Origin of the sequence: Paracoccus panacisoli (assembly GCF_042435015.1) — a bacterium.
GTDB lineage: Bacteria > Pseudomonadota > Alphaproteobacteria > Rhodobacterales > Rhodobacteraceae > Paracoccus > Paracoccus panacisoli.
In genome coordinates, this window is the sequence record NZ_JBHMQU010000027.1 from 29,009 (window position 1) to 84,165 (window position 55,157).

53 protein-coding genes (1 of these 53 cut by a window edge) are annotated in these 55,157 nt (G+C 72.3%); 28 read left to right on the forward strand and 25 right to left on the reverse strand.

Going from position 1 to position 55,157, the window contains the following annotated elements; translation table 11 throughout:
* The first annotated feature begins 376 nt into the window (after positions 1–376).
* From arfB to ACFHYO_RS06870, 3 genes are read left to right on the forward strand one after another with little or no spacing between them, the layout of a single operon-like run.
* Positions 377–805 carry an alternative ribosome rescue aminoacyl-tRNA hydrolase ArfB gene (arfB, locus tag ACFHYO_RS06860; RefSeq protein ID WP_394319299.1) on the forward strand — a complete coding sequence of 143 codons (429 nt, stop codon included), beginning with the start codon at positions 377–379 and terminating at the stop codon, positions 803–805.
* The gene (locus ACFHYO_RS06865; protein ID WP_231555442.1) at positions 802–1,260 is read left to right on the forward strand and encodes an NUDIX hydrolase; all 459 of its coding nucleotides are present in this window, start codon (positions 802–804) and stop codon (positions 1,258–1,260) included. The genes arfB and ACFHYO_RS06865 overlap by 4 nt, the downstream gene beginning before the upstream one ends.
* Before the next feature lie 21 nt (positions 1,261–1,281).
* The gene (locus tag ACFHYO_RS06870; RefSeq protein ID WP_394319301.1) at positions 1,282–2,688 is read left to right on the forward strand and encodes an inorganic phosphate transporter; all 1,407 of its coding nucleotides are present in this window, start codon (positions 1,282–1,284) and stop codon (positions 2,686–2,688) included.
* A 6-nt stretch (positions 2,689–2,694) separates the two neighbouring features.
* Here the strand turns inward: ACFHYO_RS06870 and ACFHYO_RS06875 are convergent, their stop codons facing one another.
* Both ACFHYO_RS06875 and ACFHYO_RS06880 read right to left on the reverse strand, forming a co-directional pair.
* On the reverse strand, positions 2,695–3,912 hold the full coding sequence (locus ACFHYO_RS06875; RefSeq protein WP_394319303.1) for an NAD(P)/FAD-dependent oxidoreductase: 1,218 nt from the start codon (positions 3,910–3,912) through the stop codon (positions 2,695–2,697).
* A gap of 75 nt (positions 3,913–3,987) precedes the next feature.
* Positions 3,988–4,233: a hypothetical protein gene (locus tag ACFHYO_RS06880; protein WP_394319305.1), complete on the reverse strand. Its 246-nt coding sequence runs from the start codon at positions 4,231–4,233 to the stop codon at positions 3,988–3,990.
* Here ACFHYO_RS06880 and ACFHYO_RS06885 point away from each other — a divergent pair.
* The 7 genes from ACFHYO_RS06885 to ACFHYO_RS06915 all read left to right on the forward strand — a co-directional run bounded on the left by ACFHYO_RS06885 (position 4,205) and on the right by ACFHYO_RS06915 (position 8,371).
* On the forward strand, positions 4,205–4,924 hold the full coding sequence (locus ACFHYO_RS06885) for a hypothetical protein (protein ID WP_394319307.1): 720 nt from the start codon (positions 4,205–4,207) through the stop codon (positions 4,922–4,924). The genes ACFHYO_RS06880 and ACFHYO_RS06885 overlap by 29 nt on opposite strands.
* An 86-nt stretch (positions 4,925–5,010) precedes the next feature.
* The gene (gene hslV, locus ACFHYO_RS06890; RefSeq protein WP_036702597.1) at positions 5,011–5,568 is read left to right on the forward strand and encodes an ATP-dependent protease subunit HslV; all 558 of its coding nucleotides are present in this window, start codon (positions 5,011–5,013) and stop codon (positions 5,566–5,568) included.
* Between the two features lie 51 nt (positions 5,569–5,619).
* Positions 5,620–6,072 carry a free L-methionine (R)-S-oxide reductase MsrC gene (gene msrC / locus ACFHYO_RS06895; RefSeq protein ID WP_036702596.1) on the forward strand — a complete coding sequence of 151 codons (453 nt, stop codon included), beginning with the start codon at positions 5,620–5,622 and terminating at the stop codon, positions 6,070–6,072.
* On the forward strand, positions 6,053–6,478 hold the full coding sequence (locus ACFHYO_RS06900; protein ID WP_052175105.1) for a GFA family protein: 426 nt from the start codon (positions 6,053–6,055) through the stop codon (positions 6,476–6,478). The genes msrC and ACFHYO_RS06900 overlap by 20 nt, the downstream gene beginning before the upstream one ends.
* Positions 6,475–7,098: a LysE family translocator gene (locus ACFHYO_RS06905; protein ID WP_036711523.1), complete on the forward strand. Its 624-nt coding sequence runs from the start codon at positions 6,475–6,477 to the stop codon at positions 7,096–7,098. The genes ACFHYO_RS06900 and ACFHYO_RS06905 overlap by 4 nt, the downstream gene beginning before the upstream one ends.
* Positions 7,095–7,739, forward strand: a complete 645-nt coding sequence (locus ACFHYO_RS06910) for an RluA family pseudouridine synthase (RefSeq protein ID WP_036711524.1) — start codon at positions 7,095–7,097, stop codon at positions 7,737–7,739. The genes ACFHYO_RS06905 and ACFHYO_RS06910 overlap by 4 nt, the downstream gene beginning before the upstream one ends.
* Before the next feature lie 68 nt (positions 7,740–7,807).
* The gene (locus ACFHYO_RS06915; RefSeq protein ID WP_036711527.1) at positions 7,808–8,371 is read left to right on the forward strand and encodes a lipocalin family protein; all 564 of its coding nucleotides are present in this window, start codon (positions 7,808–7,810) and stop codon (positions 8,369–8,371) included.
* Here the strand turns inward: ACFHYO_RS06915 and ACFHYO_RS06920 are convergent.
* The 3 genes from ACFHYO_RS06920 to hslU form a co-directional block, all read right to left on the reverse strand.
* Complete coding sequence (locus ACFHYO_RS06920) at positions 8,333–9,532, reverse strand: PDDEXK family nuclease (RefSeq protein WP_394319310.1); 1,200 nt, start codon at positions 9,530–9,532, stop codon at positions 8,333–8,335. The two genes, ACFHYO_RS06915 and ACFHYO_RS06920, sit on opposite strands and share 39 nt — an antisense overlap.
* Before the next feature lie 51 nt (positions 9,533–9,583).
* Positions 9,584–9,781, reverse strand: a complete 198-nt coding sequence (locus ACFHYO_RS06925) for a PLD nuclease N-terminal domain-containing protein (protein ID WP_036711530.1) — start codon at positions 9,779–9,781, stop codon at positions 9,584–9,586.
* Between the two features lie 78 nt (positions 9,782–9,859).
* Positions 9,860–11,158 (reverse strand): ATP-dependent protease ATPase subunit HslU, encoded by a 1,299-nt coding sequence (gene hslU, locus ACFHYO_RS06930; protein ID WP_394319312.1) that lies wholly within the window; start codon positions 11,156–11,158, stop codon positions 9,860–9,862.
* 151 nt (positions 11,159–11,309) lie between these two features.
* On the opposite strand from hslU, the gene purH reads away from it, so the two are divergent.
* The 5 genes from purH (at position 11,310) to ACFHYO_RS06955 (ending at position 17,266) form a co-directional block, all read left to right on the forward strand.
* Positions 11,310–12,896 (forward strand): bifunctional phosphoribosylaminoimidazolecarboxamide formyltransferase/IMP cyclohydrolase, encoded by a 1,587-nt coding sequence (gene purH, locus ACFHYO_RS06935; protein ID WP_394319314.1) that lies wholly within the window; start codon positions 11,310–11,312, stop codon positions 12,894–12,896.
* 143 nt (positions 12,897–13,039) lie between these two features.
* Positions 13,040–13,558 (forward strand): signal peptidase II, encoded by a 519-nt coding sequence (lspA, locus tag ACFHYO_RS06940; protein ID WP_394319440.1) that lies wholly within the window; start codon positions 13,040–13,042, stop codon positions 13,556–13,558.
* A 124-nt stretch (positions 13,559–13,682) separates the two neighbouring features.
* The gene (locus ACFHYO_RS06945) at positions 13,683–14,183 is read left to right on the forward strand and encodes a DUF3035 domain-containing protein (protein ID WP_036712932.1); all 501 of its coding nucleotides are present in this window, start codon (positions 13,683–13,685) and stop codon (positions 14,181–14,183) included.
* 141 nt (positions 14,184–14,324) lie between these two features.
* Positions 14,325–15,968 (forward strand): insulinase family protein, encoded by a 1,644-nt coding sequence (locus ACFHYO_RS06950; RefSeq protein ID WP_394319316.1) that lies wholly within the window; start codon positions 14,325–14,327, stop codon positions 15,966–15,968.
* The gene (locus ACFHYO_RS06955; protein WP_394319318.1) at positions 15,965–17,266 is read left to right on the forward strand and encodes a M16 family metallopeptidase; all 1,302 of its coding nucleotides are present in this window, start codon (positions 15,965–15,967) and stop codon (positions 17,264–17,266) included. The genes ACFHYO_RS06950 and ACFHYO_RS06955 overlap by 4 nt, the downstream gene beginning before the upstream one ends.
* 70 nt (positions 17,267–17,336) lie before the next feature.
* On the opposite strand, the gene ACFHYO_RS06960 is transcribed toward ACFHYO_RS06955, so the two are convergent.
* Positions 17,337–17,513: a hypothetical protein gene (locus ACFHYO_RS06960; protein WP_394319319.1), complete on the reverse strand. Its 177-nt coding sequence runs from the start codon at positions 17,511–17,513 to the stop codon at positions 17,337–17,339.
* 136 nt (positions 17,514–17,649) lie between these two features.
* On the opposite strand from ACFHYO_RS06960, the gene mutL reads away from it, so the two are divergent.
* A complete protein-coding gene (gene mutL, locus ACFHYO_RS06965; protein WP_394319321.1) occupies positions 17,650–19,470 on the forward strand; it encodes a DNA mismatch repair endonuclease MutL in 1,821 nt (606 codons plus the stop codon).
* 144 nt (positions 19,471–19,614) lie between these two features.
* Positions 19,615–19,962, forward strand: a complete 348-nt coding sequence (locus ACFHYO_RS06970; RefSeq protein WP_036703151.1) for a DUF3775 domain-containing protein — start codon at positions 19,615–19,617, stop codon at positions 19,960–19,962.
* Between the two features lie 96 nt (positions 19,963–20,058).
* On the opposite strand, the gene ACFHYO_RS06975 is transcribed toward ACFHYO_RS06970, so the two are convergent.
* The 5 genes from ACFHYO_RS06975 to ACFHYO_RS06995 all read right to left on the reverse strand — a co-directional run bounded on the left by ACFHYO_RS06975 (position 20,059) and on the right by ACFHYO_RS06995 (position 25,885).
* Positions 20,059–21,246: a PQQ-dependent sugar dehydrogenase gene (locus ACFHYO_RS06975; RefSeq protein WP_394319323.1), complete on the reverse strand. Its 1,188-nt coding sequence runs from the start codon at positions 21,244–21,246 to the stop codon at positions 20,059–20,061.
* Positions 21,247–21,322: 76 nt separating this feature from the next.
* Positions 21,323–22,465, reverse strand: coding sequence for a saccharopine dehydrogenase C-terminal domain-containing protein (locus ACFHYO_RS06980; RefSeq protein ID WP_394319325.1), 1,143 nt, complete (start codon positions 22,463–22,465; stop codon positions 21,323–21,325).
* The gene (locus tag ACFHYO_RS06985) at positions 22,462–23,523 is read right to left on the reverse strand and encodes a saccharopine dehydrogenase (RefSeq protein WP_394319327.1); all 1,062 of its coding nucleotides are present in this window, start codon (positions 23,521–23,523) and stop codon (positions 22,462–22,464) included. Before ACFHYO_RS06985 ends, ACFHYO_RS06980 begins: the two co-directional genes overlap by 4 nt.
* Positions 23,524–23,594: 71 nt before the next feature.
* Complete coding sequence (locus ACFHYO_RS06990; RefSeq protein WP_394319329.1) at positions 23,595–24,464, reverse strand: C40 family peptidase; 870 nt, start codon at positions 24,462–24,464, stop codon at positions 23,595–23,597.
* A complete protein-coding gene (locus tag ACFHYO_RS06995; RefSeq protein WP_394319331.1) occupies positions 24,464–25,885 on the reverse strand; it encodes a leucyl aminopeptidase family protein in 1,422 nt (473 codons plus the stop codon). Before ACFHYO_RS06995 ends, ACFHYO_RS06990 begins: the two co-directional genes overlap by 1 nt.
* A 129-nt stretch (positions 25,886–26,014) precedes the next feature.
* On the opposite strand from ACFHYO_RS06995, the gene ACFHYO_RS07000 reads away from it, so the two are divergent.
* The 3 genes from ACFHYO_RS07000 to ACFHYO_RS07010 all read left to right on the forward strand — a co-directional run bounded on the left by ACFHYO_RS07000 (position 26,015) and on the right by ACFHYO_RS07010 (position 30,146).
* Entirely contained in the window at positions 26,015–27,037 is a 1,023-nt protein-coding gene (locus tag ACFHYO_RS07000) for an aspartate-semialdehyde dehydrogenase (protein ID WP_036703142.1), read from the forward strand.
* Between the two features lie 149 nt (positions 27,038–27,186).
* On the forward strand, positions 27,187–28,935 hold the full coding sequence (locus ACFHYO_RS07005) for a DUF4139 domain-containing protein (RefSeq protein ID WP_394319333.1): 1,749 nt from the start codon (positions 27,187–27,189) through the stop codon (positions 28,933–28,935).
* 251 nt (positions 28,936–29,186) lie between these two features.
* Entirely contained in the window at positions 29,187–30,146 is a 960-nt protein-coding gene (locus tag ACFHYO_RS07010; protein ID WP_052176593.1) for a calcium-binding protein, read from the forward strand.
* Between the two features lie 54 nt (positions 30,147–30,200).
* Here ACFHYO_RS07010 and ACFHYO_RS07015 read toward each other — a convergent pair whose 3' ends face one another.
* The 3 genes from ACFHYO_RS07015 to ACFHYO_RS07025 form a co-directional block, all read right to left on the reverse strand.
* Entirely contained in the window at positions 30,201–33,341 is a 3,141-nt protein-coding gene (locus ACFHYO_RS07015; RefSeq protein ID WP_394319335.1) for a multidrug efflux RND transporter permease subunit, read from the reverse strand.
* Positions 33,341–34,879: an efflux RND transporter periplasmic adaptor subunit gene (locus ACFHYO_RS07020; protein ID WP_394319336.1), complete on the reverse strand. Its 1,539-nt coding sequence runs from the start codon at positions 34,877–34,879 to the stop codon at positions 33,341–33,343. The genes ACFHYO_RS07015 and ACFHYO_RS07020 overlap by 1 nt, the downstream gene beginning before the upstream one ends.
* Before the next feature lie 117 nt (positions 34,880–34,996).
* Positions 34,997–35,926 carry an ROK family protein gene (locus tag ACFHYO_RS07025; RefSeq protein WP_394319338.1) on the reverse strand — a complete coding sequence of 310 codons (930 nt, stop codon included), beginning with the start codon at positions 35,924–35,926 and terminating at the stop codon, positions 34,997–34,999.
* A gap of 103 nt (positions 35,927–36,029) precedes the next feature.
* On the opposite strand from ACFHYO_RS07025, the gene ACFHYO_RS07030 reads away from it, so the two are divergent.
* Positions 36,030–36,770: a copper homeostasis protein CutC gene (locus ACFHYO_RS07030; RefSeq protein ID WP_394319340.1), complete on the forward strand. Its 741-nt coding sequence runs from the start codon at positions 36,030–36,032 to the stop codon at positions 36,768–36,770.
* An 84-nt stretch (positions 36,771–36,854) separates the two neighbouring features.
* Here the strand turns inward: ACFHYO_RS07030 and pnp are convergent, their stop codons facing one another.
* The 6 genes from pnp to ACFHYO_RS07060 all read right to left on the reverse strand — a co-directional run bounded on the left by pnp (position 36,855) and on the right by ACFHYO_RS07060 (position 43,647).
* Positions 36,855–39,002 (reverse strand): polyribonucleotide nucleotidyltransferase, encoded by a 2,148-nt coding sequence (gene pnp, locus ACFHYO_RS07035; RefSeq protein WP_036705200.1) that lies wholly within the window; start codon positions 39,000–39,002, stop codon positions 36,855–36,857.
* Between the two features lie 383 nt (positions 39,003–39,385).
* A complete protein-coding gene (locus ACFHYO_RS07040) occupies positions 39,386–40,513 on the reverse strand; it encodes an alpha-D-ribose 1-methylphosphonate 5-triphosphate diphosphatase (RefSeq protein ID WP_394319342.1) in 1,128 nt (375 codons plus the stop codon).
* Between the two features lie 231 nt (positions 40,514–40,744).
* Positions 40,745–41,014 (reverse strand): 30S ribosomal protein S15, encoded by a 270-nt coding sequence (gene rpsO, locus ACFHYO_RS07045; protein WP_036705206.1) that lies wholly within the window; start codon positions 41,012–41,014, stop codon positions 40,745–40,747.
* Positions 41,015–41,238: 224 nt separating this feature from the next.
* Positions 41,239–42,192, reverse strand: coding sequence for a calcium-binding protein (locus tag ACFHYO_RS07050; protein WP_394319344.1), 954 nt, complete (start codon positions 42,190–42,192; stop codon positions 41,239–41,241).
* 126 nt (positions 42,193–42,318) lie between these two features.
* The gene (locus tag ACFHYO_RS07055) at positions 42,319–42,900 is read right to left on the reverse strand and encodes a Smr/MutS family protein (protein ID WP_394319346.1); all 582 of its coding nucleotides are present in this window, start codon (positions 42,898–42,900) and stop codon (positions 42,319–42,321) included.
* 93 nt (positions 42,901–42,993) lie between these two features.
* On the reverse strand, positions 42,994–43,647 hold the full coding sequence (locus ACFHYO_RS07060; protein WP_168782841.1) for a Tim44/TimA family putative adaptor protein: 654 nt from the start codon (positions 43,645–43,647) through the stop codon (positions 42,994–42,996).
* Between the two features lie 118 nt (positions 43,648–43,765).
* Between ACFHYO_RS07060 and ACFHYO_RS07065 the strand changes: the two genes are divergently transcribed.
* The 3 genes from ACFHYO_RS07065 to ACFHYO_RS07075 all read left to right on the forward strand — a co-directional run bounded on the left by ACFHYO_RS07065 (position 43,766) and on the right by ACFHYO_RS07075 (position 45,754).
* Complete coding sequence (locus tag ACFHYO_RS07065) at positions 43,766–44,314, forward strand: FxsA family protein (RefSeq protein ID WP_394319348.1); 549 nt, start codon at positions 43,766–43,768, stop codon at positions 44,312–44,314.
* A 118-nt stretch (positions 44,315–44,432) separates the two neighbouring features.
* Entirely contained in the window at positions 44,433–44,966 is a 534-nt protein-coding gene (gene secB, locus ACFHYO_RS07070) for a protein-export chaperone SecB (protein ID WP_036702211.1), read from the forward strand.
* A 206-nt stretch (positions 44,967–45,172) separates the two neighbouring features.
* Positions 45,173–45,754 carry an HD domain-containing protein gene (locus ACFHYO_RS07075; RefSeq protein WP_036732322.1) on the forward strand — a complete coding sequence of 194 codons (582 nt, stop codon included), beginning with the start codon at positions 45,173–45,175 and terminating at the stop codon, positions 45,752–45,754.
* 28 nt (positions 45,755–45,782) lie between these two features.
* Here ACFHYO_RS07075 and ACFHYO_RS07080 read toward each other — a convergent pair whose 3' ends face one another.
* The 3 genes from ACFHYO_RS07080 to ACFHYO_RS07090 form a co-directional block, all read right to left on the reverse strand.
* Positions 45,783–46,130: an H-NS histone family protein gene (locus tag ACFHYO_RS07080; RefSeq protein ID WP_036732320.1), complete on the reverse strand. Its 348-nt coding sequence runs from the start codon at positions 46,128–46,130 to the stop codon at positions 45,783–45,785.
* Between the two features lie 73 nt (positions 46,131–46,203).
* Positions 46,204–46,758 carry an ActR/PrrA/RegA family redox response regulator transcription factor gene (locus ACFHYO_RS07085; RefSeq protein WP_036732341.1) on the reverse strand — a complete coding sequence of 185 codons (555 nt, stop codon included), beginning with the start codon at positions 46,756–46,758 and terminating at the stop codon, positions 46,204–46,206.
* A gap of 69 nt (positions 46,759–46,827) precedes the next feature.
* The gene (locus ACFHYO_RS07090) at positions 46,828–47,457 is read right to left on the reverse strand and encodes an SCO family protein (protein WP_036708985.1); all 630 of its coding nucleotides are present in this window, start codon (positions 47,455–47,457) and stop codon (positions 46,828–46,830) included.
* Positions 47,458–47,603: 146 nt separating this feature from the next.
* On the opposite strand from ACFHYO_RS07090, the gene ACFHYO_RS07095 reads away from it, so the two are divergent.
* Together ACFHYO_RS07095 and ACFHYO_RS07100 are read left to right on the forward strand one after the other, a co-directional pair.
* Positions 47,604–48,962: an ActS/PrrB/RegB family redox-sensitive histidine kinase gene (locus ACFHYO_RS07095; protein WP_394319351.1), complete on the forward strand. Its 1,359-nt coding sequence runs from the start codon at positions 47,604–47,606 to the stop codon at positions 48,960–48,962.
* Positions 48,963–49,034: 72 nt separating this feature from the next.
* Complete coding sequence (locus tag ACFHYO_RS07100; RefSeq protein WP_394319353.1) at positions 49,035–50,807, forward strand: PAS-domain containing protein; 1,773 nt, start codon at positions 49,035–49,037, stop codon at positions 50,805–50,807.
* Positions 50,808–51,202: 395 nt separating this feature from the next.
* On the opposite strand, the gene ACFHYO_RS07105 is transcribed toward ACFHYO_RS07100, so the two are convergent.
* Both ACFHYO_RS07105 and ACFHYO_RS07110 read right to left on the reverse strand, forming a co-directional pair.
* On the reverse strand, positions 51,203–51,856 hold the full coding sequence (locus tag ACFHYO_RS07105) for a YggS family pyridoxal phosphate-dependent enzyme (RefSeq protein ID WP_394319355.1): 654 nt from the start codon (positions 51,854–51,856) through the stop codon (positions 51,203–51,205).
* Between the two features lie 194 nt (positions 51,857–52,050).
* The gene (locus ACFHYO_RS07110; protein WP_394319357.1) at positions 52,051–53,136 is read right to left on the reverse strand and encodes a porin; all 1,086 of its coding nucleotides are present in this window, start codon (positions 53,134–53,136) and stop codon (positions 52,051–52,053) included.
* Positions 53,137–53,507: 371 nt separating this feature from the next.
* On the opposite strand from ACFHYO_RS07110, the gene ACFHYO_RS07115 reads away from it, so the two are divergent.
* Both ACFHYO_RS07115 and leuS read left to right on the forward strand, forming a co-directional pair.
* Entirely contained in the window at positions 53,508–54,011 is a 504-nt protein-coding gene (locus ACFHYO_RS07115) for a DUF3576 domain-containing protein (RefSeq protein WP_036702198.1), read from the forward strand.
* A gap of 117 nt (positions 54,012–54,128) precedes the next feature.
* Positions 54,129–55,157: the 5' end (the start) of a leucine--tRNA ligase gene (leuS, locus tag ACFHYO_RS07120; RefSeq protein WP_394319359.1), read on the forward strand. It continues 1,515 nt past the right edge of the window; the window shows 1,029 of its 2,544 coding nt (coding positions 1–1,029); the start codon lies at positions 54,129–54,131; its stop codon lies off the right edge, out of view.

The following is a 55,157-nucleotide window of genomic DNA, read 5'->3' on the forward strand; positions in this document are numbered from 1 at the left end:
AGGCGATGGCGGTGCTGGCCCGCGCGGTCAAGGCCGGGCGGCCGGAGCATGGGCCCGAGTTGCCCGAGGGCGAGGATTGAGAGGGGGGTGGGACTGGCTGCCTCCCGACGAAAGGCGCGGGGCCACGGCGCCCGCGGGGTGGCTTCTACGGGCCCGGAGCAGATGACAGAGCACCGGGCACGGCACAACCGCGCTGCGGAGCGCGTCCCCCAAGGCCGCGGAGCCACGCCCCCCGGCCTGCCCGGTGCCTACCCGTTGGGCAGATCGCAGCGCGCTCTCGCTGGCCAGCCCCGGCGCCGCCCGCGGGCCTCTAAAATTGCGTGAGATGGGGCACTCCGCCCTTTCATCTGCCCCGCGTCGCCCGCATCTTTGCGCCATGTTGCGGATCACCGACACCCTCACCCTCGCCGACTGGGAGCTGTCGGAGCAGTTCACCCGCGCGCAAGGGCCGGGCGGGCAGAACGTCAACAAGGTCTCGACCGCCGTCGAGCTGCGGTTCGAGGCGGCACGCTCGCCCCACCTCACCCCCGCGGTCAAGGCCCGGCTCAGGCGGCTCGCCGGGCGGCGCTGGACGGCGGACGGGGCGGTGGTGATCCAGGTCCAGGACACCCGCAGCCAGGCCCGCAACCGCGAGATCGCGCGCGCGCGGCTGGCCGCGCTCATCGCCCAGGCGCTGGTCGCGCCGCGGCCGCGGATCGCCACGCGCCCGACGCTGGGCAGCGAGCGGCGGCGGCTCGCCGCCAAGACCCGGCGCGGCGCGGTCAAGGCGCTGCGCGGCGCCGTCGGACCGGGGGACGAGACGTGAGCGCCCTGCGCCGCCGGCTCGGCCGGCTGTTCGGCGCGCGGCATCCGCGGATGCAGGTCGCGGCGCTCTGCCTCGATCCCGCGACGGGGCGGGTGCTGATGATCACCAGCCGCGGGACCGGGCGCTGGATCATCCCCAAGGGCTGGCCGATGTCCGGCCGCTCGATGGCCGAGGCCGCCCTGCAGGAGGCGTGGGAGGAGGCGGGCGTCCGCCCCCAGCCAGACGCCCCGATGCTCGAACTCGGGCGCTATCACTATGACAAGATGCAGGATTCGGGCTTCGGCATCCCGGTCGAGGTGCGGGTGTTCCTGATCCGCGTGGCCGCCCTCGCCGACAGCTTCCCCGAGGCGGGCGGGCGCGAGCGGCGCTGGGTGGCCCCCGCCGAGGCCGCGACGATGGTGGCCGAGCCCGAGCTTGCCGCCTTGCTGCGCGGCTTGGCCGCCCGCGCGGCCTGAGCCCGGATCGCGCCCCCGATCATGGAGCTGCGGTTTCTCGACAAGGACCTCGACCGGATCGCCAACGCCGAAAGCGCCGGGTTCTACTCGGGCCGGCCGGTGCGGCAGCTCGGCGTGGCGCTGGTCTTTGCAGCGCTGGCGACGATCGCGGGCGCCACGCTGACCGGCGCGGGCGGGTCGGCGATGCTGGCCGCCGGGGTGATGGTGGGGGCGTTCCTCGCGCTGTCGATCGGGGCCAATGACACGGCGAACGCGATGGGGCCTGCGGTCGGCGCGGGGGCGATCTCGATGCGCGCCGGGCTGGCGCTCGTCGCCGTGGCCGAGATCGCCGGCGCGCTGACCGCCGGCGCGCGGGTCAGCGCCACGCTGACCTCGGACATCCTGCCGGCGGCGGGGGCGGGCGGGGCGGACGCGGCGGCAGTGATGCTGGCCGCGATGATCGCCGCCGCCATCTGGATCACGCTGGCCACCTGGGCCGGGGCGCCGGTCTCGACCACCCACGCGGTGGTGGGCGGTATCGCCGGGGCGGGGGCGGCGCAATTCGGGCTCGACGCGCCGCACTGGGGCGGCATCGCGCGGATCGCGGCGGGCTGGCTCGTCTCGCCGGTGATCGCCGGGGCGATCGGGGCGGCGCTGCTGGCGCTGCTGCGCGCCCGCATCCACCGCGCGCCGGACCGGATCTCGGCCGGGGTGCGCTGGCTGCCGGTGCTGGTCGGCGCGGTGGCCGCGGTGCTCGGCGGCTATGCGCTGACGCTGGGGCCGGTGCGATGGTGGGCGGCGCTGCCGCTGTCATCGCTGGCGGCGGTCGCGGGCTGGTGGCTCGCCCGGCGGCGGCTCAGGGCCGAGCGGCTGGCCGGCCGCCGCCCGCGCGAGGTGACCGAGCGGCTGTTCGGCCCGCCGCTGATCGCCGCCGCGGTGCTGATCGCCTTTGCCCACGGCGCCAACGACGTGGGGAACGTGGTCGGGCCGCTGTCCGTCATCGCCCGGCAGGGCGACGGCGGGGCAGAGGTGACGCCGACGTGGCTCGCCATGGGCGGGCTGGGCTTCGGCCTCGGCGCGATGCTCTTCGGGCGGCGGCTGGTGGCGATGGTCGGCAGCCGGATCACCCGGCTGAACCCGGCCCGCGCGCTCTGCGTCGCGCTCGCCACCGCGCTGGTGCTGCTGGGGGCGACGTGGCTGGGGTTGCCGGTGTCCTCGACGCACGTGGCGCTCGGCGGGGTGTTCGGGGTCGGTTTCTACCGCGAGTGGGACGAGCGCCGCATGGCCGCCGCCGCCGCGCCCGCCGCCCGGGCCCCGCTGCCGCCCGAGGAGGCGCACCGCCGCCGACTCGTCCGCCGCTCGGCGGTGCTGCGGACGCTCGCCGCCTGGGCGGTCACGGTGCCCAGCACGGCGCTGCTGGGCGCGGGCCTCGCCTGGGCCATCGCCTAGCGGTGGTCAGCCGGCCGCCGCCAGCACCGCGCGCAGGTCCCAATCGGCCGCGGCCAGCGTCTCGCGCAGGAGCGGCGGGCCCGCCAGCAGCTTGCGCGCCGCCATGTGGCGGCCGGCCTGGTTCACCGTCTCGACCGCGATCAGCCGGCCGGCGCGGAACACCAGCACCGTGTCCACCGCGCCCTCGGCATCGTGCAGCGCGTGGGTGTCGTCCCAGCCCTCGGAGAGCCCGGCGATCTGCAGCTTCAGCGGCCCCTGGTCCGACCAGAACCACGGCAGCGCGGCATAGGGCGGCTGGTCCTGCCCGGCGATGCTGCGGGCGACGTGGCGGGCGTGGTCGGCCGCCGCCTGCACCGACTCGAGCCGCGTGGCGCGGCCCTCAAGCGGGAAGCTGGCGCAGTCCCCAATTGCGAAGATGCGCGGATCGGCGGTCCGCAGATGCCCGTCCACGACGATGCCGTTGGCGACCGCGAGCCCCGCCTCGGCGGCGAGTTCCACGTTCGGCCGGACCCCGGTGGCGAGCAGCACCAGGTCGGCCGGCAGCGTGGTGCCGTCGGTCAGCACAACGCCCTCGGCCACATCCGTCCCGGCCACGCCCGCGCCGAGCGTCGAGAGCCGCACGTCCACCCCCGCGCCGCGGTGAAAGTCGAGGAACCGCGCCGAGGTCGGCGGGGTCACGGCGCGGGCCATGAGCCGGTCGGCGGCCTCGAGCACCGTGACCGCGACGCCGGCCGCAGCGGCGACGGCCGCGAACTCGAGCCCGATGAACCCGCCCCCGATCACCACCGCGCGCCGCGCCCGCCCCATCGCGTCGCGCAGCCGCGCGGCGTCGGCGAGCCCCCGCAGCCCATGCACCCCGGGCAGGTCGAGCCCCGGCAGCGGCGGCACCGCGTTGCGGGCGCCGGTGGCGAGGATCAGGCGGTCGAAGCCGACCCGCGCCCCGCCCGCCAGCACGACCTCGCCCGCCGCGCGGTCGATGGCGGCGACGATGGTGGCGGGGCGATAGTCGATCCCGGACTGGGCAAAGAAGCTTTCGGGCTTGAGGGCGAGGCGGCTCGCGTCGCCGTCCTTCATGTAGGCCTTGCTGAGCGGCGGGCGCTGGTAGGGCAGGCCCGGCTCGTCGCCGATGAGCGTGACCGGCCCGGTGAACCCCTCGGCCCTGAGCGAGGCCGCCGCCTGCAGCCCGCCCTGACCGGCCCCGACGATGACCACCCGTTCCGCCATGCCCCGGCCCTTTCTGCTGCGCGCTGCCGCGCCAGACCCTGCCGCGCAGGGCGGGGCGGCGCAAGGGCAGCGCCGTCAGAGCGGCCAGCCGCCCGCCCGCATCGCCGCCCGCATCCGATCGCCCGCGTCGGGGGCCTGGGCGTCGATGCTGTGGCGCTTGAGGAACCACCAGAGATAGGGGGCGAAATCCGGCGCCGCGCCCGCGGCTGCGGCCAGCGCCGCCTCGGCCCCGAGTTCGGCCACGTTCAGCCCGACGTGGTGGAAGTCGATCTGGGCAAAGAGCACCGCGGGCTTGCCAAGGATCAGCCCGTCGAACGCCACGGCGCTGTTCCTGGGTCGCCACGAACCGGCACGCGCGCAGCAGCGCCGGCGTGTCGCCGCCGATCGTCAGCCGGGGGTAGCGCGCCGCCAGCGCCGCCAGCGCGGCGTGGTCCTCGGCATCGTAGCGTTCGCGGGGGTGCAGCGTGGCGGTGACGGGCTCGCCCGTGGCGCAGACCGCGGCGAGCATCTCGACCGGGCTCATCGACTGGAACGAGCGGTGCCGGCGCAGATGGCCCTGCAGCGGCACAAGGATCGGCCCGTCCCGGGTCGGCGGCGGACCGGGCAGCACCCGCGCCCGCAGCCGGCGCACGAAGGCCGCGGCGACCTCACCATCCACCTCGGCCGGATCGAAGGTGGCGCGGGCGACGGCAAAGCGCCAGCGCTCGGCCACCGGCTCGATCCGCCAGAACGGGTAGTGATAGGCCCGCCGCAGGGTCAGGGTGCGCGGATGCAGCGGACGTTTCATGTGAAGCAACGCAAAGTCTCCCGCGGGCGGCGGCACCTGCTGGGCGGCCGGCCCCGCCCGCTCGAACGCCACCCGCCAGCCGCGCGACTCGACCGCCGCCTGCAGCACCGCCATCGCCGGGAACGTCCCGGCCCGGGCGGTGCGCAGCATCGAGCCGTGCAGATAGACGCGCAGGGTGGGCATGGATCGGCCGTCACGAGGGGTGGCTGGGCGCCGCCACCCTAGGCCCCACCGCGCCACTGCGGAAGCGCGCGTTGCGCCGGCGCGCCCGCGCCCCTATCTGACCCCGCAGAACGAACGGAGGCGCAGGCATGAGCGACGACAGGTTTCCCGGCTGGCACGGCACGACGATCCTCGCGGTCCGCCGGGCCGGGCAGGTGGTGGTCGCCGGCGACGGGCAGGTCAGCGTCGGGCAGACGGTGATGAAGGGCACGGCGCGCAAGGTCCGCCGCCTCTCGCCGGGCGGGCGCGACGTGGTGGTGGGCTTCGCCGGTTCGACCGCCGACGCCTTCACCCTGCTCGAGCGGCTGGAAAAGAAGCTCGAGGCCGCGCCGGGCCAGTTGCAGCGCGCCTGCGTCGAGCTCGCCAAGGACTGGCGCACCGACAAATACCTGCGCAACCTCGAGGCGATGCTGATCGTCACCGACGGCGCCCAGCTTTACGTCGTGACCGGCGCGGGCGACGTGCTGGAACCCGAGCATGACGTGGCCGCCATCGGCTCGGGCGGGAACTTCGCGCTCGCCGCGGCGCGGGGGCTGATGGAGACCGACCTCGACGCCGAGACCATCGCCCGCCGCGCCATGGCGATCGCGGCCGAAATCTGCGTCTATACCAACGGCAACCTGACCGTCGAGACGATCGCTGCCTGAGCCCGCATCCCCCGCTTCCCGGCCGCGCCGGAAGCCGCTAGCCTGAGCGCCATGACCGACTGGACCGACCTGCGCGCCCGCATCCGCGCCCTCACCGAAGGCGAGACCGACGAGGTCGCGCTGATGGCCACCGTCGCGGGCGAGCTGCACCACGCCGACGACCGCTTCGACTGGACCGGCTTCTACCGCGTCACCGCGCCCGGGTTGCTGAAGGTCGGCCCCTACCAGGGCGGGCACGGCTGCCTGACGATCCCGTTCGAGCGCGGCGTCTGCGGCGCCGCCGCCCGGACCGGAGAGACCCAGCTCGTGCCCGACGTCGAGGCCTTCCCCGGCCACATCGCCTGCTCGAGCTCGACCCGGTCCGAGATCGTCGTGCCGGTGTTCGGGCGGGCCGGGCGGCTGATCGGGGTGCTCGACATCGACAGCGACCGCCCCGATGCGTTCACACCCGCCGATCAGGCGGCGCTGGAAGGGATGATGCAGGATGTCTTTGGCACGCTCTGAGGCAAGCTCTGACCCCGACGCCCGGCGCACCGCGCGCTGCCTCTGCGGCGCGATCCGCGTCACCATCCGCGGCCCGCTGCCCGACGTGGCGGCCTGCCACTGCGGCCAGTGCCGGCGCTGGTCGGGCCATGTGTGGGCCGCCGTTCCGGTCCCCGACGACCGGCTGACCATCGAGGGGGCCGAGCACATCCGCTGGTACCGCTCGTCCGACAAGGCCGAGCGTGGGTTCTGCACCACCTGCGGGTCGTCGATGTTCTGGCGCGCCATCGGCCGCGGCGACACCGACGTGGCGCTGGGCTGCCTCGACGCGCCGACCGGGTTGCGGCTCGAACGCCACATCTGGGTCGGCGACAAGGGCGACTATTACGAAATCGGCGACGGCCTGCCCCAGGACCCCCACCAGTGATCTGGGAGACGCTGGGCCACATCCCCACGCCCCAGCTGGCCGCTTTCGTCGCGGGCGGTCTGGTGCTGAACTTCGCCCCCGGGCAGGACGTGTTCTTCGCCACCGCCTGCGGGTTGCAGGGCGGGCCGCGGGCCGGCGCGCTCGCCGGGCTGGGGGTCGGGATGGGGGTCGTCGCCCATGTGCTGATGGCGACGCTGGGCCTCGGGGCGCTGATCGCGGCCCATCCCGGCGCACTGGCGGCGATCAAGTGGATCGGCGCGGGCTATCTGCTGTGGCTGGCCTGGAAAAGCTGGCACGCCGCGCCGCAGGGCGCGGCCCGCGGCGCGGTGCGGCCGTGGAACGTGATCCGGCGCGGGGCGCTCTCGAACCTTCTCAACCCCAAGCCGGTGCTGTTCCTGCTGGCCTTCCTGCCGCAGTTCACCCGCCCCGACTACGGCCCGATCTGGCACCAGCTGCTGGCGCTCGGCCTCATCTTTGCCTTCACCGGCACGCTGGTGACGATGGGCTACGGGCTCGTCGCCGGATGGCTCGGGGCGCGGCTCGGGGCGCATCTGGGGGTGCTGAACCGCATCGCCGCGGTGATGTTCGCCGGCCTCGCCCTGCGGCTGGTCGCACGGTGAGCTTCGTCTATCGCCCGACCGAGGCCCAGCCACGGCTGATCCACGACGACGACCAGATCCTCGTCGTGGACAAGCCCGAGGGGCTGCTGTCGGTCCCCGGCCGGGGCGAGGATCGCGCCGACTGCCTGATCGCCCGCCTGCGCGTGGCCTTTCCCACCGTGCTGCTGGTGCATCGGCTGGACCTCGACACCTCGGGGGTGATGGTCTTCGCCCTCACGCCCCACGCCCAGCGCCACCTGTCGCGCCAGTTCGAGACGCGGGGGGTGCGGAAATCCTACGTCGCCCGCGTCTGGGGCCGGGTCGCGGGGCGCACGGGCACCGTGGACCAGCCGCTGATGGTCGACTGGCCGAACCGCCCGCGGCAGATGATCCACCCCGAGGGCCGCCCGGCGCAGACCGACTGGCGGGTGATCCGCGCGGGCGACGACGAGACGCGGGTGCGCCTGACCCCCCTGACCGGGCGCAGCCACCAGTTGCGGGTGCACATGGCCCATCTCGGCCACCCGATCCTGGGCGACCCACTCTATGCCACCGGCCCTGCGGCCGAGTTTCCCCGCCTGATGCTGCACGCCGAGACGCTGCGCCTGCGCCACCCGGATTCGAACGTCACCATGACCTTCTCGGCCGACGTCCCGTTCTGATCCCCGCTGAGGCGGATGCAGCCAAACCCCCGCCCCGCGCGTTGTACGCCAAATAACGGGAGGTCCCCATGCGCATCCGTACCCTCGCCATCGGCCTTGCCGCCCTCGCCGCGGCCGCTGCCTGTTCGCGCGCGGTGATGACCCGCGTCCCCGCGGGGATTGAGCCGGTGACCGGCTTCGAGGCCCAGCGCTACATGGGCCGCTGGCACGAGATCGCCCGCCTCGACCACCGCTTCGAGCGCGGCATGACCGACGTCACTGCGGACTACACCCTGAACCCCGACGGCTCGGTCCGGGTGCTGAACCGCGGCCGCAAGGACGGCGAATGGCGCTCGATCGAGGGCACCGCCCGCTTCCTCGGCGCCCCCGACGTGGCGAGCCTCGGAGTCACCTTCTTCCCCGGCTTCCCGGGCGGCTACCACGTCTTTGCCCTGGACAGGGATTACCGCTGGGCAATGATCTCGGGCCCGAACCGCGGCTATCTGTGGATCCTCGCCCGCGAGCCGCGGATGGATCAGGCGACCTACGACCGGCTGGTCGGCATGGCGCGGGACAAGGGGTTCGATGTGGACGGGTTGATCCGGGTCAGCCACTCAGGCCTTGAGGTCGGCCAGCACCGGGCGAAGAACTGACACCATCCGGTTTGACGCGGCACACAACCATCCGATCGTGTCGGTGCAACCCAGTGGCTCATCAAGGCTGAAGCATGTCCGGCTCGGATTGAGGATCGCGCCCCACCGCACGGGGAAGGGCGCCATTTCCATCTCGATCTCCGGGGTCATGGCAGCAAGGCGCGCAAAGAGGTCAGCGCCCTCCTGCTCGACCAGCGTCAGACCTGCGCGGCCCTTCCAGCGCGGGTCATTCCAGCGATAGGCCGTGATCCAGCGCGCCGGCTCGGGCAGGGGAATCTTGGCCCAGTTGTTGCCGCCATGGCGGGGTGGCGGCTGATCCGGGTGGTCGAACCGGCACGTGTCGATGAACCGCCGCCAGAACGCCCGGTTTGCGGCGAGGGTGGCCTGTCGCTCGGGCGAGGCGACTGTCGGGGCCGTGTCCGGTGCGGCACCGATCCGCTCCTCGGCACCCTCCTCCTCGATCGTCAGCGCGGCTCCTGTGCCATCGACCAGCACCCGCTGCCGGACGACCTGCGTGCGGAACGGCACGTGCGGGGTCACGACGACATTGCCGTTGCCGTCGGACCAGCGGCGGAACTCGATCAGCGCCAGACGGGCGCCCGAATCGCCAATGTGCTCGGCGATGGCCATCATGTCCTCGCGGATGCCATCACCCGCGATCAGCAGGTGAAAGTCTCCCTGCCGCAGGTTCGCCGACACCGCGTCGGTAAAGGACGCTTCGGACAGGGGCGAACCGCCATGGCGCGCAAGCTCGAACAGCGGGTTCTGATGGGCCGCCAGCGCCGGGTCCAGCCTGGGTTTCAGCCGGGCGGTCAGGTCCGCATAGCTCCACCGCCGCAGCAGCGCCGCGTATTCGAGGATCTGGGCGATGACCTCGCGCCGTGCCTGCGGGTTGCGCCAGAGCTTGCACTCGATCAGCACCGGACGGCCGAACGCGGTCAGACCGAACAGGTCCAGAAAGACGGTCCCGCCGGGCTTGGCGATCGCCAGTTCGCGGACCACCGGGATGAAACGGCCTGTGCCGGGTTCGATCTCGTCCAGCGGGATGAGTTGGGGGTGGCCGTGCAGCAACTCCTGCAGCCAGTGTTCAGAGAGCCCCGACACCAGATCTTCACGCTCAAGCGTGGCAGGGCCGGATGGCGAAATGAGAAGCGCGGTCATGGCGCAGATGTTCCGGGGCGGGGCGCGCCCGTCAACTGACGATCAGCGCGGCTACAACCGCCCCTGATAATTCGCCTTCGGCCCCATGAACCACCAGGCGATCAGCCCGATCACCGGCAGGAAGGCGATCACCAGCGTCCAGATGATCTTCGACGACCGTTCGGCGTTCGAGTTGATCACCGAGGCGATCGCCCAGATGTCGAGCGCGAACAGGATGATCCCGCCGATGCCGCTGAAAATGTTCATCATCCTGCCTCCGCTTCGATCCGCGTATACGCCGCGGGTCCGACCGCACAACGGCCCCCGCGGCGTGCGGTTCCGTCGCCGCTAGAGCACGTAGCGCGACAGGTCCGCCGAGCGGGCGAGGTCGCCGAGCGGCGCCTCGACATAGGCCGCGTCCACCGTCACCCGCTGACCGTCCGCGTCGGGGGCGGCGAAGGACAGCTCTTCGAACACCCGCTCCATCACCGTGTAAAGCCGCCGGGCGCCGATGTTCTCGACGCTGAAGTTGACCTCGGCGGCGATGCGGGCGAGCGCCGCGATCCCGTCGTCGGTAAAGGCGACCTCGACCCCCTCGGTCCCCATCAGCGCGGCATATTGCCGGGTCAGGGCGTTGTCGGTCTCGGTCAGGATGCGGACGAAATCCGCCTCGGTCAGCGCCCGCAGCTCGACCCGGATCGGCAGCCGGCCCTGCAGCTCGGGCAAGAGGTCCGAGGGTTTCGCCACGTGGAACGCGCCCGAGGCGATGAACAGGATGTGGTCGGTGCGGACCGGGCCGTATTTCGTGGACACGGTGGTGCCCTCGATCAGCGGCAGCAGGTCGCGCTGCACCCCCTCGCGGCTGATCTCGCCGCCGCGGGTGTCGGCGCGGGTGGCGACCTTGTCGATCTCGTCGATGAAGACGATCCCCGACTGCTCGACCGCCTCGAGCGCGGCGGTCTTGACCCGCTCGTCGTCGATCAGCTTGTCGGCCTCTTCCGCGATCAGCAGGTCGTAGGACTGCGCGACGGTCACCTTGCGGCGGGTCTTGCGGCCGCCGAACGCCTTCATCAGCGCGCCCAGGTCCATCATCTGGCCCATGCCGGGCTGGCCCGGGATCTCCATCCCCAGCGGGTTCGAGGTGTCGGTCAGCTCAAGCTCGATCACCGTGTCATCCAGCTCGCCCGCCTTGAGCTTGCGGCGGAACATCTCGCGGGTCTGCTCGCGCGCCTGGTCGCCCGCCAGCGCGGCGATGACCCGGTCCTCGGCGCTCGCGCGGGCGCGGGCGGTCACGTCGTCGCGCATCCGCGCCCGTGTCTCGACCATCGCGGCGTCGGCGAGGTCGCGGATGATCTGCTCGACGTCGCGGCCGACATAGCCGACCTCGGTGAACTTGGTCGCCTCGACCTTGACGAAGGGCGCCCCGGCGAGCTTCGCCAGCCGCCGGCTGATCTCGGTCTTGCCGACGCCGGTGGGGCCGATCATCAGGATGTTCTTGGGATGCACCTCGGCCTTGAGCTCGGGGGCAAGCTGCTGACGCCGCCAGCGGTTGCGCATCGCCACGGCGACGGCGCGCTTGGCGTCGGCCTGGCCGATGATGAAGCGGTCCAGTTCCGCCACGATCTGGCGGGGGGTGAGGTCGGTCATGGCATCCTCGTTCTGCTTGCGGGGTGACTTAGGCGGGCGGCCGGGCGGTTTCAAATGTCCGTCCCTCGGCCAGCCCCGCGGAGAGTGCGGCGGCTGGACGGGCGGCGCCGGTCAGGCTAGGTCACGCGCGACGCCATAGCCGGAGCCCGCCATGACCGACCGCACCCCCCTCAAGCGCGCGCTGATCTCGGTCTCGGACAAGACCGGGCTCGAGGATTTCGCCCGGGCGCTGGCCGCCCGCGGGGTCGAACTGCTCTCGACCGGCGGCACGGCGAGCGCGCTGCGCGCCGCGGGGCTGACGGTGCGCGACGTGGCCGAGGTCACGGGCTTCCCCGAGATGATGGACGGCCGCGTCAAGACGCTGCACCCGGCGGTGCACGGCGGGCTGCTGGCCCTGCGCGACAACCCCGAGCACGTCGCTGCAATGGACGCGCACGGGATCGCGCCGATCGACCTACTGGTGGTGAACCTCTACCCGTTCGAGGCGACGGTCGCCCGCGGCGCCGACTATGCCGAGGCGGTCGAGAACATCGACATCGGCGGCCCGGCGATGATCCGCGCCGCGGCCAAGAACCACGGCTTCGTCGCCACCGTGGTGGATGTCCAGGATTACGACGCCGTGCTGGCCGAGCTCGATGCGAACGACGGCGCGACGACCCTCGCCTTCCGCCAGCGCTTGGCGCAGGCGGCCTATGCCCGCACCGCGGCCTATGACGCGGCGGTGTCGGCGTGGATGGCGGGTGCCATCGGTCAGGACGCCCCGCGCCGCCGCGCCTTTGCCGGGACGCTGGCGCAGACGCTGCGCTATGGCGAGAACCCGCACCAGACGGCGGCCTTCTATACCGACGGGACGGGGCGCCCCGGTGTCGCCACCGCCCGCCAGTGGCAGGGCAAGGAGCTGTCCTACAACAACATCAACGACACCGACGCCGCGTTCGAGCTGGTGGCAGAGTTCGACCCGGCCACCCCCGCGGTGGCGATCATCAAGCACGCCAACCCCTGCGGCGTGGCGCTGGGGACGAGCTTCGCCGAGGCTTACGGCCGCGCCTTCGACTGCGACCGCACCTCGGCCTTCGGCGGGATCATCGCGCTGAACGGCACGCTGGACGAGGCGACCGCCCGCGCCATCACCGAGATCTTCACCGAGGTCGTGATCGCCCCCGACGCGACCGAGGCCGCCCGCGCCGTCTTTGCCGCCAAGAAGAACCTGCGCCTGCTGACCACCGGCGGGCTGCCCGATCCCCGCGCGGGCGGCGAGACGGTCCGCCAGGTCGCCGGCGGCTTCCTGATCCAGGGCCGCGACAACGGCCATGTTTCGCGCGAGGCGCTGAAGGTCGTGACCCAGCGCCAGCCCACGGCCGAGGAACTCGACGACCTGATGTTCGCCTGGACGGTGGCCAAGCACGTCAAGTCGAACGCCATCGTCTATGCCAGGGACCGCGCCACCGTGGGCATCGGCGCCGGGCAGATGAGCCGGGTCGACAGCACCCGCATCGGCCGGCGCAAGTCCGAGGACATGGCCGAGGCGCTGGGCCTCGCGCAGCCGCTGACCGAGGGCGCGGCGGTCGCCTCGGACGCGTTCTTCCCCTTCCCGGACGGGATCGAGGCGCTGGCCGCCGCCGGTGCCCGCGCGGTGATCCAGCCCGGCGGGTCGATGCGCGACGCCGAGGTGATCGCGGCCGCCGACCGGCTCGGCCTCGCGATGGTCTTCACCGGGCAGCGGCATTTCCGGCACTGATGAGCGACACGCCCACCCCTCTGGCGGCTGCGGGCGAGCCCGCGAAGAAGCCCGCGCGGCGCCGGTTGCCGGCCGCCGACGGCACCGCGCCGAAGAAGCGCCGGGTGCTCAAGGCCGAACCGCCGCCCCCGCCGCCGCGCAAGCTGTGGTGGGCGCTGGGCGTGACGCTCGGGGTGCTGGCGCTGGACCAGCTCAGCAAGTGGATCGTCGTGCAGGCCCTGAACCTCAAGGAGGTGCAGGCGATCGACGTGATCGACCCGTGGCTGAACCTCAGGATGGCGTGGAACCAGGGGGTGAACTTCGGCCTTTTCGGCACTGACGCCGAGTTCATGCGCTGGGTGCTGATCGGCGTGGCGCTGGCGATCTGCGTCGGCGTCGCGGTGTGGCTGGTGCGGCTGCGGCCCGGCACGCTCGCGCAGGTCGCGGCGGGGCTGCTGGTCGGCGGCGCGCTGGGCAACGTCATCGACCGCGTGGCCTATGGCGCGGTGGCGGATTTCCTGAACATGAGCCTGCCCGGCTGGCGCAACCCCTACAGCTTCAACGTGGCCGACATCGCCATCTTCGCCGGGGCGCTGGGGCTGATCGTCCAGCCGGGTCCGAAACCCGCGCCCCCGCCCGCCCCCGCCCCGCGCCCGCGGCGCCGGCCCGGCAGCGGCGACTGACTGCGGCGGGAGCACCACCCCCTGCCGCCGATTCCTGCTCACGCGCCCTGCGCACCGCCACAAGACCCGTGACGGACCGCGCCGGACGCGCTAGAAGGCCGGAAACGGGACAGGACGTGAGATCATGCGGGCCGCTTTGCTGACCATCTGCGCGCTGGCGCTCGCCGGTTGCTCGAACGAGGGCAAGCTGATGACGCTCGCCAGCGACGACGGCCCCGAAGAATTCGCCATCGTCCCGACCCGCCCGCTCGAACTGCCGCCGGACCTCGCGCAGCTGCCCGCGCCGACGCCGGGCGGCGCGAACATCACCGACCCGCACCCCGAGGCTGACGCCGTCGCCGCCCTCGGCGGCAACCCCGGCCAGCTGGCCGCGCAGGGCGTGGGGGCCGGGGACGGCGCGCTGCTCGCCCATGCCGCGCGGGCCGGGGTGACGCCCGGCATCCGCCAGGTCACCGCCGCCGAGGATGCGCAGTACCGCGCCCGCCACGGCCGCCGCCTGCTCGAGATCGTGGCCCGCACCAACGTCTATTACCGCGCCTACCGGCCGCAGACGCTCGACAGCTGGGCCGAACTCGAGCGCTGGCGCCGCACCGGCGTCCAGACCCCCAGCGCCCCGCCGCGCTGAGCGGGCCGCGGGCGTCCGGGGAGGCACGGGCCGCCGCAACCGGGCGGCCCCTCAAGCGGCAGTGATCGGGCGACGGGTTGTGCGCCTCGCCGGCTGCGGTCATCCTCTGGCCTTCCCGATGATGACCTGAAGGGGTCGCCCATGCGCCGCACGCTCCTCGCCGTCCTGCTCGTCTCTGCCTCGCCCGCGCTGGCCGAGATGCCGCCGGGCGTGAGCCACTTCACCCTGCCCAACGGGATGGAGGCGGTGGTGATCGAGGATCACCGCGCCCCGGTCGTGGTGCAGATGGTCTGGTACCGCATCGGCTCGGCCGACGAGACGCCCGGCAAGTCGGGGATCGCCCATTACCTCGAGCACCTGATGTTCAAGGGCACCGACAAGCTGGCGGCGGGCGAGCTGTCCAAGACCGTGACCGCCAACGGCGGCATGGACAACGCCTTCACCTCGTACGACTTCACCACCTATTTCCAGCGCATCGCCGCCGACCGCCTCGACCTCGTGATGGGGATGGAGGCGGACCGCATGGCCAACCTCAGGATCGGCGAGGACGACTGGCAGGCCGAGCGGCAGGTCGTGCTCGAGGAACGCGCGCAGCGCACCGACAGCGACCCCCGCGCGCTCTTCGCCGAGGAACGCGCGGCCGTGCAGTACTACAATCACCCCTATGGCCGCCCGGTCATCGGCTGGCGGCAGGAGATGGAGGGGCTGACCCGCGACGACGCGCTGGCGTGGTACGGCGCCCATTACGCGCCGAACGCCGCGGTGCTGGTCGTGGCGGGCGACGTGACCGCAGACGAGGTGCGCAGCCTCGCTGAAAAGCATTATGGCCCGATCCCGGCCCGGCCCGGCGCCGAACGCACCGCCCGCCCGCAAGAGCCCGTGCAGCGGGCGTCGCGGGTGATCGAGATGGCCGACCCGCGGGTGCCGCAGCCCACGATCTCGCGCAGCGTGATCGTGCCCGAGCGCAATGCGGGCGACCAGAAGCAGGCGGCGGCGCTGTCGGTGCTGGCCGAACTGCTCGGCGGCTCGCCGCAGACCTCGGTGCTGGGGCGCAAGCTGGTGATGACCGGCAAGGCGCTGTGGGCGGGGGCCAGCTACGACGGGCTGACCGTCGATCCGACGACCTTCGCGGTGACGATGGTCTATCCGCCGCAGGCCGACACCCAGGCCGCCAAGGCAGCGGCCGAGGCGGCGCTGGACGCGGCCCTCGACGAGTTCCTGGCGGAAGGGCCGGACCCGGCGCAGCTCGACCGGGTCAAGACGCAGCTGCGCGCCGCCCGGATCTACGAGCGCGATTCGGCGCACGGCCGCGCCTATGACTACGGGCAGGGGCTGGCGATCGGGCTGACGGTCGAGGACGTGAACGACTGGCCGGACCTGCTGGCCGCGGTCACGGTCGAGGACGTGAAGGCCGCCGCGCGGATCGCGCTGCGCCGCGAGGGCGCGGTGACGGCCCATCTGCTGCCCGCGCGGGCGGGCGAGGGGGCTGCGCCGGGCGCACAGGCTGGGGCGGGGGCGGCTGAGACGCCGGCCGCACCGACCGCCGACACCCCGGCTGGGGCTGCCGTGCCGGACTCTCCCGCGGCTGACGCGCCAGCCACGGACGAGACCACCGCAGCGCCCGCCCCTGACACCGCGGACACCGCACCCGAAACCGCCGCGCCCAGCCCTGCCGACACCCCGCACCCGACCGCGGCCCCCGGCGCCCCGCCACCCCCGCCTGACGGGACCGCCGCCCCTGACGGCGCCGCCGTCGAAACCCCTGCTGCCGAGGTGCAGCAATGATCCGCGCGCTCGTCACCGCCGCCGCCCTCACGCTTCTCGCCGTGCTGCCGGCGCGGGCCATCGACATCCAGCAGGTGACCTCGCCCGGCGGGGTCGGGGCCTGGCTGGTCGAGGATCACTCGATCCCCTTCGTCGCGCTCAACATCGCCTTCCGCGGCGGTGCCTCGGTCGATCCCGAGGGCAAGCGCGGCGCCGTCAACCTGATGACCGGGCTGCTCGAGGAAGGCGCAGCCGACCGCGACGCGACCCAGTGGGCCGAGGCGATGGAGGCGCTCGGCGCCAGCGCAAGCTTCAACGTCGGCGACGACGCGCTGACCGTGAGCCTGCGGGCCCTGACCGAGAACCGGGACGCCGCCGCCGACCTCGTGCGCGACGCGCTGACGGCGCCGCGCTTCGACACCGACGCGGTCGAGCGGGTGCGCGCGCAGGTCCAGTCGATCATCCGCGCCGAGGCGAGCGAGCCGAACGCCATCGCCGCCAAGGCCATGGCCGCCCGCCTCTGGGGCAGCCACCCCTACGGCAGCTCGCTCAACGGCACCGAGGACAGCGTCGCCGCGCTGACCGTGGAGGACCTGCGCGCCGCCAAGGACCGGGTGCTGGCGCGCGACCGCGTCATCGTCTCGGCCGCCGGCGACATCGACGCGGCCGGGCTCGGCGCGCTGGTGGACCGCATCCTCGGCGACCTGCCCGCCACGGCGTCCGTGCCGCTGCCGCCCGCGGCCACGCCGCAGTTCGACGGCCAGACCACGGTCATCGACTGGGACAGCCCGCAGACCGTGGTGGCCTTTGCCCAGCCCGGCCTGCCGATGAGCGACAAGGACTACTTCGCGGCCTTCGTGCTCGACCACATCCTCGGCGGCGGCGGCTTCTCGTCGCGGCTGATGGACGAGATCCGCGAAAAGCGCGGGCTGACCTACGGCGTCGGCACCGGCCTCGCCAACCAGGTGCTCGGCGAAAGCTGGCAGGGCGGCATGGCCACCGCCAACGCCCGGACGGGCGAGGCCGTGGCGCTGGTGCGCGAGGTCTGGGGCAAGATCCGCGAGGGCGTAACCGACCGCGAGGTCGCCGACGCCAAGACCTACCTCACCGGCGAATACCCGCTGCGCTTCGACGGCAACGGCAAGATCGCCGGAATCCTGACCGGGATGCAGCTCATGGGGATGCCGCGCGACTACGTGAACACCCGCAACCCGCAGATCGAGGCGGTCACGGTCGAGGACGTGAACCGCGTGGCGCAACGCCTGCTCGACCCCGCGCGGCTCAGCTTCGTGCTGGTCGGACGGCCCGAAGGGCTCTGACGCGCCGCCGCAACGAAAACGGCCGCCGTCCCCCGGGGGCGGCGGCCGTATCGTTGGCGATGGACGCCGGTCAGCGGACCTGGACGGCCCCGGTGCCACCCAGCGCAGCACCCGCAACGGCGCCGACGGGACCGGCCACGACCGCGCCGGTCGCAGCGCCGGTGGTGGCGCGGGTGCCCGCATCGGGGCCGCAGGCGGCCAGGGCGAGGGTGACGGTGGCCAGTGCGGTGAGGGTCAGGGTTTTCATGACGTTCATCCTTGTTGGGCGCATGAGTGAGGTCTGATGTGACCTAAAGCCGCGCCGCGCGCGCCCGGTTCCCGGACACGTCCTCGGCTCAGGAATCGCTTTCGCGGACGGCGTGATTCTTGCTATATCTGGGGTCATGACGCGCCATGACCCCAACATCCGCCCGGTCATCCGCCAACTGGATGAGGCCGCCGCCAACCGCATCGCGGCCGGCGAGGTGGTCGAGCGTCCCGCCTCGGCGGTCAAGGAGCTGGTCGAGAACGCGCTCGACGCCGGGGCGCGGCGCATCGACGTGACCATCGCCGGCGGCGGCAAGCGCCTGATCCGGGTGGCCGACGACGGCTGCGGCATGACCGCCGCCGACCTGCCGCTGGCGCTGTCGCGGCACGCCACCTCGAAGATCGACGGCTCGGACCTGCTCAACATCCGCAGCTTCGGCTTCCGCGGCGAGGCGCTGCCCAGCCTCGGCGCGGTCGGCCGCCTCACCCTCACCAGCCGCGCCGCGGGGGCTGAGGCCGCCCGCATCGAGGTCGCCGCCGGCCGCATCAGTGAGGTCCGCCCCGCCGCCGGCAACCGCGGCACGGTGGTCGAGCTGCATGACCTCTTCTTCGCGACCCCCGCCCGGCTCAAGTTCATGCGCGGCGACCGGGCCGAGACCCAGGCCATCGCCGAGGTCATCCGCCGACTGGCCATGGCCGAGCCCGGCGTGGGCTTCACCCTCACTGACGCTGACGCCGACCGGGTGCTGTTCCGCGCCGACCCCGAGACGGGCGAGGCGGCGCTGTCCACCCGCATCGGCCGGGTGATGGGGCGCGAGTTCGTCGAGAACGCGGTGACGCTCGACGCCGAGCGCGACGGGCTGCGGCTGACGGGCCTCGCCGCGCTGCCGACCTATTCGCGCGGCGCGGCGGTGGCCCAGCATCTCTACGTCAACGGCCGCCCGGTGCGCGACAAGCTGCTGACCGGGGCGCTGAGGGCAGGATATTTCGACGTGCTCGCCGCGGGCCGCCACCCGGCGGCGGTGCTGTATCTGAGCTGCGACCCCGAGGGGGTGGACGTGAACGTGCACCCGGCCAAGGCCGAGGTGCGCTTCCGCACGCCCGAGGCCGCGCGCGGGCTGGTCGTCTCGGCGCTCAGGCACGCGATGGCGGGGGCGGGGCACCGGGCCGCCTCGACCGGCGGGACCGCAGTGCTCGGCGCCTTCCGCCCCGAGACGCCGCTGCGCCCCGCGGCGCTGGCCGCGGGCTGGGCCGCGCAGGCCCCGCTGGGGGCTGCCCCCGGCCTGTCCGAAGCGGCGCCCGGCTTCGCCCCGGCCGCGGCCCGGATCGAGCCCGACACGACCGAAGCCATACCCGACAGCCCAGGCGAGAACCCGCTCGGCGCGGCCCGGGCACAGCTGCACGAGAACTGGATCATCGCCCAGACCGCGGACGGCATCGTGATCGTGGACCAGCACGCCGCCCACGAGCGGCTCGTCTACGAACGCCTCAAGGCCCAGGCCGAGGCCGCGCAGGCCGCGGGCGCGCCGGTGCCGGGGCAGGCGCTGCTGATCCCGGAGATCGTCGATCTGGGCGACGCGGCCCAACGCGTGCTGGAGGCGGCGGACGCTCTGTCCCGCCTCGGGCTGGTCATCGAACCCTTCGGCCCCGGCTGCGTCGCGGTGCGCGAGGTGCCCGCGGCCCTCGGCCGGATCGACGCCGCAGCGCTGATGCGCGACATCGCCGACGACCTCGCCGACACGGGCGCAAGCGACCGGGTGCAGGCGCGGCTCGACGCGGTGCTCTCGTCGATGGCCTGCCACGGCTCGGTGCGTTCGGGCCGGCGGATGAGCGGGGAGGAGATGAACGCGCTTCTGCGCGAGATGGAGCGGACGCCCCGCTCGGGCCAGTGCAACCACGGCCGCCCGACGTGGGTCGAGCTGAAGCTCACCGACATCGAGCGGCTGTTCGGGCGCTAGCAGGGGCTTCGCCCCTCGCGCCTGCGGCGCTCACCCCAGGATATTTGCACAAGGAAGAACCGCAGCCGCGCGCGGATTGACGGGCGGCGGGGTTCGGGCGACAAGCGGGGTACCCTCCGGGGCCGCAGAGAGGATTGCCGCGCCATGCTTGAGATCAGCGCCGACAAGATCGCCTTCGTCGTCATCCGGGCGCGTGACTACGATCAGGGGCTCGACGGGCGCGGCGGGCGCAACGCCTATGAGCTGCGCGACTTCATTGCCGACCTGAACGACGACGAGCAGGCGGCGCTGACGGCGGTGATGTGGATCGGCCGCGGCACCTTCGACGCCGACGACCTGTCAGAGGCGGTGGCGACGGCCAAGGCCGAAAAGACCACGCCCACCGAGGACTACCTGATGGGCGAGCCTCAGCTGGCCGACCACCTTGAGGCGGGGATGGAGGCGCTCGGCCTCTCGCCCGGCGACGAGGCCGACAACCTGCTTAAGGGCTGACGCGCCCGCCACCCTGCACCCCCTCGGGCTGGACCCAAATATCCTCAGGGGGTGAGGCCGCGGCACGCGGCCGAGGGGGCGCGAGCGCCCCCTGCCTTACTCTTTCGACACCCGGATCACCGCGCCGTTGTCGGCGTCCGTGACCAGCATCAGCGCCCCGTCGGGGGCCACGGCGAGGTCACGGACCCGCCCGATCCCGTTCAGATAGCGCGCCTCGCCCGACACCTTGCCGCCGTCGAGCGTCAGCCGCACGACCCCGCCGCCGGCCTGCAGCGCCCCGATCAGCGCGCTGCCGTTCCAGTCCGGGAACATCGCGCCGTCGTAGAACGCCATCCCCGAGGGGGCGATCACCGGATCCCAGTAATAGACCGGCTGCTCCATCCCCTCCTGCGCGGTCTTGCCTGCGTTGATGTCGGCGCCGCTGTAGGCCACGCCGTAGGTGATGACCGGCCAGCCGTAGTTCTTGCCCGGCTCGACGTGGTTCAGCTCGTCGCCGCCCTTCGGCCCGTGTTCGACGGTCCAGAGCTGGCCCTGCTTGTCGAACGCCGCCGCCTGCACGTTGCGGAAGCCCTTGGCGTGGGTCTCGGGCAGGCCTATCCCGGCCCCCATCGGCGCGCCGGTGAGCGGGTCGATGCGGACGATCTTGCCCAGGTGGTTGTCGTCGGCCTGCGCGCTGTCGCGGATCGGCACGTCCGAGCGCTCGCCCAGCGTCACGATCAGCCCGCCCTGCCCGTCGAGCATCAGGCGGCTGCCGAAGTGCTTGTCGCCGTCATAGACGGGGGTCTGGCGGAACAGCTCCTTGACCTCTTCAAGGCTACGGCCGTCGGCCGAAAGCTTCGCGGTGGCGACGGCAGTCTGGTTGCCGCCCTCGGCCGGCGCGGCATAGCTGATCCACAGCCGCCGGTCGCTGGCGAAATCCGGGCCGACCATCACGTCCAGAAGCCCGCCCTGGCCCTTGGCGTCGATCTCGGGCAGGCCCTCGATCGGTTCGGACAGCGTGCCATCGGCGCCGACCATCCGCAGCCGGCCCGGCCGCTCGGTCACCAGCCACGCCCCGTCGGGCAGAAGCGCCAGCGCCCAGGGGTGCGAGAGCCCGTCCACCACCGTCTCTGTCTTGAGCGCGACCGTGTCGGCGATCACCGGGGCGCGGGTCTGGCCCTCAAAGGCCGGTTGCTGATCCGGCGCATTCGGCGGGGCGGCGTTGAAATCCTGCGCGAGCGCCGCCCCGGCCATCAGGCCGAGCGCGGCGGCGGTCGTGAGGAACGAGGGGGCAAAGCGGGCCATGCAAAATCTCCTGAACAATTCACTCAGGCAACGTCAGCAGGCCGGGTGCGTTCCCCCCTCGGTTCTCACGCGCGGATCACGGTTTTGACAGGTGGTCCACCTTGGCCATGTGGTCGGCGATCTCGCCCACCTCGACCAGCCAGCCGGCGATCGCCTCGGGCGCCGAGGGCGCGGCGTGGACGCCGGGGGCGAAGTCGCCGCGCAGCACCGCCTCGACCGCCAGCGCCACGGGGATCGAGACGAGCTGCGCCATCGCGGTCCCGCGGTCGTTGCCCTGCGCGTCCAGCACCCACTCGCGGTCATAGACCCGCGCCCCGTCGCGCTCGGCCGCCAGCCGGACGAACAGCACCACGCGGTCCGGCTCGCCCTCGGCATAGGCGTGGGCGTCCCAGAACCCCTCGGCCATCTCGCGCAGCCGCACGTCGCCCTCGGGGCCGGTCAGGCCCTCGACCTCGGCGAAGACCTCGGACCACGCCTCGGACCAGCCCTTGAGGCGGATGGTGCCGCGGACGAAATCCTTGAGCGTCCATTCGCGGTCGAACCCGTAGGGGTCGATGAAGGCGGTCGAGTCGCGGTTGGGATAGACCTCGAACCGCTCGGGCACCGGCAGCGGCGCATCATAGGGGTCGATGGCGTGCCAGGGGCGGTCCACCACCCGCTCGGCCCCGTCGCGGATCGACTTCGACGGCGAGCGGAGGGCCCGCAGCACGCCCAGCGGCGACCACGAGAACTTGTAGCGGAACGGGTTGGGATGGCGGGGGATGCCGCCGCAGTAGCTGGTAAAGCTCACCGCGTCGCCCTTCTGCGCGACCTGCCGGTAATCCGCGACCAGCTCATGCGCCATCAGGTGATCGATGCCGGGGTCGAGCCCGACCTCGTTGACCAGCGCCACGCCCGCATCCTCGGCCGCCGCCTCGAGCGCCGCCATCTCGGGCGAGATGTAGGACGAGCTGACGAAATGCGCCCGCTTCTCGACGCAGATCCGGGCCAGCGCCGGGTGCTGGTCGGCCGGCAGCATCGAGACGACCACGTCGCCCGCCGCCAGCGCCTCGGTCAGTGCCTGGGGGTCATAGGCGCGGATGTCCTGCGCCAGATCGCCCACCGCGGCGCGGGCCTTCTCCACCGTGCGGTTCCAGACCACGACCGGCGTCTTGCCCGCGAGCAGGCGGCGCAGGCCGGGGATCGCCGAAAGCCCGGTGCCAACCCAGTGAATCGTCATGCCGAAAGCTCTTTCAGATGGGTGTCATAGATCGCCGCCGCCCGGCCCCAGGGGCCTGCGTCGATGGCGTCGAGCTGGCGCAGCACCGGCAGAAGCTGGGCCGCGTAATCCTGGCTCGATTCGCGCGGCAGCATCGAGGGCAGGTTGTCGATCGCCGTCACGTCGAGCAGCGGCCGCTCTGCCACCCTGAGCGCGGGGGCGGCCCAGTCGGTCGTGCGGTCATAGACCTTGATCGGGGAAAACTCGCTCGTGGGGTCGCAGGCGATGTCGCCGATCACCGTCAGCGCGCGGCCGGGATTCACGGCGCTTTCCGGCACGAACACCGGGCAGCCTGGCTGCGCGAGGATGCAGTTCAGGAACACCTCGTGCAGCAGGATCTCGGGGAAGGGGCCGCCGTGGGCGGTCTCGGCCATGTCCCACTTCGTCACCCGCACGCCCATCTCGGCGCAGAGGTCGGCGGCGCCGGTGCCGACCCGGCCCTTGGCGCCGATGACGATGGCGCGCGGCCGCACCCGGCCGGTGCCGTCCAGCTCGGCCCGCAGGCTCGCGGCGAGCGCCTCCTTGTTGGGGAACGGGTGGACGGGGCCGCAGATGCCGCCATGCGCCTGCGCCGCCCAGCATTTCAGCGCCACCGCCGCCCCCGCGTAGCCCGCCCAGTAGCCGAAGGCCGCGAGCCTGCGCCCGTCGTCGTCGAGCAGATATTCGAGGTCATAGAGCCGCCCGCCGCCCGCGCGGAACCGCTTGAGCAGCTCCTGCCCCGCCGGCTGGCCCTTGAAGGCGTGGCCGAACATGATGTGGCGGTGGGTGAGCGGGGTGCCGTCCTCGGGCAGCTCCTTGAGGCCGAAGACAATGGCGTCGGCGGGTGCCTCGACCCACGATCCCTCGGGGGCGATGGTGGCGCCGGCGCGGCGGTAGTCTTCGACGGGCAGGATGCGGCGGGGGCTGTCCTCGACCGTCACGGCAAAGCCGCGCCGGATCAGGTCGCGCACCCCCTCGGGGGTGATGCCGACGCGGTCCTCGTTGGGGCGGCTTTCGGCCCGGACCCACAGATGTGTCATGCTGAACTCTCCCGATGCTGGCGGGCTGGCGGTTGCCAGTTTGCGGTTGCCAGTTGGCTGTTGGCCGAGGCTTACGGAAAGGCGACGCGCCCGTCCAGCGAGGGGGTGCCCTGCGCGGCCCCGCCCTGCGCACGCGGCGGGGGCCGCCGGGCGCCGAGGAACGGGCCGTCGCCGGCCGCGTCGATGCGGGCGATGGCGGCGGCGATGTCCTCGACGATCACCGCCATGGCCGAGGCGGTGGCATGGACCATCCGTCCCTCGCCCAGCGCCATCGCCACATGGCCCGGCCAGAACAGCAGGTCGCCGCGGCTGATGTCCTCGACCTCGGGGAAGGCCGCGCGCTGCAGGTCGCTGTCGCCCGGACAGGCGATCCCCGCCGCCCACAGCGCCGCCTGCGCCAGCCCCGAGCAGTCGATCCCGCCGCGCGAGTTGCCGCCCCACAGATAGGGGGTGCCGACAAGGCTCAGCGCCACCGCCGCCGGGTCGTCGGCGGGGGTGTCGGTCAGATGCTGGACCGGGACGAACCCGCCGGTGACAAGCTCCGCAAACCCGCCCGCGATCCCCGCCACCGCCAGCCGCGCGCCGAGCGTCAGGCTGGCGCTCTCTCGCTCTTTTATCGTGGCCTTGGGGTAGATGTGGGTGGCGGGCGCGGCGACGCGGTGGGTGATCGCGGGCCGCTCGGCCGTCAGCGCGGCCATGCCGATCCAGCCGCAATAGCCGTCCGCCGCGGCCTGCACGAAGGCGCGGTCGTGGCGGCGCTCGATCACCGTCACGTCAGCGCCGAAGATCAGCTGCCGGTCGCGGCGGCCGTTCGGCTCGCGGTCCAGATCGACCAGCGGCACCGCGACGCGCATCGCCGTGCCCTCGGTCAGCGTGGGCCGCGCGATCCCGGCGCCGGCCAGCGCCACGCGGTCGGTGGCCGGGGTCAGGCGCGGGTCCATCAGTGCGCCCCCGCCGCGCGGCCGGTCAGCGCGGGCAGCGCGTTGAGGATCGCCCGCATCCCCTGACCGACGCCGCCCTTGGGCCGCCCCGGCGCGGCGGCGGGCTGCCAGCCGTAGATGTCGAAATGCACATACGTCCCCGCGCCTTCGGTAAAGCGCCGCAGGAACAGCGCCGCGGTGATCGCCCCCGCGAACCCGCCCGAGGGCGCATTGTCGAGGTCGGCAATGGCAGGCTCGATCATCGCCTCGTAGGGCTCCCAGAAGGGCAGGCGCCAGATCGGATCGGCGTGGTCGCGCCCGGCGGCGTGCAGCGCCTCGGCCGCGGCCTCGTCGTCGCAGAAGAACGGCGGCAGGTCCGGCCCCAGCGCCACCCGCGCCGCCCCTGTCAGCGTCGCCATGGAAATCAGCACCGCCGGCGCCTCTTCGGCCGCCAGCGCCAGCGCGTCGGCGAGGACCAGCCGCCCCTCGGCGTCGGTGTTGTTGACCTCGACCGTCAGCCCCTTGCGGCTGGTCAGCACGTCGCCGGGGCGGAAGCTGTCCGAGCCGACGCTGTTCTCGACCGCCGGGATCAGCACCCGCAGCCCGCCCGCGCGGCCCGTCCGCGCCAGCGTCTCGGCGAGGCCGAGCACGTTCGCCGCCCCGCCCATGTCCTTCTTCATCAGCAGCATCGACGACGACGGCTTGATGTCCAGCCCGCCGGTGTCGAAGCACACCCCCTTGCCGACCAGCGTGACCGCAGGCCCTTCGCCCGGAAAGCGCAGGTCGATCAGCCGAGGCTCCCGCCCCGGCCCGGCGGCGCGGCCCACGGCGTGGATCATCGGATAGCCCTCGGCCAGCGCCGCGCCCGAGATCACCTCGACCGCCGCGCCGTGCCGGTCGGCGAGCGCCCGGGCGGCGGCCTCGAGCTCAGCCGGCCCCATGTCGGCGGCGGGGGTGTTGATGAGGTCGCGGACCAGATACTCGCCCGCCGCCATCGCCAGCACCGCGTCGCGGTCCACCCCCTCGGGGCAGACCAGCCGCGCCTTGGGCGGCTCGGCGGCCTTGTAGCGGGCGAAGCGATACTGCGCGAAGAGCCAGCCGAGCGCCCCGTGGGTCAGGTCGTAGGACTCGGGCGCGCCCGCGATCCGCCATGCCCCGGCGGGCAGCGCCTCGGCGGCGCGGGCCAGTGTGAAGCGCTCGCGCGCCGGGCGGTCGGCGGGCGTCGCCGGCTTGCCGATGCCGAACAGCGCACCCCCCACCCCGTCCGGGCCGGGCAGCAGGCAGAGCTGCCCCGGCCTGGCGGCGAACCCGCTGGCCGCGGCAAAGCCGGTCTCGACCCCCTCGGGCCAGAGCGGGCCATCGTCGCCCTGCGACACCAGCCACAGTGGGCGCGCCGCGGCGTCGGGGGCGGCAAACTCGGGTTCGGGCGAAGCGGTGGTCATCAGGCGTTTCCCTCGGGGTGGGCGCAGACGCGCAGGGGACACGCAGCCCCGTCGCACAGCGCACGACATATTCACTTTCCCCCCGGTTTCCGCTAAGCGCGGCCGGCTGAAAGCGAAAGGATTCCCCAGATGGGTTACAAGGTCGTCGTCGCGGGCGCCACGGGGAACGTGGGCCGCGAAATGCTGAACATCCTGGCCGAGCGCCAGTTTCCCGCCGATGAGGTCGTGGCGCTGGCCTCGCGCCGCAGCCTCGGCACCGAGGTCAGCTATGGCGACAAGACCCTGAAGACCAAGGACATCGAGGGCTTCGACTTCACCGGCTGCGACATCGCGCTGTTCGCCATCGGGTCCGAGCCGACCAAGAAATACGCCCCCATCGCGGCGTCGCAGGGGTGCGTCGTGATCGACAACTCGTCGCTCTACCGCTACGACCCCGACGTGCCGCTGATCGTCCCCGAGGTGAACCCGGACGCGGTCGAGGGCTACGGCAAGAAGAACATCATCGCCAACCCCAACTGCTCGACCGCGCAGATGGTGGTGGCGCTCAAGCCGCTGCACGACCGGGCGCGGATCAAGCGCGTCGTCGTCTCGACCTACCAGTCCGTCTCGGGCGCCGGGAAAGAGGGGATGGACGAGCTGTGGGAACAGACCAAGGCGGTCTACAACCCCACCTCGGACGTGCCGCCGAAGAAGTTCCAGAAGCAGATCGCGTTCAACGTGATCCCGCAGATCGACGTGTTCCTCGAGGGTGGCGACACCAAGGAGGAATGGAAGATGACGGCCGAGACCAAGAAGATCATGGACCCGCGCATCAAGGTCACGGCGACCTGCGTGCGGGTGCCGGTGTTCGTCGGCCACTCGGAAGCGGTCAACGTCGAGTTCGAGGATTTCCTCGACGAGGACGAGGCCCGCGACATCCTGCGCGAGGCGCCCGGCGTCATGGTGATCGACAAGCGTGAGCCGGGTGGTTACGTCACCCCGATCGAATGCGTGGGCGACTATGCCACCTTCGTCAGCCGCATCCGCCAGGACCCGACCGTCGAGAACGGCCTGAACTTGTGGGTGGTCAGCGACAACCTGCGCAAGGGCGCAGCGCTGAACGCGGTGCAGATCGCCGAGCTGCTGGGCAACCGGGTGCTGAAGAAGGGCTGAGGCGGACCAGCCCGCGCCGCCCGCATCGGCGGCCCCCCGCCAGACCCATCGCAGACGTGAGGGCGCCCCGGACGGGCGCCCTCTTGCGTTGTGGCGGGATCGGTCGGACCCTGTGGGCCGACCCGTCCCCGCGCGAGAGGATCGCCCCGATGCCGCTCTCCCCCACCTCACCGGCGCTGCGCCGGATCCTGGCCGCCGCGCTGATCCCGGCCTGCGCCGCCCTGCCGCTCTCGGCCCAGACCGTCGCCCCGGCCCCGACGGCGCTGCCCGCCCCGATCCCCGCCGCGGCCATCCCGCCGGTCCCGGTGGCCCCCACCGCCGAGCCGATCCGCGCCAGCGCCCCGGTGCGCGAGGTCACGCTCTACCCCGACGGCGCCACGGTGACCCGGGCGCTGCACCTCGACGCCGCCCCCGGCGTGCGCGAGCTGATCGTCACCGACCTGCCGCCCGGCATCGACGCCACACTGCGCGTCGCGGCCACCGGCGCCACGGTCGGCTCGGTCGCGCTGCAATCCGACCGCGCCCTGCCCGGCGATCTGGCCGAGACCGACGCCGTCCGCGCCGCCCGCGCCGAGGTGCAGCGGCTCGAGGCCGCGCTGCGCGACCGCGACGCCGCCACTGCCGCGATCCGCGCCCGCGCGCAGGCGGCCGAGGATACCGTCGCCTTCCTCCGCGCGCTGGGCCAGTCCGACAACGCCACCTCGGGCGACGTGAACGCGCTCGCCGACACCGTGGCCGCCCGGCTCGTCGCCGCCCGGCGCGAGATGGTCGCCGCCGAAACCGAGGCCGCCGCCGCCGAAGTCGGCCGCGACGAGGACGTGAAGGCCCTCGACCGCGCCCGCGCCGCGCTCGCGGCGCTCGAGACGCCCGAGACCCCGCCCGCGGCGCTGATCGTCCAGCTCGACCTGCACGGCCCCGCCGACTTGACGATCACCCACCAGACCGGCGCGGCCAGCTGGTCCCCCGTCTATGACCTGCGGCTGGCCCGGACCGGCGGCACGGCGGGGACGATCACGCTCGACCGCGGGCTGATGGTCTCGCAATCGACGGGCGAGGACTGGACGGGGGCGGCGTTGACGCTCTCCACCGCCCGCCCCTCGGGGCAGGTTCAGGCAACCCCGGTCGACCCGTGGTTCCCGCGGGTCGAGGATGGCGCGATCAGCGCCGTCCCGATGCAGGATGCCATGCCGAGCTACGCCCCCGCCGCGCCGATGCCCGAGATGGCGGTGCGCAGCCTCGGCAAGGGCGCCGCGGTCGGCAACGCGGCGCTGGACCGGATCGGCGCGACGGTCGTCTATCGCTACCCCACGCCGGTCACGATCCGCACCGGCGCCGACGCGGTGCGGCTGGGGATGGACGCGCAGGCGATCCCGGTGGAGGTCGCGGCCGAAGCCGTCCCGCTCTACGACGCCAGCGCCTATCTGCGGGCCGAGGGCAAGAACCCGCTGCCCGAGCTGATCCTGCCCGGCGCCGCGACCCTCTATGCCGACGGCGCGCGGGTGGGCGAGACGGCGCTGCCGCTGATCGCCGCGGGCGACGACATCCGGCTGGGCTTCGGCCCCATCGACGGCCTCAGGGTCGAGCGGCGGGTGCCCGAGCAGTCCGAGGGCACCCGCGGCCTGATCCGCAGCGCCAACCTGCGCGAGGAGACCGCAACCCTCAGGATCGAGAACCTGACCGGCGAGGCGTGGCCGCTGCGGGTGGTGGACCGGGTGCCGGTCAGCACCCAGGACGACCTCAGGGTCGAATGGCAGGCGAACCCGGCCCCCGACGAGACCGACCCCGAGGGGCAGCGCGGGGTGCTCGTCTGGCACACCGACGTCGCCCCGCACGCGGTGCGCGAGATCACCCTGACCACGACGATGCGCTGGCCCGAGGGTCAGGTGCTCGTCGAATAGCGCGCCCGATAGCGCCCCTCACCGGGCAGGTTTCCGCCCGCGCCGCCGCGCGCCCGGGCCGGAACCTGCCGATCCGGGCCGCGCCCGTCCCGACACCTGAATGTGAGCGAACGACGCGGCCCCCGCTGCGTTCATCCGCGCAGACCCGGCGATCACGCCCGGCGCGCCGCAAGGTGATGCCGGGTTGATCGCCCCGGCGTCTAGACTGTCCCGCGCCGATCATGGCGCTACCCCTGCGGAGTTCGAGCAGAATGGCTTACAACGGTCTCATCGGAACCGGCACCTCGCGGACCGGATCGATCTCGTACAATGGCGACTACGACACCTTCAACACGACCTTCATCGCCGGGCTGACCTATTCGGTCGCGGCCAAGGGCGCCTCGAGCGGCAGCGGCTCGCTGGTTGACCCGAACATCTCGCTCTACTCGGGCAGCACCCGGCTGATGTACAACGACGACATCAACCCGCCGAACGACTCGACCCCCGGTACCAACCGCGACGGCCAGATCACCTTCAAGATCGCCGCGGGCGGCACTGGCACCTATACGCTGGGCGTGGGCGAGACCGGCAACAACGCGATCGGCAGCTACACCCTGACCGTCTCGGCCGGCTATGCCTCGAACGCGAATGACAGCGTGACCGGGACCTCGGCCAACGACGCCATCCACGGCATGGCGGGCGACGACGTGATCTACGGCTTGGGCGGCAACGACAACCTGATCGGCGGCGCCGGCAACGACACGCTGCTGGGCGGCGATCTAGGCGATGTGCTGCAGGGGCAGGCGGGCGCCGACGCGCTGCGCGGACAGGCCGGCAACGACATCCTGTTCGGCGGGCTGGGGGCGGACAACCTCTACGGCGGGACCGGGGCCGACACCTTCCGGTTCCTGTCGCACGCCGAATCGAACAACACCAACGGCGTGGACGTGATCGCCGGCGCCGATGGCGCCATCGCGTTCGAGGGCGTGGGCGTGACGGGCGGCGACGTGCTCGACCTGCGCGGCATCGACGCGAACCTGACGCTCGCCGGCGACCAGGCCTTCGTGTGGAGCGCGTCGCGCGCCGCCGGGACGATCGCGCTGAGCGAGGTCAACGGCAACACGGTCATCAACGGCCACGTCAACAACGACGGGGTGGCCGACTTCACCCTCGTCATCGCCGACGGCGCGATCACCGCCAACCAGTACAGCGGGGACGAGTTCCTGCTCTGAGCCGCGGGGACACCGAAAGACCAGCGGGGCCGCCTCACCCGGGGCGGCCCCCGTTCATTCCGCCGGGGCCGCGGGCGGGGCTGCGTCCGGCGCGTCGGGGTTCCGCAGCGGCCGGTTGCCGCTGAAGCGGCGCACCGCGACATAGAACCCCGGCACGAGGAACACGCCGAGGAACGTCGCCGCCATCATCCCGCCCATCACCCCGATCCCGATCGAGTTCTGCGCCACCGCACCCGCACCGCTCGCCACGGCCAGCGGCGTCACCCCGAGGATGAAGGCGAACGAGGTCATCAGGATCGGCCGCAGCCGCAGCCGCGCCGCCTCGACCGCCGCCTGCGCGGTGCTGCGGCCCGCGAACTCGAGCTCGCGCGCGAACTCGACGATCAGGATGGCGTTCTTGGCCGCGAGCCCGATGGTCGTGAGGATGCCGACCTTGAAATAGACGTCGTTCGACTGTCCGAACAGCAGCGCCGCCGCGACCGCGCCCAGCACGCCGACCGGCACCGCCAGCATCACCGAGAACGGCACCGTCCAGCTTTCGTACAGCGCCGCCAGCGACAGGAACACCACCAGCGCCGACAGCGCATAGAGATAGGGCGCCTGGTTGCCCGACTGCCGCTCCTGATAGCTGAGGCCGGTCCAGGCCACGCCCCAGCCGCCGGGCAGCTCGGCCACCAGCTCCTCCATCGCCTCCATCGCCTGACCCGAGGTCCAGCCCGCGCCCTCGCTGCCCGAGACCGAGATCGCGTCCGAGCCCTCGAACCGCGCCAGCCGCGGCGCCACCGGCACCCAGCGCGTGGACATGAAGGCGCTGAAGGGCACCATCTCGCCCTGCGCGTTGCGCGCGTACCAGCTTTCCAGATCGTCGGGCTGCATCCGGAACGGCGCGCCGCCCTGCACGATCACCGGCCGCAGCGTGGCGCCCATGGCGAAGTCGTTGACCTCGCGCCCGGCGAAGATCGTGGAGAGCATCCCGTTCACGTCCGAGAGGCTCAAGCCCAGCGCCTCGGCCCGCTGCGCGTCGATGTCGAGCCGCAGGGCCGCGTCGTCCTGATCGCCCTGACCCTGCACGTTGCTCAGCCGCGGGTCGGTCGCGGCGCGGGTCTCGAGCGTCTGGACGGCGGTGCGCAGCGCGTCCGTGCCCTGCGCCGACTGGTCGATCAGATACATCTGGAACCCGGCCTGGTTGCCCAGCCCCTGGATCGGCGGCGGCTGCATGAACATCACCCGCCCGGCGCGATGCCCGCCGAAGCGGGCGTTGGCGCGCCGCACCACGGCCGCGGCCGACTGGTCGGGGTCGCCGCGCTCGGCAAAGTCGCGCAGCTTGACGAAGAGCATCGCCCGCCCCTGGCCGCTGCCCGAGAACCCGAACCCCAGCGCCCCGAAGGTCGATTCGACCGCCGGCTCCTCGGTCAGCAGGTAGTGCTCGATCTCCTCGACCACGGCGAGGGTCTGCTGCGCCGTCGTCCCCTCGGACAGGTTGACCTGCGCCATCATCACGCCCTGGTCCTCGGTCGGCAGGAAGGTCGAGTTCATCCGCGTGAACAGTGCCCACACCCCGGCGCTGAGCAGCGCCAGCACCACGAGGACCAGCACCGGATGCCGCACGATCCGCGCCACCGCCGCGGCATAGCCGTCGGTCAGCCGGTCGAAGCCGTGGTTGAACCAGCGCGCCGGGGCGAAGCCCTTGCCCTCGCGATGCGGCCGCAGCAGCGTGGCGGTCTGCGACGGCGTCAGGATCAGCGCCGCGGCCAGCGACAGCGCCATGGCGGTGATGATCGTGACCGAGAACTGCCGGTAGACCACCCCGGTCGAGCCGGCCATGAACGCCATCGGCAGGAACACCGCCGACAGCACCACGGCGATGCCGATCAGCGCCCTGGTGATCTGCCGCATCCCGATCTCGGTCGCCCGCACCGGGTCGAGCCCGTCCTCGCGCATGATCCGCTCGACGTTCTCGACCACCACGATGGCGTCATCGACCAGAAGGCCGATGGCCAGCACCATGGCGAACATCGTCAGCGTGTTGATCGAGTAGCCGAGCGCATAGAGCACCCCGAAGGTGCCGAGCAGCACCACCGGCACCACCACCACCGGAATGATCGTCGCCCGCCAGCTCTGCAGGAAGATCAGGATCACCCCGATCACCAGCACCACCGCCTCGATCAGCGTGTGATAGACCTTGTTGATGGATTCCTCGACGAAGGGCGAGGTGTCATAGGCCACCCGCACCTCGACCCCCTCGGGCAGCGCCGATTGCAGCCCGTCCAGCACCGCCCGCACGCCGGACGCGGTGTCCACCGCATTGGCCCCGGTCTCGAGGTTGACGCCGAACCCCGAGGCGTTCTGCCCCGAGAACCGGCTGTTCGAACCATAGCTCTGCTGGCCGATCTCGATCTCGGCCACGTCGCCCAGCCAGACCGAGGCGCCGTCCGCGCCGGTCCGCAGCAGGATGCGCTGGAAATCCTCGACGCTGGTGAGCTGGCTCTGGGCGGTGATCGTGGCGGTGAACTGCTGGCCCGGAACCACCGGCTGGGTGCCGAGCGCGCCGACCGAGACGGTGGCGTTCTGCGCCGCCACCGCCGCGGTGATGTCCGAGGGCGTCAGCTGGAACTGCGCCAGCCTGAGCGGGTCGAGCCAGATGCGCATCGCGTAGCCCGAGCCGAAGACGTTGATCCCGCCCACGCCCGGCACGCGCTTGACCGGCCCCTCGACCACCTCTTCCAGCAGGTTGCCGAGCTCGAGCGTCGAATAGCGCCCGTCGGTCGAGACGAGCGCGCCGACCAGCAGGATGGACGAGGACGAGCGGGTGACCGAGACCCCGGCGGTCTGCACCGCCGAGGGCAGCCGCGCCTCGACGCTGCGCACCCGCGACTGGACGTCGTTCAGCGCGTCGGTCGGATCGACGCTGTCGTCGAAGGTCAGCGTGATCGACGCCCGCCCCTGCGACGAGGTGGATTCGAAATACAACAGCCCGTCCAGCCCGGTCAGCGTGTCCTCGATGGGCGTGGTGACCGAGTTCTGCACCGCCTCGGCGGTGGCGCCGCTGTAGCTGGCCGAGATGCGGACGGTGGTCGGGGCGATGTCGGGATATTGCGAGACCGGCAGTTGCAGCACCGCCCAGATCCCGGCGAGCATGGTGACGATCGCCAGCACCCAGGCGAAGACCGGGCGATGGATGAAGAACTGCGCCATCAGTTGGTCGCCGTGGCGGGCGGCCGCGCGGTCGGCCGGGCGGCCGTGCTGGCCGCGGGGGCGGATTGAGCCGCCGGGGCCGCGGGGGCCGGTTGGTCGGCGGTGGCTGGGGCCGGCGCGGCGTCAGCCGCCGTGGCGGCCGGTTGTTCTGGCGCACCTGCCGCGGCCGCTGCGGCGTCAGTCCCCGCCGCTGCGGCCGCCGGTTGTTCCGGGGCGCCGGCCGCCGCCGGCGCAGCTTCCGTTCCCGCTTGAGGCGTCGCCGCGTCCGGTGCGCCCGCCGCAGCCGGGGCGCCGGTCCCCGTCCCCGCCTCCGGCGTCGCCGCAGCGCCCTCGGCGGCGGCATCGCGCACCACCCCTTCGGCGTCGATCACCACCGGCACGGTCGTCACCTCGACCCCGGCCCTGAGGTTCGTCAGCCCGTCCAGCACCAGCGCGTCGCCCGCGGCCACGCCCTCGGTCACGATCCAGGCGTTCTCGTGCGTGCCGACCTCGGTCAGCGTCACCTCGACCGTGCGCCCGTCGCGCACGAGGAACGCCGTCAGCGCCCCGCTGGCCGAGCGGCGCGTGGCGCGCTGGGGAACCAGCACGCCGTCGACCGTGCCGATGGTCAGCCGCACCCGGACGAACTGCCCGGGCAGGATCAGCCGGTCGGGGTTGGGGAACTGCAACCGGAACGGCACCGTGCCGGTGGTCGCCGACACGGTCGTGCCCGGCGTCACCATCTCGCCCGCGCCCTCGTAGACCTGCCCGGTCTCGAGGATGAGTTGCGCCTCGATCCCCTCGGGGCGGTCGAGCGTGCCCTCGCTGCGCCGCGCGTTGTGGCGCAAGAAGCGGGCGCGGCTTTCCGAGACGTCCACGTAGATCGGGTCGAGCTGCGTGACCGTGGTCAGCGCGTCGCTCTGGCTGGCGGTCACGAGATCGCCGACCGAGACGGTGGCGAGATCGGCCACCCCGTCGATCGGGCTGTGGATGTCCGAGCGGTCCACCGCCAGCTGCGCCATGTCGCGCTCGGCCTCGGCCGCCGAGAGGCTCGCGCGGGCGTTGGCGAGCGCCACCTGCGCGGTCTCGAGCTCGGCCCGGCTGACCCCGGTGCCCTGCAGGCGGTCATAGCGCCCGACCGTCGCCTGCGCGCCTTCCACGGCGGCGCGGGCGCTGGTCACCGCGGCCTCGGCGGCCGACAGGGTGGCGGCGCGCTGGTCGTCGTCCAGCCGGAACAGCACCTGCCCGGTGGTGACGGATTCGCCGGGGCGATAGGCGATCTCGGTGATCTCGCCGCCGACCTGCGGGCGGATCGCCGTCTGGTGAAAGGCCACCGCGCGGCCCGGCAGCTCGATCCGCACCGGGACCGTGCTGCGCGACAGGGTCGTGACGCCCACCTGCCGCGGCGCCCCGCCGGGTCCACCGGGTCCACCCGGACCGCCGGGCGCCCCCTGCGCCACGGCCGGGCCGGGCAGGACGAGCGGCGAGAGGCTGGCCAGACCGCCGAGGAACGCGGCGGCCAGCAGAAGGGCGGGGGTCGAGCGGAGGGGGGCGCGCATGGCCGCAGGATTGCAGCCGGGACGCCCGGCGACAAGGGCCAGACTGCGCCGCGGGACGGCCTTGTGATCGGCGCGGCCGTTCGGCACGGACGGACGAGCGGTGCCGAGGGCGTCCGCTCAGACCGGCGGCAGCGTCCCCTCGGCGATCCGCCGCGCGAGCAGCGCCGCGCCGCGCACCCCGCTCGCATCCCCGAACCGCGCCAACCGAAGCTGCGGCTGCGGCACGCCGGGCATCAGCCGCGCGGGCAGGGCGGCGGTCAGCCGCGCGACGACGCCGGGGATCTGCGAGACGCCGCCGCCCAGCACCACCACGTCCGGGTCGATGGTCATCTGCAACACCTCGAGCGCCTCGGCCGCGAGGTCGGCCCAGACCGCCATCACCCCCTCGGCCCCGGCATCGCCCGCGGCCAGCCGCGCCGCGATCTCGGGCGCGGGCAGCGCCCCCAGCCCCAGATGCGCGGCAAGTCGCGTCAGGCCGGGGCCGGCGACGTAGCTCTCGATGCAGCCCACGCGCCCGCAGCCGCACTCGAAAAGCCCCAGCCCGTGCCGGGCCAGCGCCCGCCCCGGCATCCCGCTGTGCCCCAGTTCCACCGCGATCCCGCCGAACCGCGGCGCCGGGGCGCCGTCCACGCAATACCCCGCCGCGACGCCGGTGCCGAGGATCAGCCCGACCGCGGCGGCGGCGCCCTCGGCCGCCCCGCCGTTCGCCTCGGAAAAGGCGAGCGCCATCGAATCGTTCATCACCGGCAGCGGCCGCCCCACCGCTTGCGTGAGCCGCGCCGCCATCGGCTGCCCCGAGATCGGCAGGTTCGCGGTCTGCGCCAGCCCGGTTTCGGGCTCGACCATCCCGGTCATGGCGATCCCCACCGGCAGGTCCGCGCCCGCCTGCGCACGCAGCCACGCGACCTGCCCGGCCAGCGCGGCGAAGAAGCTGTCGGCGCTGTCGCGCGGCGTCGGCACCCGGCGGCTGTCGCGCAGCCCCATCCCCTCGTCGAAGAGCCGCGCCTCGATCTTGGTCCCGCCGATGTCGAGCCCGCCGCTGATCATCCCGCTTCCCCCGCCCGTTGCCGCCCCCTTCCTCTATCCCGCCGCCCGGCGCTTGCCAAATCCCGCCCGGCGCCCGAGTGAAGGCCGATCGAAGGGGGCGCGCATGGCTGTCGAGATCGAGATCGTGGTGGACGACCCCGCCGGGCTGGACGCCGCCGCCGCCGCAGGCGTGGACAGCATCGAGCTGTGCGGCGGGCTGGCGCTCGGCGCGCTGACGCCCTCGGCCGGGCTGATGGCGCGGGCGGCGCGCTGCGGGGTGCGGGTGGCGGCGATGATCCGCCCCCGGCCCGGCGACTTCCGCTATGACGCGGCCGAGCTGGCGGTGATGCGCGACGACATCCTGGCCGCGGGGCAGGCCGGGCTCTGGGGCGTGGCGCTGGGGGTGACGGACGCGGACAGGCGGCTCGACCGCGCGGCGCTCGGCCCCCTGATCGCGGCGGCCGGGGGGATGGCCGTGACGATCCACCGCGCCTTCGGCGTGACCCCCGACCCGCGCGCGGCGCTCGAGGACTGCGTGGCGCTGGGCGTGGCGCGGATCATGACCGCCGGCCACGCGCCCACCGCGGCCGAGGGCACCGCCGGCCTGCGCGCGTTGGTGGACGCCGCCCGGGGGCGGGTGGCGATCATGGCCGGGGGCGGGGTCAGCGCCGGCAATGCCGCGGCGTTGATGGCCGCGGGGGTGAACGCGCTCCACGCCTCGTGCAGCGCGATGCGGCCGGTTGCCGGCCCGCTCGGCGCGCTGCGGATCGCGCCCGAGCGGATGGCCACCGACCCCGCGGCGATCCGGGCGCTCATCGAGGCGGTGCGCGGCCCCGAACCCGCAGGGGACCAGTCGCCCCGCTGACCCGGCCCGCAACGGCCCCCTGCGCCCGCCATATGAAAAAGGCCCCGGCGAACCGGGGCCTTCTCGTTTCAGCTCAGGGGCGGGTCACTCCGCGTCGGCGGACTCGCGCTTCGGCTCAGAGATCTCCTCGCCGGTCTCCTGATCGACCATCTTCATGCCCAGACGGACCTTGCCGCGATCGTCGAAGCCCAGCAGCTTCACCTTCACCTCCTGCCCTTCCTTGAGCAGTTCGTTCGGGTGGTTCAGCCGCTTGCCGGCGATCTGGCTGACGTGCACCAGCCCGTCGCGCTTGCCGAAGAAGTTCACGAAGGCGCCGAAATCGACCAGCTTGACGACCTTGCCGGTGTAGATCTTGCCCTCTTCCGGCTCGGCCACGATCGAGTGGATCATCTCGTAGGCCTTCTTGATCGAATCGGCGTTGGCCGAGGCGATCTTGATCGTGCCGTCGTCGTTGATGTCCACCTTGGCGCCCGAAGTCTCGACGATCTCGCGGATCACCTTGCCGCCCGAGCCGATCACTTCGCGGATCTTGTCGGTCGGGATGGTCATCGTCTCGATGCGCGGGGCATGGGCCGAGAACTCGCGGCGGCCTTCGGACAGCGCCTTGGCCATCTCGCCCAGGATGTGCATCCGCCCATCCTTGGCCTGCGCCAGCGCCTTTTCCATGATCTCGGGCGTGATGCCCTGGACCTTGATGTCCATCTGCAGCGAGGTGATGCCCTTCTCGGTGCCGGCCACCTTGAAGTCCATGTCGCCGAGGTGGTCCTCGTCGCCCAGGATGTCGGTCAGCACCGCCCAATTGGCCTCATCCTCGAGGATCAGGCCCATCGCCACGCCCGCGACCGGCGCCTTCAGCGGCACGCCCGCGTCCATCATGGCCAGCGACGAGCCGCAGACCGTCGCCATCGACGACGAGCCGTTCGACTCGGTGATCTCGCTCACCAGACGGATGGTGTAGGGGAAGTCGGTCGCCGTCGGCAGAACCGCCTGCAGCGCCCGCCAGGCCAGCTTGCCGTGGCCGATCTCGCGCCGGCCGGGGCTGCCCACGCGGCCCACCTCGCCCACCGAGTAGGGCGGGAAGTTGTAGTGCAGCAGGAAGTTCGAGCGGAAGTTGCCGTGCAGCGCGTCGATGATCTGCTCATCGTCGCCGGTGCCCAGCGTGGTCACGCACAGCGCCTGCGTCTCACCGCGGGTGAACAGGGCCGAGCCGTGGGTGCGCGGCAGGATGCCGACCTCGGTGTCGATCGGGCGCACCGTCTTGGTGTCGCGCCCGTCGATGCGGGTGCCGCCGCGGATGATGTCGCCGCGCAGGATGCCCGATTCGAGCTTCTTCATCGCCGACCCGAGGTTCGGGTTCGCCAGCTCGTCCTCGGTCAGCCCTTCGCGGACCTTGACCTGCGCCGCCTCGATGGCGTCGCGGCGCTCACCCTTGTCCTTGATGGCATAGGCGGCGCGCATGTCCGTCTCGCCCAGCGACTTCACGCGGGCATAGAGCTCGGAATAGTCCGGCGACTGGAAGTCGAAGGGCTCTTTCGCGGCGGCCTCGGCCAGCTCGACGATCAGGTCGATGACCGGCTGCATCTGCTCGTGGCCGAACTTGACGGCGCCGAGCATCTCTTCCTCGGTCAGCTCATAGGCCTCGGACTCGACCATCATCACCGCGTCGCGGGTGCCGGCCACGACGAGGTCGAGGCGCTGGTCGGGGTTGCCCTTGAGGTTGTCCATGTCCTGAACCTCGGGGTTCAGCACGTATTCGCCGTTCGAGAAGCCGACGCGCGCAGCGCCGATCGGGCCCATGAACGGCACGCCCGAGATGGTCAGCGCCGCCGAGGCCGCGATCATCGCCACGATGTCGGGGTCGTTCACGAGGTCATGGCTCAGCACGGTGCACATGACGAGCACTTCGTTCTTGAAGCCCTTGGCAAAGAGCGGCCGCACCGGGCGGTCGATCAGCCGCGAGGTCAGCGTTTCCTTTTCGGTCGGCCGCGCCTCGCGCTTGAAGAAGCCGCCCGGGATCTTGCCGGCGGCATAGTATTTTTCCTGGTAGTGCACGGTCAGCGGGAAGAAATCCTGCCCCGGCTTGGGTTCGCGGGCGTAGGTCACGTTGGCCATGACGCTGGTCTCGCCCAGCGTGGCGATCACCGAGCCGTCCGCCTGGCGGGCAACCTTGCCCGTTTCCAGCGTCAGGGTTTCCTGACCCCACTGGATGGATTTCCGAATTTCATCAAACATCTGGTTTCCTCATGGACGCGCCGCCCCTGCGGCCGCCCGTGTGTGCATGGCGGCCCCATTGCCGCCGCCCCCTATCCTTTGCACGAGGCCGGGGGCGGGCCTCACGTCACAGATTGGCGGGGTGTACAGGAAAATGGCCGGCGGGGGAAGGGAGCGGTTGGGTTAACCCCCTTTGCACCCCCGCCCGCAGCGGCGAAGGGGGCAGCCGCAGCGCCCGCAACCCGGCCTGATCGAGGGGGCGTGGGGACGAAATCCCACGGGTCAACGCTGACGTTCAACTGCCCCGGGGCGCCCGGCCCGCGGTCGTAGTCGGACCGAGAAGGTCGATCGCGCCGTGCCGGACGCCGTTCCCCGTCGCCTCGGTCTGCAACCGCGGGGCCGCCTCACCCCACCTGGCGCCCCGCCGCCCAGACGCCGCGCACCCGAGGGGTGGTCTCGAGCCCCGCGACCCGCACGAGGTCGGCGCGCAGCCCCTCCGCCAGCGCCCCGCGGTCGGCCAGCCCCGTTGCCCGCGCCGGGGTCGCCGTCACCGTGGCGAAGGCCCGCGGCACGTCCCCCCAGAGCTGCGCGAGCCGCGCCGCCCCGAGGATCAGGCTGCCCGGCACATAATCCGACGACAGGATGTCGAGCAGCCCCTCGCCGGCCAGCGCCTCGGCCGCCACATTGCCCGAATGGCTGCCGCCCCGGATCAGGTTCGGCCCGCCGAGGATGGTGAGGATGCCGTGGTCGCGGCAGGCCTGCGCCGCTTCGCGCGTGGTGGGAAACTCGGCCAGGCGGACGCCCAGCGCCGCGCTGTCGGCGACCTGCCCGGCGGTGGTGTCGTCGTGGCTGGCCAGCACCGCGCCCAGCGCGCCCGCCGCCGCCACCGCGGCGCGCAGGTTTTCGTCCCCGTGCCGGGCGCTGATCGACCCCAGCCGCTCGACCAGCGCCGCGAAGGCCGCGTCGCTCAGGCCGTTCCGGCCCTGCTCATATTCCTTCAGCTTGCCGATGTCGCGGAACTGCCGCTGCCCCGGCGTGTGGTCCATCAGGCTGACCAGCCGCACCCCGTCGCCGGGGCCGAAGGCCGCCAGCTCCTCGACCAGCGTTTCCGAGCACATCTCGGCCCGCAGGTGCAGGGCGTGGCTGATCCGCGTCTCGCCCGCCAGCGCCGCGATCTCGCGCGAGAGCGCCCGCGCATAGGGACCAGAGGGGGTGCCCGGCTTGCCGATCGAGCCGACCCTGAGCGCGTCGAAGACGGTGGTGATCCCGACGCTCGCCAGTTCTCCGTCATGGGCGAGGAAGGCCGCGGCGTGCGGCCAGTCCACGCCGGGCCGCGGCTGGATGTGACGCTCGAGGTTGTCGGTGTGCAGCTCGACCAGCCCGGGCGAAAGGTGGTCGCCCGCGCAGTCAATGGCGCCCGCCGGCACCCGGTCCCCCTCGATGATCCGCGCGATCCGGTCGCCGTCGATCTCGACCGCGCCGCGCAGCACGCGGTCGGGCAGGATCAGCCGGGCGTTGGCAATAAGGGTCATGTCCGCTCCACAGGACGCGACACCCGACTGCGGGCCGCACGCGGGTTTGTCAACGCCGCCGCCCAGACGCGACCTGACGCGGCGACGGCGAAAATCCCGTCCCCCCTCGGGCTGGACCCAAATATCCCGGGGCCCGGGGCAGAGCCCGGCCGGCGACGCCCCCACACCCCCCAAAAAGCAAAACGCCCCGACCTTGCGGCGGGGCGTTTTCGGGAAACCTTGCGGCAGCGCTCAGCGGCGCAGGCCCAGGCGGCCGATCAGCGCGGTGTAGCGCGCCTCGTCCTTCTTCTTCAGATAGTCCAGCAGCTTACGGCGCTGGGCCACCAGCTTCAGAAGGCCACGCCGCGAGTGGTTGTCCTTCTTGTGGGTCTTGAAATGCTCGGTCAGCGTCGCGATGCGCGAGCTGAGGATGGCCACCTGCACTTCGGGCGAGCCGGTGTCGCCGGATTTGGTGGCATATTCGCCCATGACGCGGGCCTTGTCCTCGACGGTGATCGACATCGGGGTCTCCTGTTGACGAAAGGTGAATGGCACAGCCCGGGATGTCGTCCAGCGCTGGCCCGTGGAGGGTTGGCCGCGATGCGCCGATCGCGGATCGCGCGGCTATAGGGCAGACGACCCGCAAAGGAAAGCCGATTCGCGCCCGGCCGCCCGGCCCGCGCCCGGCGTCTGTGTGGCCCGAGTGCCCGCCGGCGGCCGGGCCGGGCGCCCCGCCGGGGCCGCGCTCACGCCGCCCGGACCCCGATCATCCCGGCCTCGAGCCCGCGGCCATCCAGCACCATCGCCACCGGCTCGCCGTTCAGCAGCACCAGCGCGGTGCCGTCGTCCTGCGGCTCGACCGTCACCTGCGCATCGGCCAGCCGGTCCTGCGGCACCACCAGCTCGATCCGGTCCTCGTCGGCGCGGAAATCGGCGAGCGTCGCCGGACCGCTGCCCACCGCATCGCCGGGCAGGGTGAAGCGGTCCGCCCCCGCCCCGCCCTCGAGCCAGTCGTCGGCGTGGCCGGTCAGCGTGTCGTCGCCCTCGCCGCCGTGCAGCCAGTCGCGCACCCCGTCGGCCTCGCCCGCGTCGAGCACGTCGTCGCCCGCATCCCCCGACAGGTCGTCCGCCCCCGCGCCCGCGTGCAGCGTGTCGTCCCCGGCGTTCCCGGACAGCCAGTCGTCCCCGACCCCGCCCTCGGCCCGGTCGTCGCCGTCGCCGCCCAGCAGCGTGTCGTCGCCGGTCCCGCCCTGCAGCCAGTCGTCGCCGCCGTCGCCGGCCAACAGGTCGTCGCCGTGCCCGCCGCGCAGCGTGTCGTCGCCGAACTGGCCGAGGCTGTAGTCGCCATAGATCACGTCGTCGCCCGCCCCGCCGGCGATCAGGTCGTCGCCGGCCCCGGCGCGGATGTCGTCGTCGCCGCCGCGCCCGTCCAGCCGCTCGTCGGCGTCGGTCCCGGCCAGCCAGTCGCTGTCGTCGCTGCCGAGGATCGGCGCCTCGGGCCCGTTCGGCGCCTCGCCGGGCGCCTCGCCGGCTCCGCCATCCGGGTCGGGATCGCTGCCGTCGGCCCCGCCATCGGCCCCGCCCTCTGCAGCGCCGGGGTCGGTCGCCTCGCCCGCGTCGTCGTCGGCCTCGTCCCCGGCGGCGTGGTCGAACGTCAGGGCCAGCAGCATCAGGCCCGCGCACCCCATCAACAGCAGCATCGTGAACACCCCGAGTCGCGGCCGGAAACGGACGGCCCTTGCCCTCGTTATAGCCGCCCCGCCGCCCGTCGCCGAGCCAAAGGTTAGAAAAGCGTTAACATCCGGCGAGAACGCCCCGCCGCCGCCTCAGCCCTGCGGCAACCGCCGCAGCCAGACGTAATAGGCCCCGCCGCCGCCATGCCGGTCATGGGCGGGCACCACCTGCATCACCGCCCCGGCCATCGGCGCCATCCCCAGCCAGTGCGGCACCTCATGGCGCAGCGCGCCCGAGCGGGTCGGCAGCGGCCCCAGATCGCCGCGCCCCTTGCCGGTGATCACCAGCACCAGCCGCAGCCCGGCCGAGCGCGCCGACAGGATGAACCCGGCCAGCTCGCCCTTGGCGGCGGCCAGCGTCAGCCCGTGCAGGTCCAGCCGCGCCTGCGGCTTCAGCTTGCCGCGCACGAGGTCGCGGTGTGTCCGCGCATCCATCCGCAACGGCTCGGCGCGCAGCCGCTCACCCGGTGATGCCGCCGCCGCAGCCGAGGGCTTCGCCGCCCGCGCCACCGGCGCCAGCGCCCCGACCCGGAACCCCGCCGGCACCGCCGCCCGTGTGACCGCCGGCGGAGGCGCAAGGCGCGGCACCGCTGGCACCGGCGCCGGCACGCCATCAACCGGCGCGCCGAACGGCTCGGCCCGCTGGCGCAGCTTGTCGCGCGCAGCGCGCTCCATCGGGGTGACACTGGCGGCGACCTGACGCCACAGGGCGTCGTCCTCGTCCGACAAACCGCCGCCGGACCGGCTTCCGCGCCGCCGCGCCACGGCTCAGGCCGTGGCGACGAGCTGCCAGTTGGGGTCGTCCTGCCCCATCCGGCGGGCAAAGGTCCACACGTCGCGCTGCTTGCGCGCCGCCTTGGGGTCGCCGTCCACGACGTTGCCCTCGGCATCGCGGTGGGCGGCGATCAGCTCGCCCACGAAGCGCACCGAGACCTCGCCCACCCGGCTCTGCGGGTCGAACACGGCCCCGTCGAGCGCCGTCTCGCGGGTGCCCAGATACTGCACCTCGGTCACGATCCCGCGGGCCTTGCGGTCGGCGATCACCGCCTCGAAGGCCTCGGCCACCTGCGGGGCGAGGAAGGCCCGCACCTCGGTCAGGTCGCCGCGCTCGAAGGCGGTCAGGATCATCTCATAGGCCTGCCGCGCGCCCGACAGGAACGGCCCGACCGCGAACCCCGGCTCGGCCCGCTGCATCTCGGTCAGCGCGGCGGCGGCGGGGCTGCCCGGCTCGGCGTGGTCCAGCACGTCGCCCGCCTCGGGCTCGACCGGGACCGGCCCGGCGCGGCGCGGCAGCGCCTGCGGCTGGGCGGCCTCGCGCGGCGGCTCGAACCCGTCGCGGGTGCCCAGCACGTTGCGCAGCCGCATGATCAGGAAGACGGCGATGGCCCCGAGCACGAGGATCTGGATCAGCGAGTTCGACATGGGCGGCCTTCGGACTGGGTGGGCATTGGTGGCGCGGGGACGTCAGACTATGTAGGGACGAGCGGTGCGCGAGTCCAGTTGCGCGCCCGATGCGCCAAGGTTTCCGAGGGTTTCGCCGATGTGGCTTCTGCTTGCCTTTCTCGTCCTGCCGATCGTCGAGATCGCGCTGTTCATCCAGATGGGCGGGCTGATCGGCCTGTGGCCCACGATCGGGCTGGTGGTGCTGTCGGCGGTCGCGGGCAGCTGGCTCATGCGCCAGCAGGGGGCGGCAGCGCTGGCCGACCTGCAGCGTGCCTTCCGCGACCTGCGCGACCCGACCGCGCCGCTCGCGCACGGGGCGCTGATCCTGCTGGCCGGGGCGCTGATGGTGACGCCGGGGTTCGTGACCGACCTCATGGGCATCGCGCTGCTGATCCCGGCGGTGCGGGGCTGGGTCATCGGCCGGCTGGGCCGGCGCATCCGGGTCGCCGGGGCGGGCTTCGGCTACGGCGGCGCGGGCCCGGCGGCCGACTGGCACCGCGCCGGGCCGCCGGGCGGTGCGCCCCGCGGCCCCTATAGGGGAACGGTGATCGACGCCGACTACGTGGTGATCGACGACGACGCGGCGCCGCCGCCCCCGCCCCCCTCGGGCCGCCCGCAACCGCCCTCGGGGTGGACGCGGCATTGAGCGGCGCGGGCGCGGGTGCTAACACCCGGCGCGACTGTCCCGCACGCCCGGCAGGGGTCGCCCCTGCCCAGGATGGCCCCCGCCCGGGAAGGCCCCAACTCGCAGCAAGGATCGACCGATGACCGACGAAACCGCCAACGGCGCCGCGACCGCCGCCCCCGCCGAGACCGAGGCCCAGCAAGAGCCGCAGGTCCGGCTGAACATCCTCGCCCAGTTCATCCGCGACCTCTCGTTCGAGAACATCGTCGCGCAGAAGGGCATCGCCGGCGAGGTCTCGCCCGAGATCCAGGTGCAGGTCAGCCTCGACGCCCGCAAGCGCCAGCCTGACCACCAGTACGAGGTGATCTGCAAGTATCGCGTCACCTCGGTGAACACCAACGACCAGGCCAAGCTGTTCCTGTGCGAGCTGGACTATGCCGGGGTGTTCCACATCGAGGGCGTGCCGGAAGAGCAGATGCACCCGTTCCTGATGATCGAGTGCCCGCGCATCCTGTTCCCCTTCGTGCGCCGCATCCTGTCGGACGTGACCCGCGACGGCGGCTTCCCGCCCTTCAACCTCGACCCGGTCGATTTCGTGGCCCTCTACCGGCAAGAGGCGCAGCGCCGCGCCGCCGCCCAGGCCACCCGCCCCGAGGGCGCGCCGCTGTCCTGAGCGGCGATGGTGCGGCCGTTCGCGGTGCGAACGGCGTTCGCATGAACTGTGCATGAACGCTGCATGAACATCAGGCGAACATCATATGGCCTGTGCAGGGCCGTCTTTCGGCCCTGCGCCCCCACGGGGGAGTTTTCATGAGTGCGCCCTCGGAGCCGGCCGGGAAATTGCCGCTGAAACGTCCGCCGAAACGGGCGTGGCAAAGAATGCTGTCGGGACGCCGCCTCGATCTGCTCGATCCGACGCCGGTCGATATCGAAATCGCCGATATTGCCCACGGGCTTTCTTTCGTCGCCCGCTGGAATGGCCAGACCCGCGGCGACTGGGCCTATTCCGTCGCCGAACATTCCCTGCTGGTGGAAGAGATATTTGCCCGGCTCGATCCCGGCGCTGATCCGCGCTGGTGTCTCGCGGCGCTGCTGCATGATGCGCCGGAATATGTGATCGGCGACATGATCTCGCCGGTCAAGGCGGCGCTCGGGGTGGAATACGGGGAAATGGATGCGCGGATTTCCGCCGCCGTGCATCGCCGTTTCGGCCTGCCCGCCGCCATTCCCGCGTTGATCCGCAAACGGATCAAGACCGCCGACCGCATTTCCGCCCGGCTCGAGGCGGTCGAGATCGCGGGCTTCAGCCCCGCCGAAGCGGACCGGCTGTTCCCGCTGCCGCGGGGGGTGGACACCGCCGGGCTGAAGATTCGCCTGCGTCCCCCGGTCGAGACCCGCGCCGCCTATCTCGCGCGGTTCGCCGAGCTGATGGCTGGCGCCGACCGGCGGCACCAGCCCTGAGCGCCTCAGGCGCCCACTAGGGGCGCGCTCAGAGCGCCAGGTCCTCCAGCGATCCGCCGCCGTCGAGATGCTCGCTGACCCAGCGCGGGCGGCGTCCGCGCCCTGACCAGGTTTGCGTATTGTCCTCGGGGTGGGCGTATTTCGCCTCTCCGGCGGGGCGCGACGCGGCCCCTTCGGACGTGCGGCGGCCTTTGCGCCCGCCGGTCTTCCCCGTCAGCTCGTTGAGCGCAAAGCCGTGTTCACGCGCTGCCTGCTCGACGGCGGCCATCGCTTCCTTGCGTTTGCGGTCCTGAAACGAGCTGATCGCCCGATCGACACGGGCACGAAGTCCGCGAAGATCCTCGAGCGACAGCGAGTCGATATCGAAATCTTCCAAGCTGGTTCACCTGTCTGGCTGTTCATTAATGCAGACAATATCGGACCATCCGACATTGCCTAATTAACGTATTTCAGCGCGGACTGCGTTTCGCAAGTATTCTTTGCAATGTCCGGCGGTGCATATGCAGCCGTCGCGCGGTTTCGCTGACATTGCGGTCGCATTGCTCGAACACCCGCTGGATATGTTCCCAGCGAATCCGATCGGCCGACATCGGATTTTCCGGCGGCGGCGGCAATGCGGATTCCTCGGTCAGTAATGCCGTCGTGATCTCGTCGGCGTCGGCGGGTTTCGACAGGTAATCCGTGGCCCCCATCTTCACCGCCGCCACCGCGGTCGCAATCGCGCCATATCCCGTCAGCACGACGATCCGCGCATCCTCGCGCCCCGACCGCAGCGCATCCACCACGTCGAGCCCGCTCCCATCCTCGAGCCGCAGGTCCACCACCGCATAGGCCGGGCAACCCGCGGCCAGCGCCTCACGCGCCGCGGCGACGCTGGTGGCGATGCGCGGCTGGAAGCCCCGCCGCTCCATCGCGCGGGCCAGCCGGGTCACGAAGACCTCGTCGTCGTCCACCAGCAGCAGGCTCGGGTCGCTGCCGATTGCGGCGCTGTTGTCTTCGGTCATGGCTTTCTCGCGGATCAACGACGTTCCGCGACCAGATATTCGGGAAAACCGCCCGGGGTCAAATCCGCATCAGGATTTTGCGTGATCCACGAAACAGGCGACGGTGTCGGCCATCTGCTCGGGGGTGGTATCGCGGGTAAAGAACTCGACCGTGCCGCGACCCGGCAGCACCAGATAACTCTGCGTCGTGTGATCGACGAGATAGCTCTCCTTGTCCTCGGCGTCGTTCACCTTGAAATACCCGCGCCAGGCTTTGCTCACGGCGGTGACCTCGTCCACGCTGCCGGTCAGGCCCAGCATGTCGGGATGCATCGCGTCGGTGAAGTCGCGCATCCGCTCGGGCGTGTCGCGGGCCGGATCGACGGACATGAAGACCGGCCGCACGTCATAGCCGCGTGCCTTGAGCAGGTCGACGGCGGCGGCATTGCGGGCGTTGTCCATCGGGCAGACGTCCGGGCAATAGGTGTAGCCCATGTAGAAGATCGAGGGCCGGTCGAAGACCTGCGCGTCGGTCACCCGGGCGCCGGTCTCGTCGGTCAGCGTGAAGGGCCCGCCGAGCGCCTCGGTGCCCCCGGCCACGGCCGAGCGGCGGCAGTCGGCAAAGACGTCACCCCCCGCCGGGCGCAGCCACAGCCAGCCGGTCAGCAACAGCAGCGCCGAAGCGACGACGGCGAGGATCATGATGCGGCGTTCGGTCATCGGGCGGGCCTTCGGGTTCGGGCGCCGGTTGCGGCGCAGAGAGGGGCGCAGGGACGGGCGTGCAGGCAGCGCACGCGGGGGCGCGGCGTTGCGCCGGCGCCCGGCCGTGGGTATCAAGTCCGGGCGCAGGTCTTCAAGTCGGCAGGATGACGCGGAGCCATTTCCCCAGCACCGTCGCCGGCGGGCCCGACCTCCGCCTCGGCGGCGGCGGCCCGCTCGGCCGGGCCGAGCCGGTCCGGCGCCGCACCCTCGTCGCGCTGCGCTGGGTGGCGCTGGCGGGACAGGCCTCGGCCGTGCTGGCGGCGTGGCTGCTGGGCGCGCAACTGCCGTTCCTGCCGGTGCTGGCGGTGATCCTCGCGGCGGCGGCGGCCAATCTCGCGCTCGGGGCCCGGCAGGGTCGCGTCTCGCCGCGCGAGGCGCTGGCGCAGCTTGTGCTCGACACCGTGCAGACCGGGACGCTCCTGACGCTGACCGGCGGCACCGGCAATCCGTTCGCGCTGTTCGTGCTCGCGCCGCTGACCATCGGGGCGAGCGTCCTGCCGCGCCGGCTGCTCTACGTGCTGGGCACGGCCACGGCGCTGACGGTGCTGGCGATGACGCTGCTGCCCGTGCCGCTGGTGTTCGCCGCGGCGAGCGCCCGGACCGCCGACACCGCGATGGATGTCGCCGCCGTGCTGGCGCTGGCGATCGGCGGGCTGTTCCTCGCGCTCTCGACGCACCGCGTCTCGTCGGAGCTGTCGGCGACCGAGAACGCCCTGCAGGCGACCCGCATGGGCCTGGCGCGGGAACAGCGGTTGCAGCACCTGGGCGGGGTGGTCGCGGCGGCGGCGCACGAGATGGGCACGCCGCTGGCGACCATCAAGCTGGTCGCGGGCGAGCTCGCCGACGACCTGTCGGGACGCGAGGGGATCGGCCCTGACGTCGGCGCGGATCTGGCGCTGCTGCAAAGCTCGGCCGACCGCTGCCGCGACATCCTGCGCAGCATGGGCAGCGCCGGGAAGGACGACCTGCACCTGCACAGCGCGCCGCTGTCGGACCTGCTCGAGGAAGCCGCCCGCCCCCATCTCAACCGCGGCGCCGAGATCTGCATCGACGACACCACCGGCGCGATCGTCCGGCGCGATCCCGCGGTCATCCACGCGCTGCGCAACCTCGTCCAGAACGCCGTGGATTTCGCTGCCACGCGCGTCAACGTCACCGCCGCGCGCGAGGCCGGGCGGATCACCGTGACGATCCGCGACGACGGCCCCGGCTATCCGCCGCATCTGCTGGGCCGGCTGGGCGAGCCCTACCTCACCACCCGCCGGCAGGGGACTGAGGGTCCGGACGGCTATGAGGGGATGGGGCTGGGGCTCTTCATCGGCCGCACGCTGCTCGAGCGCAGCGGGGGACGGGTCAGCTTTGCGAACGACGGCGGGGCGGTGGCGCGGGTGAGCTGGCCCGAGGCGGCGCTGCTGGCCGACGATCGCGCCGTGCTGCGGCCGAATCCCGCAATCTCCGATTGAATCCGGGCGCGCCTTAACCTTTCCTTAAGCGAACGGGTGTTACGCAACGCCTGAACGATCGCGGGCGGTTGCATGGTGGACTGGACGATCATTGCCTGGGCATTTCTGGCCGGAACGGGGTCGCTCTTGGCCGTTCTGCTGATCCTGCGACTGACCGGAGCGCTTGGCAGCGGGCTCGGTGGCGAAGGCGCGGCGCGCAAGGCCGCACGACCGTCGGTTGAGCCGCTGATCCTGCTGTTCCGCGACCGCCGGCTGGTCGATGCGACCGGCCCGGCGCGGGCGCTGCTCGACGCGCTGCCGGGCGAGGGTGACTGGGCGCGGCTCTGGACCTGGCTCGGGCAACGGTTCGAGGCGCCGCAGCGCATCCTGGAGATGGCGGCGGCGGATGGCACCGCGGTCCTCGCGGGTACCCCGGCCGCCGGAGCCGTGGCGAGCGAGTGCAGCGCCGCCCTGCGGCTGCGGGCCGAGGATCTGGGCGGCGGGCTGCTGCGGCTCGAACTCGTCGATCCGACGCTCGAGCAGGGCGGGATCACCGTCAACGCCCACGCGCTGGCCGCGATGGAGGATGAACTCGGGGTGCTGCGCGAATCGGTGGACCACGCGCCGGTGCTGATCTGGCGGGAGGACGCGGAAGGGACCGTGACCTGGGCCAACGCCGCCTATCTGCGCGAGATCGAGGCGCTCAACCCCGACGACGTGGTCTGGCCGCTGCCGCGGCTGATCGACCTGCCCGGCGACGCCGATTCGGTCCGCCGGGCGCGGATCGAGGTGGACGACCAGTCGCGCTGGTTCGACTGTCATTTTCAAGCCGCCGACGGGCACCGCACGATCTTCGCCGTTCCCGCCGACGACGCGGTGCGGGCCGAGGGCAGCCTCCGCGAGTTCGTCCGCACGCTGACCAAGACCTTTGCCGACCTGCACATCGGCCTTGCCATCTTCGACCGCGAGCGGCGGCTGCAGCTCTTCAACCCGGCGCTGATCGACCTGACCGGCCTGCCCGGTGGCTTCCTGACCGCGCGCCCGACCCTGCACGCGGTGCTCGACGCGCTGCGCGAGCGGCGGATGGTGCCCGAGCCCAAGGACTACGCGAGCTGGCGGCGCACCATCGCCACGCTCGAGGCCGGCGCCGCCTCTGGCCACCATGTCGAGACCTGGAGCCTACCCGGCGGCCAGACCTACCGCGTGACCGGCCGGCCGCATCCGGACGGGGCGATCGCGCTGCTCATCGACGACATCAGCGCCGAGATCGCCATGACCCGGCGGTTCCGGGCCGAGCTGTCCCTCAGCGCCGAGGTCATGGATGCGATGGGCTCGGCGGTGGCGATCTTCGACGCGGACGGGCGGTTGCTCAGCACGAACCGCCGCTTCGAGGCGCTGTGGGCCGCCGAGGGCACCCCGACCCTGCGCGGCTACGACGAACGCTGGAGGCTGACCGCCGGGGACAGCCCCGGCTATCACGCCCTGCGCGCCGCGCTCACCGCCGCGCGCCCCGAGGGCAGCCGCAGCGGCGCAATGGCCGGCCCGGCGCGCGAGCTGCTCTCGTGGCAGGTGTGCCTGCTGTCGGCGGGGCGCCGGATGGTGATGTTCGCCGCCACGGTTCCTGCGGGCGCGACACTCGCTTCCTCGCCGGACAGCGTGGCCGCGGGTGCTGGGGTTCTTGGCGAGGCGAGCGAGGCGGCGATGGCTTTTGCGATGCCGGCTACTGCTATCCCGGCGGCGGCCGGTGCCGCGCCGGACCCCGGCGGAACGCTACCGCGCGAGCCGCAGCAGGGCTGGCCGGTGCGTTCGGGGTCCGCTCTGGCCCTGACGGAAGGCGGGGAGCGCGTGGCGGGCGGCGTCGGCTGAGAGGCAGGCGGTGTCTGTGGACGCGCGGCCTAATGGAGCCGGCACCGCAGCAGAACTGTTGGAGTGTTTGGCGGGCGCGCAGACGCTGTCGGAAGTCGGTGAGCGAGTGGCCGGTGAGGGCGCCGAGGCGCGGGTCTAGTCCACCGACGCCGGGCCAAACGCGCTAGCGCTCGAGCGAATCGGCAGAGCTTTCACAGCCGGACCCCTCTGTCGCCGCAGTCAGCACGACGCGCGGTTGGTCAGGGGTAACGATGAGGTAGGGCCTCTGCCGCGCGCCTCGGCCGCAGCGAGCGGCGCGGCTCCAAGCCTTAGGTAATCTCGCCAGTACGCGACATTACCGTGCGGTCACGCCCGCCGCCTTCGGCAGGTTGCCCCTTTTCGCCAACTGCGCGCCCCTACCGCGTCGTGCGGGCGCCGAAGATGGCGCTGCCGACGCGGACGTGGGTGGCGCCCTCGGCGATGGCGGTCTCGAAATCGGCGCTCATGCCCATCGACAGGCCGGGCAGGTCGTTGCGCTTCGCGATTGCGGCGAGGGCGCGGAAGTGCGGCAGCGGGTCGGCGTCGTCGGGCGGGATCGCCATGCAGCCGACGAGGTTCAGCCCCAGCCGCCGGGCGGCCGCGATCAGCGCGTCGGCCTCGTCGGGAAGCACGCCCGCTTTCTGCGGCTCGGCGCCGGTGTTGACCTGCACGAAGACCTCGGGGCGGCGGCCGGTCTCGTCCGAGATCCGGGCCAGCCTCTCGGCCAGCGAGATCCGGTCGAGGCTGTGGATCGCGTCGAACAATTCGACCGCCGCGCGGGCCTTGTTGGATTGCAGCGGGCCGATCAGGTGCAGCGCCACGTCAGGCCAGCGCTCGCGCCAGGCGGGCCACTTGCCCTGCGCCTCCTGCACGTAATTCTCGCCGAACACCCTGGCTCCGGCCGAGAGGACGGCCTCGACCCGGTCTGGCGGTTGCAGCTTGCTGACCGCGATGAGGGTGACGCTGCCCGCGGGACGCCCGGCGGCGGCCTCGGCCGCGGCGATGCGGCGGCGGATGTCGTCCAGTCCCATGCGATCCTCCTTGCATTTGTGCACCCGAGCGGCCGGCGCCTGTCGTCGGAACTTCAGGCAGCGCCGTCGACAGACGGAAACGTCAGGATGTCCCGCGTGCGTTTCTGCGTCTGACCGCCTCGCACGTCACGGGCGTCGCAAAAGAAAAGAGCGGGCGCAAGGCCCGCTCTTTCCGTATTCCCGATCCGGATGGATCAGAATTTGAAGACCAGACCGAAGTCGGCCATGGTGCGGTCGCTCAGGCTGGAGCCGAGAGCGTCGTCGCCCGAGACGTTGACCACGCCACCTTTCACGGTCGCGCCGCCACCCAGATCGTAGGAAGCGCCAACACCAACGATATCAGCCGTGAACTCGTCGGCCGGGGTGTCGTACGCCACCCGACGCCAGTAGCCAGCCAAGCCGACACCGTTCGCCATCTTGTACTCGGCGCCCACGCCGAACTGGTCGACGTCCAGATCGCCGGTCAGGGTCGGGATGTCCTCGACCGTGGTGGTCATGTAGATGCCCTTGACCTTGACTTCGTTGAAGACGGTCGCGGCCGAGATACCCCAGCTGGTGTTTTCGTAGGCGCCGCCTTCGAAGCCCACCGGGTCGATGTAGAAGTCCGACTTTTCGTAGCCGATGCCGAACTCGTAGCCGGCCATCTCGTACTTGGCGCCCAGCGAGTAGGCGTTGTTGTCGCGGTCGATGGCCGAGTAGCCGATGTTCTGGTCCATGAACGACGCGAACAGCTTCACACCGTTGATGCTGTATTCGTACAGCAAGCCGGCTTCGCTGTAGACGCTGTCGTCAAAGTCCGACGACGAGTAGCCGAATTCGTTCAGGTAATCGAGGCCCGACATCCCGATTTCCGGCAGGTCGCCCAGGGCGTTTTCCATGCCCGAGTCGATGTCGCCGGCGCTCAGCTTGCCGTAGGAACCCGACACCCAGACCAGGCCCTTGTCAGCCGACAGGTTGTTGCGGACGGCGTACGTGTTGACCACGGTGCCATCGGCTTCGTCGATCGAGAACTGGCTGCCGTAGCGGGCGCGCTGGGCTTCTTCGGCACGGACTTCGGCGCCGAATTCCAGGCCCGAGTCGCTGGTGCCGGTCATGGTGAACTTGACGCGGGCGCGGTTCACGACGTTCCAGGCCGAGTCGGTGGTGGTGCAGCGGAAGTTGGCGCACAGATCGCTGTCGTAGCGCATACCGATGCGCGCGTCGCCCGACACGGCGACTTCAGCCGACGCGGCGCCGGCGAAGGCGACCAGCGCGCTGGTGGCGAAAAGAACCTTTTTCATGGCTTCCCTCATGTCTCTCTGTCACCCCTGCCGGTTGGTCCAGCGTGGGTATGGGGAATAAGTCGCGCTTTCCGCATGGCATTGCAACGATTGCGCCCCCCCGCCCGGGCGGTTGCCTTTTCTGTGGTGCACAAGCGCCACAGTCAGTTGCGCGGGCTGCAATCGCAGGCGGATCGGCCCCCGGTGGCGCCGCTCCGGCCCGCGCCACGCGGGGTTTCGCCGCGATCCGGTGCGGCGGCCGAGCGGCCAGGGCACGAGGCCAACCGACCCCCGCTGCCCGCCGGGGCGCTTGTCGCGCGCGGGGAATCCGCGCTATGCCTCGCCCGACGCCGTACGCGGGCGACCGCGCCGTTTCTGGGGAAAGCCTCGACATGATCCTTTGCGCCGTTCCGTTCCGCGCCGCACGCCCGGTTGCCGTCCTCGGACTCGTCCTGTCGCTGGCCGCATGCGGGGGCAGCGGCGGGAAAGGCGGGCTCTTCGGCCTCGGCCCGTCCGAGCACAACAAGCGCCCGGTCGCCGAGCAGCGCGAATCGACCATCTGGGACCTGTTCTCGGGCCGCGACTCCAGCAACCAGCAGGTCGCGGTGAACCGCTACCTGTGGAACGCCAGCCTCGACATCCTCAACTTCCTGCCGATCCAGTCCATCGACCCGTTCACCGGGGTGATCGTGACCGGCTACGGCACGCCCCCCGGCGGCGGGCGCGCCTATCGCGCCACGGTCAAGATCAGCGACCCGGCGCTCGACGCGCGCAGCCTCAAGCTGTCGCTGCAGGGGGCGGGCGGCGCGGCGGTGGCGCCCGACACGGTGCGCGCGGTCGAGGATGCGATCCTGACCCGCGCGCGTCAGCTCAGGGTCCGCGACGGGCAACTGTAAGGCGGCGCTCGCAGCCCCGGCCGGGCAACTGGACCTTCGGGGGGCAGGCGGCTAAACCCGCCGGGCGCGCGCGTGGCGTGCGTTCCACCCTCCCCAGAGAAGTTGCCGAGGTCCGCCATGTCCTATGATCCCGCCCACAGCGAGCCGCGCTGGCAGCAGGCCTGGGACGATGCCGGCAGCTTCCGCGCCGTGCGCGACGACCGGCCGAAATACTACGTGCTCGAGATGTTCCCCTATCCCTCGGGGCGCATCCACATGGGGCACGTGCGCAACTACACGATGGGCGACGTGGTGGCGCGGTTCAAGCGCGCGCAGGGGTTCAGCGTCTTGCACCCGATGGGCTGGGACGCCTTCGGGATGCCGGCCGAGAACGCCGCGATGGAGCAGGGCGGCCACCCCCGCGACTGGACCTATGCCAACATCGCCACCATGCGCGGGCAGCTGAAGCCGCTCGGCCTCTCGATCGACTGGAGCCGCGAATTCGCCACCTGCGACGACGACTACGTGGCCCAGCAGCAGCGGATGTTCCTCGATTTCCTCGACGCCGGGCTGATCTACCGCAAGGCGGCGGTGGTGAACTGGGACCCGGTGGACATGACCGTGCTGGCCAACGAGCAGGTCATCGACGGCAAGGGCTGGCGCTCGAACGCGCCGGTCGAGCGGCGCGAGCTGACCCAGTGGTTCTTCCGCATCTCGGATTACTCCGAGGAGCTGCTGGCGGCGCTCGACGGGCTCGAGGGCTGGCCCGAGAAGGTCCGCACCATGCAGGCCAACTGGATCGGCCGCTCGCGCGGGCTGCAGTTCCGGTTCGAGACGGTGGATGCCCCCGCGGGATTCGACAAGATCGAGGTCTATACCACCCGCCCCGACACGCTGCGCGGCGCCTCGTTCGTGGCGATCTCGCCCGATCACCCGCTGGCCAAGGCGCTCGAGCATGACCCGGACATCGCGGCCTTCGTGGCCGAGTGCCGCAAGGGCGGCACGACCGAAGAGGCGATCGAGACCGGCGAGAAGCTGGGGCTCGACACCGGGATCAAGGTGCGCCACCCGCTGGACCCCGCGTGGGAGCTGCCGGTCTGGATCGCCAATTTCGTGCTGATGGACTACGGCACCGGGGCGATCTTCGGCTCGCCCGCGCATGACCAG

Coding starts and splice junctions, on each gene's coding strand:
- arfB (WP_394319299.1), top strand. CDS start 377: ATGTTGCGGATCACCGACACCCTCACCCTCGCCGACTGGGAGCTGTCG.
- ACFHYO_RS06870 (WP_394319301.1), top strand. CDS start 1,282: ATGGAGCTGCGGTTTCTCGACAAGGACCTCGACCGGATCGCCAACGCC.
- ACFHYO_RS06875 (WP_394319303.1), bottom strand. CDS start 3,912: ATGGCGGAACGGGTGGTCATCGTCGGGGCCGGTCAGGGCGGGCTGCAG.
- hslV (WP_036702597.1), top strand. CDS start 5,011: ATGAGCGACGACAGGTTTCCCGGCTGGCACGGCACGACGATCCTCGCG.
- msrC (WP_036702596.1), top strand. CDS start 5,620: ATGACCGACTGGACCGACCTGCGCGCCCGCATCCGCGCCCTCACCGAA.
- ACFHYO_RS06900 (WP_052175105.1), top strand. CDS start 6,053: ATGTCTTTGGCACGCTCTGAGGCAAGCTCTGACCCCGACGCCCGGCGC.
- ACFHYO_RS06915 (WP_036711527.1), top strand. CDS start 7,808: ATGCGCATCCGTACCCTCGCCATCGGCCTTGCCGCCCTCGCCGCGGCC.
- ACFHYO_RS06920 (WP_394319310.1), bottom strand. CDS start 9,532: ATGACCGCGCTTCTCATTTCGCCATCCGGCCCTGCCACGCTTGAGCGT.
- ACFHYO_RS06925 (WP_036711530.1), bottom strand. CDS start 9,781: ATGATGAACATTTTCAGCGGCATCGGCGGGATCATCCTGTTCGCGCTC.
- hslU (WP_394319312.1), bottom strand. CDS start 11,158: ATGACCGACCTCACCCCCCGCCAGATCGTGGCGGAACTGGACCGCTTC.
- purH (WP_394319314.1), top strand. CDS start 11,310: ATGACCGACCGCACCCCCCTCAAGCGCGCGCTGATCTCGGTCTCGGAC.
- ACFHYO_RS06945 (WP_036712932.1), top strand. CDS start 13,683: ATGCGGGCCGCTTTGCTGACCATCTGCGCGCTGGCGCTCGCCGGTTGC.
- ACFHYO_RS06950 (WP_394319316.1), top strand. CDS start 14,325: ATGCGCCGCACGCTCCTCGCCGTCCTGCTCGTCTCTGCCTCGCCCGCG.
- ACFHYO_RS06955 (WP_394319318.1), top strand. CDS start 15,965: ATGATCCGCGCGCTCGTCACCGCCGCCGCCCTCACGCTTCTCGCCGTG.
- ACFHYO_RS06960 (WP_394319319.1), bottom strand. CDS start 17,513: ATGAAAACCCTGACCCTCACCGCACTGGCCACCGTCACCCTCGCCCTG.
- mutL (WP_394319321.1), top strand. CDS start 17,650: ATGACGCGCCATGACCCCAACATCCGCCCGGTCATCCGCCAACTGGAT.
- ACFHYO_RS06970 (WP_036703151.1), top strand. CDS start 19,615: ATGCTTGAGATCAGCGCCGACAAGATCGCCTTCGTCGTCATCCGGGCG.
- ACFHYO_RS06975 (WP_394319323.1), bottom strand. CDS start 21,246: ATGGCCCGCTTTGCCCCCTCGTTCCTCACGACCGCCGCCGCGCTCGGC.
- ACFHYO_RS06980 (WP_394319325.1), bottom strand. CDS start 22,465: ATGACGATTCACTGGGTTGGCACCGGGCTTTCGGCGATCCCCGGCCTG.
- ACFHYO_RS06985 (WP_394319327.1), bottom strand. CDS start 23,523: ATGACACATCTGTGGGTCCGGGCCGAAAGCCGCCCCAACGAGGACCGC.
- ACFHYO_RS06990 (WP_394319329.1), bottom strand. CDS start 24,464: ATGGACCCGCGCCTGACCCCGGCCACCGACCGCGTGGCGCTGGCCGGC.
- ACFHYO_RS06995 (WP_394319331.1), bottom strand. CDS start 25,885: ATGACCACCGCTTCGCCCGAACCCGAGTTTGCCGCCCCCGACGCCGCG.
- ACFHYO_RS07000 (WP_036703142.1), top strand. CDS start 26,015: ATGGGTTACAAGGTCGTCGTCGCGGGCGCCACGGGGAACGTGGGCCGC.
- ACFHYO_RS07005 (WP_394319333.1), top strand. CDS start 27,187: ATGCCGCTCTCCCCCACCTCACCGGCGCTGCGCCGGATCCTGGCCGCC.
- ACFHYO_RS07010 (WP_052176593.1), top strand. CDS start 29,187: ATGGCTTACAACGGTCTCATCGGAACCGGCACCTCGCGGACCGGATCG.
- ACFHYO_RS07015 (WP_394319335.1), bottom strand. CDS start 33,341: ATGGCGCAGTTCTTCATCCATCGCCCGGTCTTCGCCTGGGTGCTGGCG.
- ACFHYO_RS07020 (WP_394319336.1), bottom strand. CDS start 34,879: ATGCGCGCCCCCCTCCGCTCGACCCCCGCCCTTCTGCTGGCCGCCGCG.
- ACFHYO_RS07025 (WP_394319338.1), bottom strand. CDS start 35,926: ATGATCAGCGGCGGGCTCGACATCGGCGGGACCAAGATCGAGGCGCGG.
- ACFHYO_RS07030 (WP_394319340.1), top strand. CDS start 36,030: ATGGCTGTCGAGATCGAGATCGTGGTGGACGACCCCGCCGGGCTGGAC.
- pnp (WP_036705200.1), bottom strand. CDS start 39,002: ATGTTTGATGAAATTCGGAAATCCATCCAGTGGGGTCAGGAAACCCTG.
- ACFHYO_RS07040 (WP_394319342.1), bottom strand. CDS start 40,513: ATGACCCTTATTGCCAACGCCCGGCTGATCCTGCCCGACCGCGTGCTG.
- rpsO (WP_036705206.1), bottom strand. CDS start 41,014: ATGTCGATCACCGTCGAGGACAAGGCCCGCGTCATGGGCGAATATGCC.
- ACFHYO_RS07050 (WP_394319344.1), bottom strand. CDS start 42,192: ATGCTGCTGTTGATGGGGTGCGCGGGCCTGATGCTGCTGGCCCTGACG.
- ACFHYO_RS07055 (WP_394319346.1), bottom strand. CDS start 42,900: ATGGAGCGCGCTGCGCGCGACAAGCTGCGCCAGCGGGCCGAGCCGTTC.
- ACFHYO_RS07060 (WP_168782841.1), bottom strand. CDS start 43,647: ATGTCGAACTCGCTGATCCAGATCCTCGTGCTCGGGGCCATCGCCGTC.
- ACFHYO_RS07065 (WP_394319348.1), top strand. CDS start 43,766: ATGTGGCTTCTGCTTGCCTTTCTCGTCCTGCCGATCGTCGAGATCGCG.
- secB (WP_036702211.1), top strand. CDS start 44,433: ATGACCGACGAAACCGCCAACGGCGCCGCGACCGCCGCCCCCGCCGAG.
- ACFHYO_RS07075 (WP_036732322.1), top strand. CDS start 45,173: ATGCTGTCGGGACGCCGCCTCGATCTGCTCGATCCGACGCCGGTCGAT.
- ACFHYO_RS07085 (WP_036732341.1), bottom strand. CDS start 46,758: ATGACCGAAGACAACAGCGCCGCAATCGGCAGCGACCCGAGCCTGCTG.
- ACFHYO_RS07090 (WP_036708985.1), bottom strand. CDS start 47,457: ATGACCGAACGCCGCATCATGATCCTCGCCGTCGTCGCTTCGGCGCTG.
- ACFHYO_RS07095 (WP_394319351.1), top strand. CDS start 47,604: ATGACGCGGAGCCATTTCCCCAGCACCGTCGCCGGCGGGCCCGACCTC.
- ACFHYO_RS07100 (WP_394319353.1), top strand. CDS start 49,035: ATGGTGGACTGGACGATCATTGCCTGGGCATTTCTGGCCGGAACGGGG.
- ACFHYO_RS07105 (WP_394319355.1), bottom strand. CDS start 51,856: ATGGGACTGGACGACATCCGCCGCCGCATCGCCGCGGCCGAGGCCGCC.
- ACFHYO_RS07110 (WP_394319357.1), bottom strand. CDS start 53,136: ATGAAAAAGGTTCTTTTCGCCACCAGCGCGCTGGTCGCCTTCGCCGGC.
- ACFHYO_RS07115 (WP_036702198.1), top strand. CDS start 53,508: ATGATCCTTTGCGCCGTTCCGTTCCGCGCCGCACGCCCGGTTGCCGTC.